The 55,948-nt window shown below is 52.7% G+C and carries 57 protein-coding genes; 32 read left to right on the top strand and 25 right to left on the bottom strand.

The window, feature by feature from the left end; genetic code table 11:
- Positions 1-74: 74 nt before the first annotated feature.
- Together rpsJ and tuf are read right to left on the bottom strand one after the other, a co-directional pair.
- Positions 75-383, bottom strand: a complete 309-nt coding sequence (rpsJ, locus tag H575_RS04185; RefSeq protein WP_042698389.1) for a 30S ribosomal protein S10 — start codon at positions 381-383, stop codon at positions 75-77.
- Between the two features lie 39 nt (positions 384-422).
- Positions 423-1,700: a translation elongation factor EF-1 subunit alpha gene (tuf, locus tag H575_RS04180; RefSeq protein WP_042698386.1), complete on the bottom strand. Its 1,278-nt coding sequence runs from the start codon at positions 1,698-1,700 to the stop codon at positions 423-425.
- A gap of 162 nt (positions 1,701-1,862) precedes the next feature.
- On the opposite strand from tuf, the gene H575_RS04175 reads away from it, so the two are divergent.
- Positions 1,863-2,171, top strand: coding sequence for a hypothetical protein (locus H575_RS04175; protein ID WP_042698383.1), 309 nt, complete (start codon positions 1,863-1,865; stop codon positions 2,169-2,171).
- Here H575_RS04175 and cobS read toward each other — a convergent pair.
- Positions 2,157-2,897, bottom strand: coding sequence for an adenosylcobinamide-GDP ribazoletransferase (gene cobS / locus H575_RS04170; RefSeq protein ID WP_042698380.1), 741 nt, complete (start codon positions 2,895-2,897; stop codon positions 2,157-2,159). The genes H575_RS04175 and cobS overlap by 15 nt on opposite strands.
- A 38-nt stretch (positions 2,898-2,935) precedes the next feature.
- On the opposite strand from cobS, the gene cobT reads away from it, so the two are divergent.
- Genes cobT through H575_RS04155 form a run of 3 tightly spaced genes read left to right on the top strand, consistent with a single transcriptional unit; the run spans position 2,936 to position 5,738 of the window.
- Positions 2,936-3,946 (top strand): nicotinate mononucleotide-dependent phosphoribosyltransferase CobT, encoded by a 1,011-nt coding sequence (gene cobT / locus H575_RS04165; RefSeq protein ID WP_042698377.1) that lies wholly within the window; start codon positions 2,936-2,938, stop codon positions 3,944-3,946.
- Entirely contained in the window at positions 3,946-4,464 is a 519-nt protein-coding gene (locus tag H575_RS04160; RefSeq protein WP_052319957.1) for a YkgJ family cysteine cluster protein, read from the top strand. The genes cobT and H575_RS04160 overlap by 1 nt, the downstream gene beginning before the upstream one ends.
- A gap of 2 nt (positions 4,465-4,466) precedes the next feature.
- Positions 4,467-5,738: a TraB/GumN family protein gene (locus tag H575_RS04155; RefSeq protein ID WP_042698374.1), complete on the top strand. Its 1,272-nt coding sequence runs from the start codon at positions 4,467-4,469 to the stop codon at positions 5,736-5,738.
- An 18-nt stretch (positions 5,739-5,756) separates the two neighbouring features.
- Here the strand turns inward: H575_RS04155 and H575_RS04150 are convergent, their stop codons facing one another.
- Positions 5,757-6,593, bottom strand: a complete 837-nt coding sequence (locus H575_RS04150; protein WP_042698371.1) for a class I SAM-dependent methyltransferase — start codon at positions 6,591-6,593, stop codon at positions 5,757-5,759.
- A gap of 82 nt (positions 6,594-6,675) precedes the next feature.
- Here H575_RS04150 and H575_RS04145 point away from each other — a divergent pair, with 82 nt between their 5' ends.
- From H575_RS04145 to H575_RS08920, 3 genes are all read left to right on the top strand, one after another.
- Positions 6,676-7,206, top strand: a complete 531-nt coding sequence (locus tag H575_RS04145) for a nitroreductase family protein (RefSeq protein WP_042698368.1) — start codon at positions 6,676-6,678, stop codon at positions 7,204-7,206.
- Between the two features lie 63 nt (positions 7,207-7,269).
- Positions 7,270-8,214, top strand: coding sequence for a metal-dependent hydrolase (locus tag H575_RS08925; RefSeq protein WP_052319956.1), 945 nt, complete (start codon positions 7,270-7,272; stop codon positions 8,212-8,214).
- An 87-nt stretch (positions 8,215-8,301) separates the two neighbouring features.
- Positions 8,302-9,753 carry a PP2C family protein-serine/threonine phosphatase gene (locus H575_RS08920; RefSeq protein WP_052319955.1) on the top strand — a complete coding sequence of 484 codons (1,452 nt, stop codon included), beginning with the start codon at positions 8,302-8,304 and terminating at the stop codon, positions 9,751-9,753.
- Between the two features lie 34 nt (positions 9,754-9,787).
- Here H575_RS08920 and H575_RS04130 read toward each other — a convergent pair whose 3' ends face one another.
- Together H575_RS04130 and H575_RS09125 are read right to left on the bottom strand one after the other, a co-directional pair.
- Positions 9,788-10,084, bottom strand: a complete 297-nt coding sequence (locus tag H575_RS04130; protein ID WP_042698366.1) for an STAS domain-containing protein — start codon at positions 10,082-10,084, stop codon at positions 9,788-9,790.
- A 27-nt stretch (positions 10,085-10,111) separates the two neighbouring features.
- Positions 10,112-12,487 carry an ATP-binding protein gene (locus H575_RS09125; RefSeq protein WP_081406655.1) on the bottom strand — a complete coding sequence of 792 codons (2,376 nt, stop codon included), beginning with the start codon at positions 12,485-12,487 and terminating at the stop codon, positions 10,112-10,114.
- A gap of 753 nt (positions 12,488-13,240) precedes the next feature.
- Between H575_RS09125 and H575_RS04120 the strand changes: the two genes are divergently transcribed.
- Positions 13,241-14,524, top strand: a complete 1,284-nt coding sequence (locus H575_RS04120; protein ID WP_042698364.1) for an orotidine 5'-phosphate decarboxylase / HUMPS family protein — start codon at positions 13,241-13,243, stop codon at positions 14,522-14,524.
- Entirely contained in the window at positions 14,521-15,312 is a 792-nt protein-coding gene (locus tag H575_RS04115) for a tetratricopeptide repeat protein (protein WP_042698361.1), read from the top strand. Before H575_RS04120 ends, H575_RS04115 begins: the two co-directional genes overlap by 4 nt.
- Positions 15,313-15,972: 660 nt before the next feature.
- Here the strand turns inward: H575_RS04115 and H575_RS04105 are convergent.
- The 5 genes from H575_RS04105 to H575_RS04085 all read right to left on the bottom strand — a co-directional run bounded on the left by H575_RS04105 (position 15,973) and on the right by H575_RS04085 (position 23,329).
- Positions 15,973-16,407 carry an ACT domain-containing protein gene (locus H575_RS04105; RefSeq protein WP_042698355.1) on the bottom strand — a complete coding sequence of 145 codons (435 nt, stop codon included), beginning with the start codon at positions 16,405-16,407 and terminating at the stop codon, positions 15,973-15,975.
- A complete protein-coding gene (locus H575_RS04100; RefSeq protein ID WP_042698352.1) occupies positions 16,408-17,709 on the bottom strand; it encodes a phenylacetate--CoA ligase family protein in 1,302 nt (433 codons plus the stop codon).
- A 2-nt stretch (positions 17,710-17,711) separates the two neighbouring features.
- Positions 17,712-18,998 carry a phenylacetate--CoA ligase family protein gene (locus tag H575_RS04095; protein ID WP_042698348.1) on the bottom strand — a complete coding sequence of 429 codons (1,287 nt, stop codon included), beginning with the start codon at positions 18,996-18,998 and terminating at the stop codon, positions 17,712-17,714.
- A 110-nt stretch (positions 18,999-19,108) separates the two neighbouring features.
- Positions 19,109-20,986, bottom strand: a complete 1,878-nt coding sequence (locus tag H575_RS04090) for a type II secretion system F family protein (protein ID WP_042698346.1) — start codon at positions 20,984-20,986, stop codon at positions 19,109-19,111.
- 3 nt (positions 20,987-20,989) lie between these two features.
- Positions 20,990-23,329 carry a type II/IV secretion system ATPase subunit gene (locus H575_RS04085; protein ID WP_052319954.1) on the bottom strand — a complete coding sequence of 780 codons (2,340 nt, stop codon included), beginning with the start codon at positions 23,327-23,329 and terminating at the stop codon, positions 20,990-20,992.
- Positions 23,330-23,481: 152 nt separating this feature from the next.
- On the opposite strand from H575_RS04085, the gene H575_RS04080 reads away from it, so the two are divergent.
- The 4 genes from H575_RS04080 (at position 23,482) to H575_RS04070 (ending at position 28,211) form a co-directional block, all read left to right on the top strand.
- Positions 23,482-24,726: a type IV pilin gene (locus H575_RS04080; protein ID WP_042698344.1), complete on the top strand. Its 1,245-nt coding sequence runs from the start codon at positions 23,482-23,484 to the stop codon at positions 24,724-24,726.
- A 294-nt stretch (positions 24,727-25,020) separates the two neighbouring features.
- On the top strand, positions 25,021-26,421 hold the full coding sequence (locus H575_RS04075; RefSeq protein ID WP_042698341.1) for an ATP-binding protein: 1,401 nt from the start codon (positions 25,021-25,023) through the stop codon (positions 26,419-26,421).
- A complete protein-coding gene (locus tag H575_RS09300; protein ID WP_155897848.1) occupies positions 26,418-26,585 on the top strand; it encodes a hypothetical protein in 168 nt (55 codons plus the stop codon). Before H575_RS04075 ends, H575_RS09300 begins: the two co-directional genes overlap by 4 nt.
- Positions 26,586-27,086: 501 nt before the next feature.
- A complete protein-coding gene (locus H575_RS04070; protein ID WP_042698338.1) occupies positions 27,087-28,211 on the top strand; it encodes a tetratricopeptide repeat protein in 1,125 nt (374 codons plus the stop codon).
- A gap of 9 nt (positions 28,212-28,220) precedes the next feature.
- Here the strand turns inward: H575_RS04070 and H575_RS04065 are convergent, their stop codons facing one another.
- The gene (locus H575_RS04065) at positions 28,221-29,399 is read right to left on the bottom strand and encodes a nucleotidyltransferase family protein (RefSeq protein WP_042698335.1); all 1,179 of its coding nucleotides are present in this window, start codon (positions 29,397-29,399) and stop codon (positions 28,221-28,223) included.
- Between the two features lie 116 nt (positions 29,400-29,515).
- Complete coding sequence (locus tag H575_RS04060) at positions 29,516-30,352, bottom strand: DUF63 family protein (protein WP_042698332.1); 837 nt, start codon at positions 30,350-30,352, stop codon at positions 29,516-29,518.
- Between the two features lie 14 nt (positions 30,353-30,366).
- Between H575_RS04060 and H575_RS04055 the strand changes: the two genes are divergently transcribed.
- Entirely contained in the window at positions 30,367-31,449 is a 1,083-nt protein-coding gene (locus tag H575_RS04055) for an NAD(P)-dependent glycerol-1-phosphate dehydrogenase (RefSeq protein ID WP_042698329.1), read from the top strand.
- Positions 31,450-31,452: 3 nt separating this feature from the next.
- On the top strand, positions 31,453-31,911 hold the full coding sequence (locus tag H575_RS04050) for a UPF0179 family protein (protein ID WP_042698326.1): 459 nt from the start codon (positions 31,453-31,455) through the stop codon (positions 31,909-31,911).
- Positions 31,912-31,924: 13 nt separating this feature from the next.
- On the opposite strand, the gene H575_RS04045 is transcribed toward H575_RS04050, so the two are convergent.
- Positions 31,925-32,764 (bottom strand): ADP-ribosylglycohydrolase family protein, encoded by an 840-nt coding sequence (locus tag H575_RS04045; protein WP_042698324.1) that lies wholly within the window; start codon positions 32,762-32,764, stop codon positions 31,925-31,927.
- 257 nt (positions 32,765-33,021) lie between these two features.
- Between H575_RS04045 and H575_RS04040 the strand changes: the two genes are divergently transcribed.
- The 10 genes from H575_RS04040 to H575_RS04000 are packed head-to-tail and all read left to right on the top strand — an operon-like array spanning position 33,022 to position 40,039.
- Positions 33,022-33,285 (top strand): UPF0058 family protein, encoded by a 264-nt coding sequence (locus tag H575_RS04040; protein ID WP_081406652.1) that lies wholly within the window; start codon positions 33,022-33,024, stop codon positions 33,283-33,285.
- Positions 33,286-33,296: 11 nt separating this feature from the next.
- The gene (locus tag H575_RS04035; RefSeq protein ID WP_042698318.1) at positions 33,297-34,859 is read left to right on the top strand and encodes a tRNA uridine(34) 5-carboxymethylaminomethyl modification radical SAM/GNAT enzyme Elp3; all 1,563 of its coding nucleotides are present in this window, start codon (positions 33,297-33,299) and stop codon (positions 34,857-34,859) included.
- Entirely contained in the window at positions 34,856-35,998 is a 1,143-nt protein-coding gene (locus H575_RS04030; protein ID WP_042698315.1) for a DNA primase small subunit domain-containing protein, read from the top strand. The genes H575_RS04035 and H575_RS04030 overlap by 4 nt, the downstream gene beginning before the upstream one ends.
- A complete protein-coding gene (locus H575_RS04025; protein WP_042698312.1) occupies positions 35,999-36,691 on the top strand; it encodes a hypothetical protein in 693 nt (230 codons plus the stop codon).
- 41 nt (positions 36,692-36,732) lie between these two features.
- Positions 36,733-37,011 (top strand): 50S ribosomal protein L44e, encoded by a 279-nt coding sequence (locus H575_RS04020; RefSeq protein WP_042698309.1) that lies wholly within the window; start codon positions 36,733-36,735, stop codon positions 37,009-37,011.
- A 5-nt stretch (positions 37,012-37,016) separates the two neighbouring features.
- Positions 37,017-37,205 carry a 30S ribosomal protein S27e gene (locus tag H575_RS04015; protein WP_042698306.1) on the top strand — a complete coding sequence of 63 codons (189 nt, stop codon included), beginning with the start codon at positions 37,017-37,019 and terminating at the stop codon, positions 37,203-37,205.
- A gap of 17 nt (positions 37,206-37,222) precedes the next feature.
- Positions 37,223-37,996, top strand: coding sequence for a translation initiation factor IF-2 subunit alpha (locus tag H575_RS04010; protein WP_042698303.1), 774 nt, complete (start codon positions 37,223-37,225; stop codon positions 37,994-37,996).
- 14 nt (positions 37,997-38,010) lie between these two features.
- Positions 38,011-38,172 carry an RNA-protein complex protein Nop10 gene (locus H575_RS09115; RefSeq protein ID WP_081406651.1) on the top strand — a complete coding sequence of 54 codons (162 nt, stop codon included), beginning with the start codon at positions 38,011-38,013 and terminating at the stop codon, positions 38,170-38,172.
- A complete protein-coding gene (locus H575_RS04005) occupies positions 38,160-38,918 on the top strand; it encodes a proteasome assembly chaperone family protein (RefSeq protein ID WP_042698300.1) in 759 nt (252 codons plus the stop codon). The genes H575_RS09115 and H575_RS04005 overlap by 13 nt, the downstream gene beginning before the upstream one ends.
- 5 nt (positions 38,919-38,923) lie before the next feature.
- Entirely contained in the window at positions 38,924-40,039 is a 1,116-nt protein-coding gene (locus H575_RS04000) for an endonuclease Q family protein (protein WP_042698297.1), read from the top strand.
- A gap of 20 nt (positions 40,040-40,059) precedes the next feature.
- On the opposite strand, the gene H575_RS09640 is transcribed toward H575_RS04000, so the two are convergent.
- Both H575_RS09640 and H575_RS03985 read right to left on the bottom strand, forming a co-directional pair.
- Positions 40,060-41,598, bottom strand: a complete 1,539-nt coding sequence (locus tag H575_RS09640) for a CBS domain-containing protein (RefSeq protein ID WP_318261585.1) — start codon at positions 41,596-41,598, stop codon at positions 40,060-40,062.
- A 91-nt stretch (positions 41,599-41,689) separates the two neighbouring features.
- Positions 41,690-42,169 (bottom strand): Hsp20/alpha crystallin family protein, encoded by a 480-nt coding sequence (locus H575_RS03985; RefSeq protein ID WP_052319953.1) that lies wholly within the window; start codon positions 42,167-42,169, stop codon positions 41,690-41,692.
- Positions 42,170-42,304: 135 nt separating this feature from the next.
- On the opposite strand from H575_RS03985, the gene H575_RS03980 reads away from it, so the two are divergent.
- Positions 42,305-42,955: a hypothetical protein gene (locus H575_RS03980; protein WP_042698294.1), complete on the top strand. Its 651-nt coding sequence runs from the start codon at positions 42,305-42,307 to the stop codon at positions 42,953-42,955.
- Between the two features lie 6 nt (positions 42,956-42,961).
- Here the strand turns inward: H575_RS03980 and aglJ are convergent, their stop codons facing one another.
- Genes aglJ through H575_RS03965 form a run of 3 tightly spaced genes read right to left on the bottom strand, consistent with a single transcriptional unit; the run spans position 42,962 to position 45,368 of the window.
- A complete protein-coding gene (aglJ, locus tag H575_RS03975) occupies positions 42,962-43,891 on the bottom strand; it encodes an S-layer glycoprotein N-glycosyltransferase AglJ (protein WP_342664207.1) in 930 nt (309 codons plus the stop codon).
- 3 nt (positions 43,892-43,894) lie between these two features.
- Entirely contained in the window at positions 43,895-45,103 is a 1,209-nt protein-coding gene (locus tag H575_RS03970) for an argininosuccinate synthase (protein ID WP_042698291.1), read from the bottom strand.
- Between the two features lie 46 nt (positions 45,104-45,149).
- Positions 45,150-45,368: a hypothetical protein gene (locus tag H575_RS03965; protein ID WP_042698288.1), complete on the bottom strand. Its 219-nt coding sequence runs from the start codon at positions 45,366-45,368 to the stop codon at positions 45,150-45,152.
- Positions 45,369-45,516: 148 nt separating this feature from the next.
- Here H575_RS03965 and H575_RS03960 point away from each other — a divergent pair, with 148 nt between their 5' ends.
- Genes H575_RS03960 through H575_RS03950 form a run of 3 tightly spaced genes read left to right on the top strand, consistent with a single transcriptional unit; the run spans position 45,517 to position 47,975 of the window.
- A complete protein-coding gene (locus H575_RS03960; protein ID WP_042698285.1) occupies positions 45,517-47,016 on the top strand; it encodes a DUF2193 domain-containing protein in 1,500 nt (499 codons plus the stop codon).
- Positions 47,017-47,229, top strand: coding sequence for a DUF2180 family protein (locus tag H575_RS03955; protein ID WP_042698283.1), 213 nt, complete (start codon positions 47,017-47,019; stop codon positions 47,227-47,229).
- Entirely contained in the window at positions 47,229-47,975 is a 747-nt protein-coding gene (locus tag H575_RS03950) for an MIP/aquaporin family protein (RefSeq protein WP_042698280.1), read from the top strand. Before H575_RS03955 ends, H575_RS03950 begins: the two co-directional genes overlap by 1 nt.
- Before the next feature lie 54 nt (positions 47,976-48,029).
- Here the strand turns inward: H575_RS03950 and H575_RS03945 are convergent, their stop codons facing one another.
- Complete coding sequence (locus tag H575_RS03945; RefSeq protein WP_052319952.1) at positions 48,030-48,611, bottom strand: HVO_0476 family zinc finger protein; 582 nt, start codon at positions 48,609-48,611, stop codon at positions 48,030-48,032.
- A 118-nt stretch (positions 48,612-48,729) separates the two neighbouring features.
- Between H575_RS03945 and H575_RS03940 the strand changes: the two genes are divergently transcribed.
- Positions 48,730-49,158 (top strand): DUF371 domain-containing protein, encoded by a 429-nt coding sequence (locus tag H575_RS03940; protein WP_042698277.1) that lies wholly within the window; start codon positions 48,730-48,732, stop codon positions 49,156-49,158.
- Here H575_RS03940 and xseB read toward each other — a convergent pair.
- Together xseB and xseA are read right to left on the bottom strand one after the other, a co-directional pair.
- Positions 49,124-49,333 (bottom strand): exodeoxyribonuclease VII small subunit, encoded by a 210-nt coding sequence (xseB, locus tag H575_RS03935; protein ID WP_042698274.1) that lies wholly within the window; start codon positions 49,331-49,333, stop codon positions 49,124-49,126. The two genes, H575_RS03940 and xseB, sit on opposite strands and share 35 nt — an antisense overlap.
- Positions 49,330-50,706 carry an exodeoxyribonuclease VII large subunit gene (gene xseA / locus H575_RS03930; protein WP_052319951.1) on the bottom strand — a complete coding sequence of 459 codons (1,377 nt, stop codon included), beginning with the start codon at positions 50,704-50,706 and terminating at the stop codon, positions 49,330-49,332. Before xseA ends, xseB begins: the two co-directional genes overlap by 4 nt.
- 42 nt (positions 50,707-50,748) lie before the next feature.
- Here xseA and H575_RS03925 point away from each other — a divergent pair, with 42 nt between their 5' ends.
- On the top strand, positions 50,749-51,591 hold the full coding sequence (locus tag H575_RS03925; protein ID WP_042698271.1) for a sugar phosphate isomerase/epimerase family protein: 843 nt from the start codon (positions 50,749-50,751) through the stop codon (positions 51,589-51,591).
- Between the two features lie 91 nt (positions 51,592-51,682).
- Entirely contained in the window at positions 51,683-52,945 is a 1,263-nt protein-coding gene (locus H575_RS03920) for a hemolysin family protein (protein ID WP_042698268.1), read from the top strand.
- A 12-nt stretch (positions 52,946-52,957) separates the two neighbouring features.
- Here the strand turns inward: H575_RS03920 and H575_RS08915 are convergent, their stop codons facing one another.
- From H575_RS08915 to H575_RS03905, 3 genes are read right to left on the bottom strand one after another with little or no spacing between them, the layout of a single operon-like run.
- Positions 52,958-53,779, bottom strand: a complete 822-nt coding sequence (locus tag H575_RS08915) for an FkbM family methyltransferase (protein WP_052319950.1) — start codon at positions 53,777-53,779, stop codon at positions 52,958-52,960.
- On the bottom strand, positions 53,772-54,815 hold the full coding sequence (locus H575_RS03910) for a lysylphosphatidylglycerol synthase transmembrane domain-containing protein (protein WP_042698621.1): 1,044 nt from the start codon (positions 54,813-54,815) through the stop codon (positions 53,772-53,774). The genes H575_RS08915 and H575_RS03910 overlap by 8 nt, the downstream gene beginning before the upstream one ends.
- A 36-nt stretch (positions 54,816-54,851) precedes the next feature.
- Positions 54,852-55,895, bottom strand: a complete 1,044-nt coding sequence (locus H575_RS03905) for a lysylphosphatidylglycerol synthase transmembrane domain-containing protein (protein ID WP_042698265.1) — start codon at positions 55,893-55,895, stop codon at positions 54,852-54,854.
- Positions 55,896-55,948: the final 53 nt, after the last annotated feature.

Raw genomic sequence — 55,948 nt, 5'->3', positions numbered from 1 at the left:
GACAAGAGTCCGAAGAAAAAAAATCTGCTGAAAAAACGCTTTAAAAAAATAGTAAAAAAACGGAGGGGGTCCGTTTAGTTCTCGAGAACGATCTCGATGCTGATATCTTTTGGAACCTGAATGCGCATCAGCTGTCTGAGTGCACGCTCATCGGCGTCAAGGTCGATGAGACGTTTGTGCACACGCATCTGCCAGCGATCCCAGGTTGCCGTTCCTTCTCCATCGGGGGATTTGCGGACCGGGACGATAAGTCTCTTGGTCGGCAGCGGGATAGGTCCAGCCATATTTACACCGGTACGTTCTGCAATCTCACGGATACGGGTACATACCGTCTCCACTTTCTCATAATCAGTCCCTGTCAGGCGTATTCTGGCTTTTTGCATTTTCTAAGTCACCACAAAAAATTCGAGTGAGAGATAAAATTATCTCATCTGCTTTGCTTTAATGCTCAGAACAAGACCGGCTGCAACGGTCATACCCATATCACGGACAGCGAATCTGCCGAGCTGCGGGAGTTCCTTTGCAGTCTCGATAACGAGCGGGCGGGTCGGAGTAATGGTGCAGATTGCTGCATCGCCGGCCTTAAGGAATGCCGGGTTCTCTTCCTTAACCTGTCCGGAACGGGGGTCCAGCTTCTTGTTAAGTTCAGTGAACATACATGCAGTCTGTGAGGTGTGGCAGTGGAACACCGGGGTGTATCCTACGGAAAGGACGGACGGGTGCTGAAGAACAACGACCTGTGCGGTGAATTCTTCTGCAACGGTCGGGGGGTTCTCGACCGGACCGCAGACATCGCCGCGGCGGACATCGTTCTTGGCGATACCGCGGACGTTGAAACCGACATTGTCTCCCGGCATTGCTTCGGCGAACTCTTCGTGGTGCATTTCAATGGATTTGACCTCACCATTTACGTTTGCCGGCATGAAGGAGATCTTCTGTCCTTTCTTGAGGATACCGGTCTCAACACGGCCTACTGGGACGGTTCCGACACCGGAGATGGTGTAGACGTCCTGGATCGGGAGTCTGAGCGGCTTGTCGGTCGGCATCTCGGGCATCGTGAACTGGTCAAGTGCTGCAAGAAGTGTCGGGCCCTTGTACCAGGGGGTGTTTGCTGATGATTCCTTAATGTTGTCACCGCAGAATGCGCTGATTGGGATGAACGGGGTGTTTGCCGGTTTGAATCCAACGGACATGATGAGTTTGGTCATCTTGTCTTTTGCTTCGTTGTACTTCTCTTCGGAGTATTTGACGGCATCCATCTTGTTGATGGCGACGATGATCTGGTTGATACCAAGAGTCTTGGAAAGGAAGACGTGCTCTTTGGTCTGTTCCATCGGACCTTCGGTTCCGGAAACGACAATGATTGCTGCATCGGCCTGGGATGCACCGGTGATCATGTTCTTAACGAAGTCACGGTGACCTGGACAGTCAACAACGGTAAAATTGTATTTCGGGGTTTCGAATTTCTTGTGAGCGATATCGATGGTAATACCACGTTCGCGTTCTTCCTTGAGGGAGTCCATTACCCAGGCGAACTCGAAAGTACCCTTTCCTTTGGATTCTGCTTCTTTCTTGTATCCATCAAGAACGTGCTGTGCTACAACGCCGGTCTCAAAGAGAATCCGGCCAACGGTTGTTGACTTACCGTGGTCGATGTGACCAATAACGGCAAGATTCATGTGGGGCTTTGCTGCTGCCATGATAATGTTTCTCCACTTTGACTCATTGATAGGGACACACAAAGGTGCGATCCAAATCAACACGAGTGTAAACAGATTGGTCGTACAACCATATAAAATAATTCCCTGCGTTAAAAATCTGAACCGACAGACTAATAGGAAAATAATTCAGTATTCTCTGTGATGAAATCATTACCTCTTGAGAGAAAACCGAGCGGTAAATCGACCGTGATGTGCGGAGACAAGGAAGTTTCCGTACACAGCACCTGTGTTTTCTGCGCAAACTGCGCAGGGATACGGGTGAACCGGAGAGTTACCCCCAATCCATACGCCCAGGCGATGCGCGGATCGAAGGGAGGTCTGTCCCTGGATGAACAGCTGATGGACGGTATGGTCCTTTTCAATACCGTGATCGAAGATAAAAACGCGACCGATATCGAGTGTTCGGATGATGCGGGCGCCGGCTATCAGCCGATCTCACGCAGACGTTAGTATTACCGCTGCGACCAGAAGAACGGCCATCCGGGTGAGTTCGTTGCCGGCTCCGGTGACATCGCCGTTCACCCCGCCGAAGAGTTTTCGCGCGAGGAGCAGAAGAACGGCAGCAGCCGCAAGAGCAGAGAGAAAGCCGGCACCCACGCATATTTTTCCCGGCAGCAGAAACAGCGGCAGGGTAAGCAGCGCGGCGTAGAGACAAAACCGCTTTTTTGAACGATCATAGATGAATTTCTGGATGCCGTCATGGAACGGTTTTCCAAGCGCCGACAAAAACGCCATGGCCAGTTTGCCGAAGATCTCGGCGATGAATACGGCAAAGGCGATCTGAAGGACGGTCATGGAGGAGAGGGCGGAGTAAGAGATCAAAACGACCATGATCCCAAGAGCCAGCGCTCCGGCTCCGGTCGTCCGGTCGGTCATGGCGCGGATCCGTTTTTCCCGGCTGCCGTGTGCCATGAGCCCGTCACCGAAGTCCAGAAGCCCGTCGAAGTGGTTGGCGCCGGAGATGAAAACCGCGAGGGCGAGGGAGATGGCGGCGATCACGGCAGAGTTTTCAAAACCGAGATACCAGGCGATGAGCCCGGGAAGTGCGGCGATCCCGCCGGTGACGTATCCGGCTGCAGGGTAGAGCCAGCTTCGCTTTGCAAAACATTCATAATCCGCCGGTTTTCCTAAAGGAAGGATCGTGGTGAACTGGAGAAGAGCGCGAAGTGACTGCATTTATATTATATCTTGTCAGTTCTAAATGATATAATATCATGTCATTTGTCTCAACGAGAGCGGATTTCTCTGCCGAGTCGCCGATGTTCGCCCTGATCCTGTCCAACTCCCTGATCTCCACGGTCCCCGGAGTATCCGGAGCAGGAGAAAGCCCGGAAAAAAGCCTGATGGTCCCGCCGCTGGATGCCGAACTTATCATTAACGGAAAGATCACCTCCGTTGACATGACACCAAATACGCCGACCGGCTGCCCGACGCCGGCGGTGATGACACGCGCCGTAATGGAACTGACCGGCATAAAACCCCTCATGATCGCCGCAGGTCTGGACCACGAGGTCACCGTCCCCCATATGCAGCTGGGAGAAAAAGCCGGAGGAGATCCCCGGGAAGGAAACGCCGTCCCGCATGCGAAGGGACTGTTTGAAAAAGGCCGATGGATCGGTGAGTATCTTTCCCGGAGTCATGATCTCCTCGTTCTCGGCGAGTGTCTTCCCGGCGGGACAACGACTGCGCTCTGTGTTCTTCGCGCTCTTGGCTATCAGGCAAAGGTCAGCAGCTGCCTGGTGGACAACCCGGTCTGCATCAAGGAAAAAATCGCGGAAACAGCCGTGGAAAAAGTACAGAAAGCAGGCTTGACCGATCCGCTCGACATTGTGTCCATGGTCGGCGACCCGATGATTCCGGTCGCCGCAGGCATCGCTGCAGGATTCCGCGGAAAACTGTTCCTTGCGGGAGGCACCCAGATGCTGGCGGCCGCTGCCGTGATCCGGGCGCTTGGAAACACGGTTCCCGACATCGTTACGACGATCTATGTCTACGAGGACAAGTCGGCCTCGTTCAAAGAAACGGCCGCCGCAGTCGGAACTGACGCCTATTACGTCGACCCTGAATTCGGATCGATCGGCCATGCAGGCCTTGCCCGGTATGCGGAGGGCGAGATCAAAGAAGGGTCCGGGATCGGCGGGGCGATGTTTCTTGCAAGCATCCTCGGGTATGCCCCCGAAGACATCCGGAACACGATCCGCGAACATGTAAGCAGATACGCATAATGGAACTGGAGGACCGGATCCGCAAAGCAGAGTTCATCTGCAGATGCTGCGGGGAGTGCTGCAGCGGAAAAGACAATGAAGTGATGGTCTCCCCCGACGAGATCGATCTGCTCTGTCAAGCGACCGGTCTTACCCTGGATCAGATCACCGAGCCGTATCCGGAATGGATCCGTGACGGGGGAGCGGTCTTCACCTTCGGCCGGGTTTTGCGGCGGGGAGAGGACGGGAACTGTATGTTTCTTGCAGAAAACAAATGCACCGTCTACGAACATCGTCCGCATATCTGCCGGACCTATCCCTTCATGCTCGACGGGGAGAATCTCCTCGTCTTTGAGTGCTCTGGATGTAAAAGCGGCGCGGAAACGCCGGATGCAGAACAGATGGCAAAAGACCTCCTCGCCCGCCGCGAAGCTGAGGACAAAGAGTTTCTTTTAACAAAAGAGCAGTACCAAAAGCATAGTATGGTTTTGGGATCAACAATCATCTTCGACAGCAGAGGAGCTCATCTGCACAAATAACAATGACCGAAATACACATCGTTGGAACCGCCCATGTTTCACAGAAAAGCATCGACGAAGTTCGTGAGAAAGTGGAAGCCGCAGATCCCGATGTGATCGCGATCGAACTGGATCCGGGACGTTTTGCCGCACTGAAACAGCAGATGAAGGAGGCACAGGATCAGGAATCAGGTGCCGCTCCAAGCGAAGAGGAGAAAACCCAAGCCCCGGAAGTGAAGAGCCTTTTAAAAGGAAACTTTACGCTGATGATCGTTCAGTGGATCCTTGCCTATGTTCAGCGAAAGATCGGGATGAACGTCGGGATCGAGCCGGGAGCCGAGATGAAAGAGGCGATAAAAATCGCCGAAGAGAAAAATATCAGGCTGCTTCTCATCGACCGGAACATCAATATCACCCTCGCCCGGTTTTGGGGGAACATGAAACTTCTCGAGAAGATCAAGCTTGTCTGGATTCTGATCCGCTCGATCACCGGAACCGATGAGGAGTCGGAAGGCATCGATGCGGAGATGGTCGATTCGCTGACGAATCCGGATATGATCGAGCTGGCTTTAGCGGAGTTCCAGAAGTTTTCCCCGACCGGAGCAAATGCCCTTATCACGGAGAGGGATGCCTATCTGGCGCACGGGATCATCGGTCTGGAGCACAGTTCCTTCGAGCGGGCGGTGGTCGTGGTGGGCGCGGGGCATCTGCCGGGGATCACGAAGTTCCGGGAGAATCCGGAGACCCTGCCTTCCATGAAGAGCCTGAATGAGATGCCGAAGAAGTATCCCTGGGGAAAGATCATCGGCAGTGTGTTCATCGCGATGTTTGCGGTGATCATTCTCGCGATCGCATTTTCCGGAGCGACGGATCTTCTTATCTGGGCGATCATTTACTGGGTGGTGTTGAACGGTCTGTTTGCCGGCGTGGCCACGCTGCTTGTGAGAGGGCACCCGCTTTCTGCGGCGACCGCTGCGGGACTTGCATGGATGACTTCGCTGAATCCGTTCCTTGCCTGCGGATGGTTTGCGGCGATCGTGGAGGCCAGGATGCGGCCGCCGGGACCCGGCGATTTCAAGGCGATCGCAAAAGCGGAAAGCATCAGTGAGATGTTTTCGGTCCCGCTGTTCAAGATCCTGCTCGTGGCGGCGGCGGCGAATATCGGTAGCACTATCGCGACATTTGCGTTCTTTATCTTCCTGACACCCCTCTTAGGGGTCGATCTTGAGATGATGACCGAGATCCTGACGACCGGATTTGCAAACCTCTGGGCATTTCTGACCGGCTGGATCTGAAATCCGATCTTTCTTTTTTTATTTTTCCCACCAGATATGGGCGGTTTTTGAAACGCCGGGAAGAGCAAAGCCTTTGTCTGTTTTGACTGCACGTTCTTCCAGATACCGGTCAATGATCCCTTTCTGTTCGTCGGTCTTTGCAAGAAGCCGGGTGTAATAGTCCTGCCGCATCTCCTGAACCGAAGCATACGCCTGTCCTGTATTCCTCGACTCGACCGTAAGGTTTGCATAGATGCCCATCTGGTACAGAACATTCCAGAGAACATCGGCTGTGGGTTCAAAGTTGTACGGTTCGCCGTGCAGAAGCGGCCAGAGCTCGCTGTTTCCGCGGGAAAGGGAAGGGGGGAGAAGGAACCAGAAGAGATGGACAGCAGAAACGGCGCAGTCATCCATTTTTTCGATACATGCACGGATGTTTCCCATCATTAATGAAAGTGAGGCGATCACCACGTCGTGGCGTCCGATCTCCCGGAGGGAAGCTTCCTCCCAGGTCTTTTGTATGATACGGACGGAAGGGGCGTTCGTGAGTGACCGGTATGCCTCCATCCCCCGGATCATCGGGCCCGACGGCTCCACGACGGTGACGGGGGAACCGGAGAGGGCAAGCGGCACCGAGAGCGTGCCGGGTCCGGCGCCGATGTCCAGGACCGACGACTCCGGCGGGATCTCCATCGAGGCAAGCTGTTTTTGGACCCTGCCCCGGTCATCATTCTGCAGTCTTCTGACATATCTGTCCACATTGACCGGATTATCCCAGAAACTTCCATTGTCCTCACCTGCCTTTCTCTTCTGTTCGAATGCACGGGCGATCTGTTCATCCCACATCCGGATATAGTCCGGCTTTCCAGCACACATATACAATAATGCCTGGTGAAAAGTAATAAACTGCGCGGGCTTGAGAGAAAGACTATTTTACCTTTCACACATAAGGTTAATTATGAATACGAGAAATCCGGGTATTGCAAACTTCGGTGTTACCATCATCCAGTCAAGACACAGTGTCAGAAAGTTTAAAGACGCGGAAATTCCGCCGGAGTTTATCAGAAAAGCCCTTGAATGCGCTTCAAAAGCTCCGACTGCACGCAATGTCCAGCCATGGATCTTTGTCGTCGTGAAAAACAAAGAGACACTCGCAAAGATCGCAGAGCTCGCCCCGAACGGCAAATTCATCGAAGGAGCCGCCGTCGGATTCCTGGTCTTTGGTAAATCCGACTGGCAGTATGTGATCGAAGACTGTTCGGCGGCAACCGAAAATCTTCTTCTCGCCCTCCATGCTTATGGATACGGCGGCTGCTGGATCGCCGGCGACAAAAAGGATTACGCAGAGGATGTGCGTAAACTGGTCAATGTTCCGGCCGAGTACAAACTCGTCTCGATCGTTGCGGCCGGCGTTCCGGATGTCGGCGGGATCACCCTTGCCGAGAAGATGCCGCTTGAACGTATCGTCTTTGACGAAAAATACCAGTGATCTGCGGGATCATCCGCACCCTTTTTTTGAGATGAAGAAAACGCCGGATCTTATGCAGAAGATATGCTGATCTTTCATCATCTTTTTCTCGGCCTGATCGTAGGGATCATGCTCGCAGTGATTCTTTCGAATAAATGGGCCGTTCTCTACGGAGGTATCGGAGCGATCCTTCCGGATCTTCTCGATAAACCGCTTGGACAGATCCTTCTTGCGGAGACCATGAACTGGGGAAGGATCTACGCCCACACGCTGATCATATCCGTGATTCTGATCATCATAGGACTTTTGATCTGGTACAAAAACCGGAAACGTATCCTGCTTCTCTGCATAGGGGCAGGCGTTCTCATCCATCAGCTCGGCGATGCCATGTGGACAGCACCCGTGAACTGGTTTTGGCCGTTTCTCGGACCTTTCCCGCCTTCATCAGAGGTATATCCCCCCATACCGGACGGATATCTGCCGTATCTGTATCTCGCATCATGGATACTGGCAGTGATCGCGGGAGCCGCGGTGATAACCGTTTTGCACCGTCATCTGGGTCATTATCTCGCCCGTGGGGCCGTGGGTAAACGGATTCTCACCGGAACGGGGATGGTTCTGACGGGAGCAGGAACAATACTGTTGATAAAATATCTCATATGGGATCTGTTTCTCACCGGACCCTGGGCAAATTATTTTGGAACGATGTATCTTCATGAACTGTTGTCGATATCCGAGTGGATATATGGCCTGACCTCCCTCATCCTGATACTCCTGCTTCTCGATTATCCGGTACGTTTTTCACAAACCACTAAAAAACGCATTATCAGGATATGCGGAGCAGGCGTTGTCGGCGTATCTCTTCTTCTCATGCTGTTTATCGGTCTTGGATTTCCGGCGGATGAGGTGTACGGTGAAACTATTTGGAGGATCCTGGCAGCCGCGGGATTATTTTGCGGAGGGATCGTTCTTCTTTTTCTTGGAGACAGGATATGGGCACTGCCGGATGACAGGGTCTCACCAAAATGATGAGATGTTTCCCGGGCATTAATTTTTTTGGAGACCTGAGGTAAACTCTTATGTGTTAACCATACCTATTGTATATTCTGATAGCGTATGAATGATTTTCTCCTGAACTGGGCAGGTTCCATGGGTATGATTTTCCTAATCTGGCTGTTTTGCGCAGCTATGGTTGATCTGACCATGACACGCCGATATTCCCGTCTGCGCACGGCGGCGCTCTGGGCTGGAGGATTTCTGATACTTGTTGTTCTCACCTCTTTGGTCGATATGATCTACGAGGCGTGTGTCTTTCTTATACCAAGCGGATATGATTTCATTTCTTTTATTGCCGACAGTCTGTTTGTGGCAGTAGTCGGTTTAGGGTTTATTTTTGTGTCATGGCGGATCTACCGCGGGACCACATCTTCCAAATTCTTCATAGCATCATTTATTCTTTTTATCGGCTTAAGCATCTGTGATCTTTCGTTTAGCATCATTCATATGATTTTCCCCTGGGATCTCTATCAGCTGAAATTTGCAACGTGCGTTCTGATTTTGATCATTCTGACTATCGGCCTGATCCTGACGAATCGTTTCCTGATCAAAACAATGCAGGAAACAAACAGAGACCTTCGGGGGGATTTTCGAAATGTCCTGTTCATCCCGCTCGCGGTCTATCTGATCTATGCAGTAATCAGCTCCCTGTGGAACAGTCAGGAAGGAGCCGTATTTTTCATTCCAGAGATCACAACCAGAATCATTTTCATCATTATGGTCATCCTGCTCTATATGCAGGTTTTTTACGGGATAACTAAGACCATCAAACATATCCATATCGATGAAGAGATGCTTCTGGCACATGATCTGCAGTCGAGTATTCTCCCGTCGCCCGGACGATTTGAGAACATGCCCGGAGTTGAGATATTCGCATCGATCTCAGAATCAGAACTTGTCGGCGGGGACTTCTACGATATTATCCGGATCGGAGACTATCATCTCGCCTTTGTCATTGCTGATGTATCGGGCAAAGGTATTTCTGCCGCACTCATGATGATGCGTGTCAAAACCATGATCAAGATGTCAGTACGGGCATTATTTACCCAGCCAGGCAGGATGCTTACCCTGGTAAACCGCGAAATAATGGAAAACAATGATACCTGCAGGTTCGTTACGGTCTTTCTCGGGCTGCTTAACCTCAAAACCGGCAGGTTCACCTACTCATGTGCCGGACACAATCCTCCGATACTCTGCACATGCGGAACCTGTGACCCGCTTGTCTGTGAAAAAGCACCTGGACTTGGAATCATGGACCACACATACATCGATCATCGAACAGTTCTGAAGAGAACTGATACGCTGTTTATGTACACCGACGGGGTAACGGATGCGCAGAACAAAAATGGCGAAATGTACGGGATGGGCCGGCTCCTTTCGATAGTCCAGAGATCAGACAGTCCTGAAACCATGATCAATTCGGTAACTGAAGATATGAACATCTTTACCGGGGCAAGCGGACAGGCGGACGATATGACGATGCTCGGAGTCAGATACACCGGAGAAGAATAAAAAAAGGAATTAAACCCAAAACACAGTTCTTTACTCACTCTTTTGCCAGAAGATCATCGAACCCCGAGATCTCAAAAACTTCGCGGACCAGACCGCGGGCATTGGTTATTTGTAATGTCCCGGCAGGCCCAAGCATCTTTTTCATAGTCAGGATGATCGAAAGACCGACACTTGACATGTAGGTAAGTTTTGCAAAATTAAGCGTAATGGATGAGATCCCGTCAAGGGACGACTCGGCACATCTCCGAAACTCAGGTGCGCTTTTGGTATCAAGTTTACCATCCAGCTCAAGGATAAGTTTGGATTCATTAACAGTTTTAGTAATTTTCATAGAATTTGTTCTCCCTTTTTTTAGACACTAGTTGTAGAGTTTTTTGTAAACGGTCAGGACGTTTGTTCCGTTCACACGCTCATATGTGATCCTGTCCGTCAGTTTTTTGGACAGGAATATACCCAAACCGCCGACGTTTCGATCATCGATCGGCAGCGTAACATCCGGCTCTGAAAACTCCAACGGGTTAAACGGCACCCCGGTATCGGAAATGATCAGTTTCAGACAGGGATCCAGATACATCGTAAAGTTCACCGAGCCGGGTTCATCCGGATAGGCATAGTTCACGATGTTGACAAACAGCTCTTCGATCACGAGCGTCATCTTGGAGATGAACGGCTCGGCGACCCCGTTTGGACGAAGTGCAGCATCCACCCACGAAACGATCTCATCAAGATGTTCGACCGCGGCCGGAATGATGAGCCTTGCAGCATGCTTTGGATACAGATGGACATACTTCTGATCTGTATATGGCCCCATTTCGGCGCTTACCCTGGATTTTCCACAAACGGTAATGGTATCTTTTTCACAGACGGATGCGGGATCTTCCAGACAGATGGCTGCTTTTTTGCCGTATGCGGTAAATGCCCCGCCCGTGAAGGAAAGACGTTTTACCGCAACCCCGCAGACACTCCCTTCAGCATCAAGATCCCCCTTCATCACCGAAACAGTACTTTGTTCGCCCCGAACCCCGTACACTCCTCCGGAAATATCCATACGGGTCCCGGAAACGATGAGATCGCCGCCTCCAAGAGAGATCCCGCAGGAGTTCTCATCGATGTCAGTTGTTCTGATCTGGAGGGAGCCACCCTTTGCATAGACCGAACCGGAAGTGATCAGAATGCCGTAGGTATCAGCAGAAATATCGTGCGTTCCGCTGTGGATCAGGACATCGCCGCCGCGGGAAAAAATGCCCGTATACTGCCCGGATATCTGGACCGCCCCGCCGGAAATGTTGACGGCATTCCCGACATACAATCCGATATCGCCGGCAATATCAACGACCGCATCGCCAAAGGTCGCGGTACTGCTGGAAAGATGCAGACCAAACTCATCACCGAACACGGTAAGATATCCGCCGAGATCTTCGAAGGATCCTGCCACCTTCAACCCGGTCTTTCCAGAAGCGGTTAGCAGACCAGATTTCATGGTGAGATCATCGAGAACATGAAGACCAGTCATATAACCGGCCGCATCGATCTTTCCTCCAAGGACAGTCATCAATTTTCCGACACGTATTCCATCGCCGGCCATTCCCGTCCCGCAGATCATCCCGGATCTCTGTGTAAAAGTTCCCTTTACATCTATCCCGGTACCTTCATTGATCGAGGTCAAATTTCCGTTCGTGACCTCAAGATCTCCGTTGACAACAAGGCCGCTTCGGCCACGGATCTCCAGACTCATGCCGGAAAAGAGCAGATCCGTTCCGATACGGACCCCGGCCTCTTTTCCGCTGATGACGGAAACACAGCTGTTTTCCAAAACACAGCTGCCGCCGGTCAGGATCCCGGTCTCTTCCGCTTCGATGGTGACATGCATCTGCGTGAAAACAGCATCTTTTGAAAAAGTCAGCGCCGCATTTCCCATAATCGCACAACTCCCGTCTGAGAGGCGGCAAAGATCCCCTTTGACGAGAAGACCCGTCTCTTCCCCATTGATGACGAGATGCAGATCTGTTCCAATCAGGGAGCCGCCGGCCGAAATTCCGGTTCCCGCACTGATCTCCGCGGTGGCTGAAGATATCTGCAGATCGCCTCTTTCAACGATGATCCCGGTTTTCCGGGAAGCTACCCTCAGAAAACAGTTTTTGAGGCTGCACGGACCCCCGCATACCTGGATCCCTATCCCGTCCGGGGTCTCGATCAGATGGGTCCCTCCGTCCAGCAGAAGATGCCCGGCACATTCTATGCCGACATTATCCGCACTAAGCTGAAGGGAGGAGGCTTCTATAGAAATGCCGGCACCTGATCCTGATGTTATACCGGTATCCTGAGATCGGATACTGACGGCCGAACCGGTGATCCGCAGTCCTTTGTGCGCACGGATACCGGCTGCCACGCCGGAGATGCCCACATGCACAGACGTTATGGATAATGTTCCCGCATCAACGCAGATGCCTGTTTCACTTTCGGCAAGGATTAGCGATCCTTCACCCGAAATACTCAGATCGCCGTTTCGCACACGTATCCCCGGGCGGTGTTTCCCAACTATGGTATTTTCTGCACCCGAGGCAATGATAGAGATATCCCCGAAACAGTCGATCCCAGTTCCGTGATATGAATAAAGTGAAAGAACACGAGACCCCGCCTCCCAGCTCCAGCCGTCTCCGTAACAATTCTCTTCGGAATTGTAGATTTTTCCGTTGATGACAAGTTGGGCGTCAGAATAGATTTGCGGTGTCATATCCTCAAGTACGTTTTATAGTATGTTTTTGGTATTCATAACTGTATGTCAGGGACCCTTTTGTGAGATGAGTATGAGTTATCAGGGGATTTTCGGAGATTATTCAGAAGAGAGAAGATGTGTGCAGGATGATCGAAACGCGCAGTACTGCCCGGGTATTCGATCAGAGATTCCAACCCCGGAGACCGGTTATTTTCTGAATAAATACCCAATAACACTAAAGTATAAATATAACTTACTTTTTCAAAAAAGAATAATTTAAATATAATGGCACATATATTACTTATTGTCTCTGAACTCAGGACTCAGGGGCTTAATGACACTGGGACGTAAGAAAAAATGACAACCGTAATCGCCGAATTAAAGCGGAGCAGTTTTACGAGGGATACCCATATCCCTTATCACTATCCGGAACGCCCGTCATATAATGCCGATATGGCGGAACTTTATGAAGAAATCTGTGAGAGACCTTTGGGATCATTACTTTCAAATCTGTTAACAGCACATGGATCATGTTCTCCCGAAACTGCCAATGCACGGTGTTTCCTTCTCGAAAAGAGGCACCATTAATAGAGAAAATCTTTAGTAATATTCTGTGATCCAATCACAAAACTCCCTTCTTTTTTCCAAACAGAGATAAAACAAGCCGGAGATCCGCAAAGAAATAACGATTCTGTGAACCTCAATGCAGACCTCAGCGTATCTTTTGCTCACCCGCCAGCCTTATCCCCTTCTCCTGCCAAACTATTCTCTATGCAAAGCCCTATCCTCCAGGTAGCTCTTGACGTAACCGAGCTTACCCGGGCACAAAAAATCGCAGAAGAGGCACTGGCAGGAGGTGCCGACTGGATAGAAATAGGCACCCCCCTGGTAAAAAGCGAAGGAATGCAGGCAGTTCGCGCACTTCGGGCGCAGTTTCCGACCACAACACTCGTCGCCGATCTGAAAACATCCGACACCGGCGGTCTGGAGGTCGAGATGGCGGCAAAAGCCGGAGCAAATATCGTCTGCGTTCTCGCAAATACCGATAACGCCGTGATAACGGACGCACTTCGCGGAGCCGCCCTGTACGGTGTTGAGGTCATGGCGGATATGATGAATGTCTCTGACGTGGTCACGCGTGCACGGGAACTTGCCGGTCTCGGCGTCCAGATCATCAATGCCCATGTGGGGATCGATCAGCAGATGGAAGGGAAGGACCCTCTGGATCTGCTGGATAAACTCGGCGATCTGCCGGTCAAAATAGCCGTTGCCGGCGGACTGAATGCAGAATCCGCATCCAAAGCCGCGGCACGCGGCGCCGACATCGTGATCGTCGGAGGCTCGATCATCAAAGCGGCCGACGTCACCAAAGCTGCCCGAAATGTGCGGGATGCGATCGACCGGCCGACGGAAGGGACCTCGGTAAAAATCAGTCTGGATGATATGATCCGCGAACTTCTCGAACAGGTCTCCGCCCCGAACGTGACGGACGCCCTCTACCGGAAAGGAGCGATGAGCGGCCTTTCGGTTCAGCATGTCCCGAAGAAGATGATCGGAAAAGCGGTCACCGTACAAACGTTCGGCGGCGACTGGTCAAAACCGGTACAGGCGATCGATGCCTGCCGGCCGGGGGACGTTCTCGTTATCAGCAATGATAAAAGAACCGACATAGCGCCGTGGGGCGAACTTGCCACGCGCTCGGCCGAGAACAAAGGGGTCGCAGGGATCATTATTGACGGGGCCGTACGTGACTGGGATGATATCATCACCCTTGATATACCGGTCTATGCGACGGCGATCCAGCCGAATGCAGGCGAACCGAAAGGATTCGGCGAGATCAACGCCGAGATCTCCTGCTGCGGCCAGACCGTGAGACCCGGAGACTGGCTGATCGGGGATCAGTCCGGGATCGTTGTTATTCCAAGGGAACGGGCATATGAGGTCGCACGGCGTTCCGTCGAGGTCCAGAAAACAGAAGTCAGGATCCGGGAAGAGATCAGACGAGGGGGAACGCTCGGCAGTCTCTCGCAGCTTCTCAGGTGGGAGAAAAAATGAGCAGAAAACCGCGAGTGGCAAACCCCTCGGACCCTGTTCTCTGGTGCAAGGAGGCGGCCGGGCTGATGGCACGCGGCGATGAGAAAGGCGCGATCTTCTGCTATCAGGAGTCGGTCAAACTTCGGCCGGGCATTCCCGATGTCTGGTACAATCTCGCCCTTCTCTTTGAAAAGACCGGCGAGCGAAAAGAAGCACTGGCAACGCACATCACGGCCGGAAAACTGTTTCCGGGGGATCACCGGTTTCCCGCAGAGCGTGCCAGGCTTCTTGCCGGATCCGGAAAATATTCCGAGGCCGTCGCCGCGGCATCGGATGCTCTGCTGATCTCGCCACACTCTCCAACTCTCCTTGCAAACAAAGCAGGCTATCTCATCTTTGCGGATGATCCCGGGGAAGCCTTACAGACAGCAGAACAGGCGCTCGCGATCGATCCGGGATGTTCGCTTGCAATTCTCCACAAAGCCCATGCACAGGCCGCGCTCGGCGATGCGGCAAAGGCAAAAGATACCCTTAGAGCCGGGCTCTCAGCCATGCCGGATGACTGCCGCCTGCAGAAACTGCTGGCAAATATCCTGATAAGAAATAAAGAATATGAAGAGGGTCTTGCATCAATAGAAAAAGTCCTTCTGCTCGACCCAAACGATGCCGAAATCTGGAGCCTGAAAGGCGCGGCCAGCGCGTATCTGAACCGGAAAGAGGCGGCGATCTCTGCATTCGAACAGGCAATGAAGCTTGATCCGAAAGAGAAATCCTACCGGCAAAACCGCGACGCAGTGCGGAAAGGATAGACCTCATCATTTTTTTCAGTAGTACTTACGCAGTGTGATCTCAACCGGAAAAAACAACTGAGGTCCTTTGAGATGTACTTCGATTTCGTTCACGGACTTAGTGTAGACACAAAATAATATTTAACCGCGAATCTCCGCGAATTAACGCGAATCGCATTTTCCTTACGTTCGGGTGCTCTGCTTCGGCTGATGCGTGCAAATCGAAGATTTGCGTGCCGCCTCAAATGGGCTTTGCCCATTTGGGCTTCGCCTACGCAGGAATCGCACCCTCTCTTGAAAAATGCTGACGGAAAAACCCGCGTGCGGGTTTTTCTGTTGTTTCATTATTTTTTCGATTACACAAAAAGAGAAGCTAACTGAGAGAAAAACCGGCACGCCGGTTTTTTCGCCAGCATTTTTCCAGACGGCGTGCGATTCCTGCGTAGGCGATCAGCCGGAGCAGAGCACGACGGCGCAAGAAAAATGCGATTCGCGTTAATTCGCGGAGGCGTGCAAGCCGAAGGCTTGCGTGCCGCCTCAAATGAGCAAAAGCTCATTTGGGCTTATTCGCGGTTTGTTTTTCTCATGTATCCACACTTGGTAACCCCCTCCCAAATTGGACCCATACCAACGCCGCGTAACTCCTATTTCAGGATAAAAAATAGGGATTAAGTATTCAGATCAGAAATTATAATCTTTCGCCGGAAGCAGTTCGATGCCGGCTTCCACGATCTTCAATGCCGCTTCCCGCGGATTTGTCACTTTCACGATCAACGCGCCGTACTCACCTGAACGGAACGCATACGCATACTCAATGTTGATATTAAGACCGCCCAGAAGATTTGCAACTTCATACAGACCGCCTGGAACATCCTTCATTTTGATCGCGAGAACATCCGTATACTGCAAAGCATAATTCTGCTTCGCAAACTCATTGAACGCGATCTCCGGTTTATCAACGATCGCCCGGACGACCCCGAAGTTATTTGCTTCGGCTATGTTGAATGCCTGGATGGATACGCCGGTGTCAAGAAAGATCTTCGCGATCGCGGCAAGCTTCCCGGCCTTATTCTCTGAAAATATCGACAGCTGTTTGATGATGTATTTTTCCGTCATTTAGATCACCCGATGATCGATTACACGTTTTGCTTTACCCTCAAAACGCGGGAGGGAGTTCGGCGGACAGAGCTCGATCTTGGCAGAGACATTCAGAGCATCCCGAAGAGCGCGCTCGGTACGCATCTGCATCTCCATGAGACCGTTAATACTATCTGTCATCGCATCAGGCTTTAATTCTACCTTTACAAGCATGTCGTCAAGAGGGCCTGTCCTGAACACTTCGATCATAAAGTGGCTCGTGAGATACGGATTTTTCAAGAGAGCATGCTCAATCGCCGACGGGAACACATTGATCCCGCGGATGATCAGCATATCATCGACCCTGCCCTGCAGACGGTCGATCCGCGGCGACGTTCTGCCGCATGCACAATCTCCTTCAAGGATCGACGTGATATCTCCGATCCGGTACCGGATCATCGGGATCGCCTCCTTTTTCAGGACCGTGATCGTCAGTTCTCCCTTCTCACCCGGAGGGAGCTGCTCGCCGGTCTTTGGATCGATGATCTCGGTGTAAGCGATATCTCCGCAGATATGCATACCGTTCAGCTCACTGCAGTCCGTAAACATCGGACCTGAGATCTCAGACGTCCCAAAAATGTTGTGCGCCGTAACTCCCGACTCGGCGTAGATATACCGGCGCATCGCATCCGTCCACGGCTCGGCGCCGAGAACGGCGGTCCGAAGAAGGGTATCCTTGCTGAAGTCCACGCCCATTTTTTTGGCGACATCGATCAGATGGATGAAATACGACGGAGTACAGGCTATCGCCGTCGTTTTCAGATCCTGGATTAACTCGATCTGCCGCTCGGAGTTTCCGGTCGATGCCGGAATCACCGTCGCGCCGACCTTCTCGCCGCCGTAATGCAGACCGAGACCGCCGGTAAAAAGACCGTATCCGTAGCAGACCTGCAAAACATCCTTTTTGCCGACCCCGCACGAAACAAGAGAGCGGGCGACGCACTCGCTCCAGAGATCGATATCGTTCTGCGTGTAGGCAACGACCGTCGGCTTGCCGGTCGTTCCTGATGAAACATGATATCTGACCAGGTCGTCATGCGGAACGCAGACGAGCCCGTCCGGATAATTATCACGAAGATCCGTCTTTTTCATGAACGGCAGCTTGGTGATATCTGTGATTGACGTGATGTCTGCGGGCTTCACGCCGGACTCTGCCATCTTTGTATGATAGAATACCGATGAATCATACAGACGCGTGACCAGTTTTTTCAGTTCCTGATACTGAAGCTTTGCAAGCTCATCTTTTGGCATCGTCTCGATCTTTTCGTTATAATACGGCATACTTAAATGACCCTCCGGTCAACGACTCTCTTTGCTTTTCCTTCAAAGCGGGGGAGAGAACCCGGCTCCACGAGATCGACCTTCGCACGCAGCGTAAGCGTCTCCTGCAAAGCCTTCATGATCTTTGTCTGCAGCTTCGAGAGATCCTGAAGTTCTCCCGAGAAGATATTCTTATTCATCTCCACCTCGATCATCATCTCATCAAGATGGTTCACCCGGTCGATGTAGACCATAAACTGGTCACCCACTTCCGGGATATTTTTCAGCACATGCTCGATCTGACTCGGGAACACGTTGATCCCCCGAACCGTCAGCATGTCGTCGCTTCTGCCGAGAAGTCTTGCGATCTTCTGACCGCGGCCGCACGGACACTCATCCTCCATGAGCATCGTGATATCGCCGGTCCGATACCGCAGGAGAGGCATGGCCTCCTTCATGATCGGCGTTACGACCATCTCTCCCTTCTCTTCGGGACCGAGCACCTCGCCGGTCTTCGGATCGATGATCTCGACGATATAACAGTCATGCCAGATATGGAGACCGTCCTGTTCTGGGCATTCAAAGGCAACACCCGGACCGAAAAGTTCGCTCATCCCGTAACTGTCATACGCCTTGATGCCGAGCCGGTTCTCCAGATCCCGGCGCATATTCTCCGACCAGGCTTCCGCTCCAAAGCAGCCGATCTCAAGCGACGCAAGATCCGCATGCATCTCCTCTGCCACCTCGGTCAGATGCATCGCATAACTCGGCGTGCAGTGAAGACCGCGTACCTTGAAGTCCTGGATCATCTCGATCTGCCGTTTGGTATTCCCGACGCCTGACGGAACGACGGCGCAGCCGATCTTCTCAGCACCCATATGGATCCCGAGGCCGCCGGTGAAAAGAGAGTAGTTCGACGCATTCTGGAAAATATCGCCGGCACGAAGCCCGACCATCGTCAGGTTCCGTGCGATAAGTTCCGACCACATATTGAGATCGTTTTTCGTATAGGCCACGACCGTCGGTTTCCCGGTCGTCCCTGACGTCGTATGGATCCGGTTGACCTGGTTCATCGGCACCGCCAAAAAGCCGAACGGATATCCGCCGCGAAGATCTGCTTTCTTCGTGAACGGGATCTTTGCCAGATCGTCAAGCGATCTGATATCAGACGGGGTAATTCCCGCTTCCCTGAACAGGGTATTGTAGAAACCGATATTCTGCGTCCGTGCAACCGTTTCCTTCAGACGCTTGAGCTGAAGCTCTTCAAGATCCGGGCCGGACAGGGTTTCCATCTTCTCATTCCAGAACATAACGTTAAGTCCTTTGCAGATGGGGGCATGACATGGTGTGTCATGCTACACTTTAGCACCCTATTACATTGTTTTATACGAACATAATGGTTATGACTCGGACTTTATCACTACATGACCATGCCGACGAACATAAACGCAAGTGAGCCGAGGGTAAGCATGACACACGAGTAAAGGACGCCGCCCTTGATCGAACCGGTGCCCATCATTCCGGCCACAAGTCCGGAGCAGAATCCGTGAATAAGGATCGAGTGGTAGATGATCATCTGATAGAGCTGGGCGGGGAAAGAGGAGCCCGAACTGGAACTTAAGTAGGAGAGGGACTCGGCATTCTCCGTCATGATGTTCAAAAACACCTCAGACATGATGATCTGCACGAATACGAATACGGCGAACGCCATGAAAACGATGACGATATACACACCCATATCGCTTTTTCGTTCCCGTTTCAGCGACTCCCTGTTCTTTGCCTCATGATACTGCAGATCGATCGTGAGCGAGAGATCGTTGGTGAAGTGTTCGGTCTGGGAGAGAAGAATGACCAGCCGGTCGACGGAGAGATTTTTCATCCGGTCGGCAAACCGTTTCAGGGCGGATGAGAGTCTCACCCCCCAGACAAGATCGCGGGAGAGCACACGGATGTCCTCCTGGATGTAGCTTTTTCCCTCCTGGGCGGTGAGTTCGATGGCATGGGTCAGCGTCATGTTGTATTTTACCAGAGAACTCAGCTGACGGCAGAAGTCGGGAAGGGCGCCTTCGACCTTGTCTATTCTGCGGTTATACGAACGATAGCTAAATGCATAGGGTATGAGGGCCACCAGAAGCATAACGATGATCACATCATCGACCGCCATACCCCATTCATAGATCATGTACGGATTGAAAAGGACATTGACGGTCGTGAGGTAGAGAACAACACCGACGAGCAAAGATACCGGGACGCTGAAGACGAACACCTTCGCCGGATCCTCGCGGATCGCAGCTCTGGGGTTTCGGAAAAACTCCAGAAACCTCAGCCGTTTGTCATACTTCTCCATCATCTCATAGAGGCGGGTCTCATCCTCCTTGGGCTTGGTGATCGTAAGATGAGGATAGAGAGGAGCGTTCGACATGGGCATCTGGATACGTTTGATGATGTAGGTCTGGCCGAGTGCATCCAGCAGAAGAAGAAACATCACGGTTCCTATCGGCAGCATAAGATATACTACGATAGCGAGGATCATGGGGTCCGATCCCGAGATAAGGCCGATGACCATGATGACGATCACGACAAAAAGGGGGCCTGCCACGAACATGGTGATATACATCTCGGCGATAGCGCCAAGCGAGGAGAGGTAGCTTCTCTGATCGATCTCTCCCTCTTTTTGCATCTCCCGAAGTTTGCCGTACAAAAATACCTCGGCGTTACCGATCGATCGGTAGGTTGCCGACAGTTCGGTCAGGAAGAACCGGAGTTTGTCGGAAGGCGTGGTCTCAGCGAGCCGCTGGATGGCGGTGAACTGATCGTAGCCGCAGAACTCCATATCCGAGACGACCTGACGGAACTCTTTTGCGGCATCTCCATAGTAATCGGCATATCTGGCGATCGAATGGAGCGAGGCGTAGAGCGTGGCGCCGCAGTGATGAAGGGCATACATGAAGGAGACCATTTCATACATGGATGCTTCGATGAACCGCTTCCGGCTGCGCATCTCAAGCTTGGGGTAGGAGATGATCGCGTAGTAGACGGAGACGTTGGCGAGAATGGCGATACCAACTGTCAGGGGGTAGGAGAAGAAGACATATTCAATATCGGCAAACAGGTTTGCAACCGGGAAGAAGAACAGGTCGATGAAAACGAAGGCAAAGATGATGAGAAGAGTTGCGATGAAGCCGAATACACGGGCATAACGGACGAGTCCCTTGACGTCGATATCGATGCGTGCGGAAAAGAGCTCCTTTTCCAGCTGACGGACGCGTTCAGGGGATGGCGTTAAGGGATTTCTCATGACCTACGGCTGCTTCTTTTCCGGAGGGGATCCGGAGGTCTGTTCATCTGCATACAGATCAAACGAGGTGAGCTCACGGTCCGCTTCCACTTCGAAGAGAGGGTCGGGTTCCGGTTCAGACGGGCCGAAGATCTCCTCTTCTGAATGGAGAGGGGCATGGATGTCAAAGAAATAATCCTCACTCGCAGCCTCCGGCTCTGACTCGTATAAAGAGGGTTCCTCCACGGGTTCGGGCTCAACTTCGTCCGGAGAGGGCTCCGCAGGGATCTCAGCCTCCGGTTCTTCTTCGTATGAATATGGCTCCGCAGGGATCTCAGCCTCCGGTTCTTCTTCGTATGAATATGGCTCCACAGGCATCTCAGCCTCCGGTTCTTCTTCGTATGAATATGGCTCCGCAGGGATCTCGGCCTCCGGTTCTTCTTCGTATGAATATGGCTCCGCAGGGATCTCAGCCGCCTGTTCGGCTTCTTCCGGAGAAAGGTCCGCAGGGGTCTCCAGAACCGGCGCGGAATCCGCTATCGAAGGCTGTTCGCCGGAAACTGCCAGCGGAGCGGCGGCAGACGAAGGAACTTCGAGATCCGAATCGTCCGCGTTAGCGGAGGGTTCAGGAATATAACAGACCCGACCCGACGCATCCCCGCGGTCAGAGACAGAGGATCCGCGCCCGTACGCAGCGTCCGACTCGGCGGGCCCGTCCACCATCTCCGGATACTCATCCCTGCTGACCGGCCGGTTGGCAAGCGTCTCATGCAGCTTGCATTTTCCGGGCAGGATCTGGGTGAGATCCGCAATATTTGCCATAACATACTTCGGTCTTGAGAGAAACAGCCAGACGATCCTGGCAAAATCCCGGTAATCCCTGATATCCTGATCAAGCATCGCCTGCAAAATCGCGGTCCTTCTGCGCAGATCCTCGCCCATCGTCGTCATATTCATACCGGTTTTCTCTGCGATAGAAGTATAGACCCGGGAAGAACCTGAGAAACTCGGGGCATCCTTCTCGTAATTATACTGATATACCGTATTGATCTCAAGCTCGCCTTTATCGGTCAGACCCACGATCTCGGTGATCTCCTTACATCTGCGGACCTGCTTTTTGTTGCGGAACATACTTGCCTGACAAAGAACGATATCCAGCGTCTCGATCGTTGCCTTCGGCACGTTGAGGGGCTCGTTTTCCAGACGATGGATTGCCATCGCCACGTCTCCGCCGTGCAGAGTGGAGTAGGTCGTGTGTCCCGAGTTCATCGCCTGGAAAAGTGTCTGCGCCTCGACACCTCTGACCTCACCAAGCAGGATGTACTCGGGTCTCTGCCGCATCGCCGCTTTCAGCAGATCGAACATGGTGATATCCCGCTGAGCAGTGGAAGCGCCGGATGTAAGCGGCACCAGACTCGCGATCCAGTTGTCATGATCCAGCATGATCTCGCGGGTATCCTCGATGGAAACCACCTTCGAAAGGGCAGGAATGAACTGGGAAATAGCGTTCAGGGTAGTGGTTTTTCCCGAAGCCGTCCCTCCGACGATCAGAATCGAGTAGTTATACTGGACCGCCATCCAGAGATAGACCATCTCCTGAATCGTAAATGTATTATTGACCAGCAGATCGATCGGGGAGAACGGATTTTTACGGAACTTGCGGATCGTAAACGAAGAACCGCGGGTCGAGACCACCGTACTGTAGGTCAGCTGGATACGCGACCCGTCGGACAAGGTCGCGTCCACGATCGGGTTGGAAAGCGAGATGTGTTTTCCTGCTTTCTGTGCGAACAGGACCACCAGACTGTCGAGTTCACGGGGATCAGTGAAGAAGATCGAGGTCTTGATGTCCCGGTATTTGCGGTGATACAGATAGACCGGCAGATCATACCCGGAACAGGAGATATCCTCGATGTCATGATCCCCGCGGAGGATATCGACCCTTCCCCAGCCGAAAAACGTGCGTTTCAGATAATATCTGAGTTTATAGACCGTGGCGTTGGTGATCGGCAGATCATAGGAGTCGAGCAGGTAGTCGATCGATTCATACAGGACATCCTTCATCTCGGTCATCTCGATATCCTTCAGGATCAGCAGGTCACGGACAGCCGGCTGAAGACGTTCGAGAAGGTCGGCTTCAAAAGGAGTCAGCCCGGGTTCGTGGGCGATGTAGACGTTTTCATACTCGGATGTCCGGATGATGGTGACCCGCGTGAGACCGGGTTCGATCCAGTAGGCTTCGAGAACTTCGTCAGTTTTTCGGAGTTTGGGAGAGACTAAAGACCCGTCCCGTTCGAAATCATACTCAGGGAGGGTCTCATATTCATCCTCTTTTGTCTCTTCCCTCTTTTTTTTGCCGAACATCTGTACTATTCCCGTGAAATTATTTTCAGCGCCTGACTGCACTATTATAGTATGAACAATAGATTTGCTTACTGCAGTAATATAATTTCCTTAGATGATGAATATATTCCTTCGCAAAGAAGTATATTTGCGGAGAGGAAACGCATAGTATCATGGCTGAAGACGGCAGAGGAGGGGAAAGCGGCGTGTCGCCGGTGATCGCCGCACTTTTGATCCTGGCGCTCACCGTTCTGCTGACCGGCGTTTTGGCGGTCGGGATCCTTTCGGTTGGGATGCAGGATCCGGCGCCGGCGGCAGGGATCATGATCTCGGAAAATACCGGGGTGATTACTCTCGCCCATTTTTCTGGAGCGACGCTTTCTGCGGGGGAGTATGCCGTTTTGGTGAACGGTATCGATCAGACCGCGCATTTTCAGGCGGATGAGCGGGATTTTGGCCCGGGAATGAGACTGACCTGGGAGTACGGAATGACAAAACCGCTTGGTTCGGTGTCTGTTGTGTATACGGGCGGGGGAAGGTCAGTGGTGATCGCTGAGAAACAGTTTTCCCGGGAGGGAAAAGGAGAGGTGAATGCGGCATTTACTGCCGTGATAATAGAAGGTAAAAATGCCACAAGCCAGGTGAAGACGGGCGTTTCAGGGACAAAACCTCTTCCGGGAGTGATCGCCGGTCAGGCTGATCTTTGGGTGGTTCCGGATCAAGGATCCGATCAGGTGACGATCGCGTTCACCGCTGATGAGGAGGGGTCTGATCTGACTTTTTCCTGGACGAGCGGGAACGGGCAGACTGCCTCCGGAAGGACGGCGGATTTTGTCTATGATTCTGCGGGTTCCTATACGGTTCGTCTGGATGTTTTGAATACGGCATCCGGCGAGTCGGGATCGGATTCGATGAAGATCTCTGTGCGGGATCCGGGACTTTCGGCGATGACGTGGGTGAAGAGGGATACACTCGTTACCGGCGGGTTTGCAGCGAGGACGACGACTGGCGGGATCGGACTGGACAGAAACTCAGGGGGGTGGGCATTTCAGTACAATGATCCCAGATTTTTTGGAGTAGAGTTTAAAGTAGTGCTTACCGATTCTGTAACTAAATCATTTAATCATGTACGATCAAGAGAGGAGATGGTTCCGGGAATCTGGTATCATGCAGCGGGAGTTGTCAGAGATTCCGGGACAACTGCGGCAGAGACGCTCAGAATTTATGTGAACGGCGTGTATCCGGCTTCTGCTGTGTATGATACAAATCCTGCCGGTCTGCGGTACCTGGATCCGTCAAGTTCCGCGGTCTATGTGAATCCCTCGTTCAACGTGTCATCATACTCTGAAGTGCCGTTTCCTCTGAGCGGTGCGGAGATCGCTGCGGTCTATGCTGCCGAGAGGGATGATCCGCGGTGATGAGGAGGGGATTTCCGGCCGAAATATCTGATCTCAGGGTAAGATGGAGAGAGTGTCTGCCGGTCTTTGCCCCTCTTCTTCTGCTCGGGCACTTTGCATTTTCCTCCACCTCTCGCAATTCCAAGATTTGCTCGCAAGTCTATCGACTTGCTCAGCTGAGGTCGTCCGCGTTTCGCGTCCAACCCGCAGTCGCAAGTTTTCGCTTCGCTCAGCCTTGCTTAGCTAAGACCGCCCCTCCGGGACGGTCCGCCTCCGCAAAAAATATATAATCATGATTATAATAATTACGATTATATGAATCAGCAGTTCCTTGGGAGAGAACAAGAACTTGCATGGCTGCAGGAACGCTACGACCGACCGAAAGGTCAGCTCCTCGTCCTCTACGGCAGACGCCGGATAGGCAAAACCGAAACCCTCCGGCAGTTTGCCAAAGACAAAGAACACCTCTTCTATGCCTGCACTGAATCGGCCGACCGCCAGCAGCTCGATGCATTCAGCCGACGGCTCCTTGCCAAAAATATCCCCGCATCACGCTATCTCACCGTCTTCCCCTCATGGCAGGAAGCGTTATCGGCCCTTCTCGAGCTTGATGCCAAAACCAAACGGCTCATCATCATCGACGAATTCCCCTACATGGTCAAAAGCAATCCTGAGATCCCCTCCATCCTGCAGGCCATCTGGGATGAAAAACTGCAGTATCAAGACATCATGCTCGTCTTGTCCGGAAGTTCCATGAGCTTCATCGAACATGAACTTCTTGCAGAAAAAAATCCGCTCTACGGCAGAGCGACCGGCATTCTCCAGATGAAAGAGATGGATTTCTCCGATGCGGTCAAGTTCTTCCCAACCTACTCCCCGGAAGATAAAACAGCAGCCTATGCGATTCTTGGAGGCATTCCCCACTATCTCAAACAGTTCGATCCCTCCCTTTCACTTGAAGAAAATATCGTCAAAAATATTCTGCAGAAAGGCTGCGTTCTTTACAGTGAAGTTGAGCTGTTGATGCACGAAGAACTCCGCGAAACTGCTGTTTACAACACCATCATCAGCGCCGTTGCTCTCGGCAATACAAAACTTTCCGATATCCACGCAAAAACACTTATCGAAAAATCAAAACTCAGCTCATATCTTCGTAATTTGATTGAGTTAGGCATCATAACCCGCGAATTTCCCGTTACCGGGAGTTTAAAAGAGTCGTCAAATATCCAGCGGGGGCTGTATAAGATCACGGATAACTATTTCCGGTTTTACTATGCGTTTGTCTATCCGCATACGTCGGAACTGGAGTACGGCGGTGCACAGGGAATCTATACCTACGCAGTAGCTCCATATCTCGACGAATACATATCCCGGGTGTTTGAGGATATCGCCGTCCAGTATCTGAGAAAACAGAACAACGCAGGAGCTCTGCCGTTTCATTTCACGAAAATCGGGAGATGGTGGAACAAGACGGATGAGATTGATATTATGGCGCTCGATGCAGAAGGATCCCAAATGCTCCTTGGCGAATGCAAATACAGGAACGCAAAGACGGATACCGATACTCTGTACCCCCTAATGCGCAAATATCCCCCCTCGCCCGATGTGAAGGCGTACTACTGTCTATTCTCGAAATCCGGCTTCACCAAACGATTACTGGATGAAGCCGGGGAAAAAGGCGTGCTGCTTTTCGCACTCAAAGAAATTGCCGGGTGAACGGATCCGATGAAATCGTCAGCATCCCGCTTGAACTGGAATCCGCAGGCACACAGAAACTGATCGCCCTCTACTTCCCTCTGAAGAAAGTCCTGGACTCCGCTTCGGGCTATCTCATACATCCGCACCCAGCCAACTCCATCCTAACCCTGATATTCCAGTGATCGAACGTGACCACGTGAGAATTCAGGCATCTCATCTCACAATACACGAAATCAAAGGACATGCCCATAAAAAAAAGATTCCCCCTTCCCCCCCAAACTTAGGGAAGGGGGGGCGGCAAGCTAAAACCAGAGAAAACGGTTTTTTACCTGCACCGCGAAGAAAATTTCACCTCAATCTGCTAGACAATTCGGGCAGGAGAGTCATCTTAGGCAGTACTCCTGTCCTCACTAACTAAATTCGATCTTAGAATATATATACCCCTGACCGCGCGGTGGCGGGTTGACGAACAAGCGAGGGTCGAAGACCCGAAGCGGAGAACAAACCGAATGTTTGTGAACAAGCGAGGGCTGTAAGCCCGAGTCGGAGAACAAACCAAAGGTTTGTGAACAAGTCGACGACCTCAGCCAAGCAAATCTCTGATTTGCGATGCGATAATGCCCCCGATTTTAGCGAAAACGATGTGGTCACTGAGTGAGGAGGGGGTTTTACGATGCAAAAAAATGAGATTTGCTCCGCTGAGCCACCCCCTTCATTTCCCCCTCCGGATCCCTATCACCTTCACCTTTGGATCTTCGCTGAAAAAGAACGGAATCGACATCTCCATCCTGCCATTCACAGTTGGCAATTCCCCCTCCTCTCCATCATTTTCCGAATCGTTCATCATCTTTCAACGCAAACTGGTTTATTACTCCATGGGATTGTTCGACACATTCAGAAAACAGGGCGGCGCTCCGTTAAAAAAAGCCGACTCCGCAATGTGGCTTGCCCAGGCCCAATCATACATCCGGCTCAAACGCTTCACCGACGCTCTTCACTGCCTTGACAAAGCGATCGCCTGCGATAAGGAAAACCCTCTCGCCTGGCATGAAAAAGGCCGCATCCTCGCTCTCGTAAACGAAGAAAAGGCCTCCATCTCCTGCTACGACCGGGCGATCGAACTCCGTCCCGGCTCGGCCGTCTACTATCACAACAAAGGAGACGCCCTCGCCTCCTTTGGCCGATATGCCGAAGCGGACGAATGCTTCAAAAAAGCCCTCTCCCTCTCACCCGATGACGTCGTCTTCCTCACCAGTCATGCACGCATGCTTTCCCAGGCAAAAAAATACCGGGAAGCCGACGAGATCATGGCACGCGTCTGCGACCTCGAACCGCGGGGTCCCGAACACTGGTTCAACCGCGCCACCATGCTGTACGACTGCGGCAAAATGGAAGACGCCGTCTCCTGCTACAAAGCCGCCTTCACCATCGCCCCGGGCCATGCGGTAAGCTACTTCAACTGCGGAAACGCCCTCTCCTCCCTCAATAAATATGAAGAAGCCGTCTTCTACTATGACAAAGCATTGAAATATGAACGGTCCATGACCGGAGCCATGAACAACAAAGGCATGGCGCTCAGCATCCTTGGAAAACATGACGAGGCATACGACTGTTTCCGGCGGGTCCTCATCGCCCAGCCGAACAACCCGGACGCCTGGTACAACAAAGGATACGAGCAGCTGCTTCTTGGAAAATATGCGGACGCCGCCGAGTCTTTAGACAAAGCTCTCTCCTTTGCCGACGCAAACGACCGCGAACTTATCAAAAAATGCCGGGAGGCCAAGGAACAGGCCGCCCGGTCAGCATAAAAAACTCTTTTACGAACCTTCAAAGCGTGAATCGAACTTCGGGTTCAGCAGATGGATCTTCACGACAGACCCCTCCTTCACGATCACTTCCGGCCACAGACGGGTGCCTGAATGGATGGTCACGTCATTTTGCAGGATCGAACGCGCCCCGATCACGGTATTGTGCTCCACGGAACATTCATCCCCGATATTTGTCCCGACATCCACGATGCTTCCCGAGATCGTGGTCCCGGACCCCACCACCACGCCGTTATAGATCGACGAGGAAAATATCTTCGCATTGGTCTTGATCACACAGTTGTCTCCGATGCTTGTGTACGGGCCGACGATAACATTATCCCCGATCATCACCCCGTTTCCGACAAGAACCGGGCCGACGATCCGCGAACCGGCCCCAAGCGTGATCCCGTCGCCGAAGGTAACGGGTCCGGTGATGTGGGCATCTTTGATATTCAGTGTTCCCGACACGCTCGTCACGGTCTTTTCCTGCAGGATCCACTTCTCGGCGGCACGCAGCATCGCCGGGTTGCCGACATCCGTCCAGTTCCCGCGGGCAAGCCAGCCGTTGAGCTGATACCCCTTCTCCATAAGCAGCGGGAAGAGATCTTTGGCGAAGTCGAACTTGGTGTTTTCCGGAATGAACCCGAAGATCTCCGGGTCGCAGACATAGATGCCGGTGCTCGCAAGGTTCGAGAAGATCTCTCCCGGCGCCGGTTTTTCCCTGAACCGCCGGATCCGAAGGGATGCGTCGATCTCGGCGATACCGAACTCGCGGGGATCCTCGATACTGATCAGACCGATCGAGGTGATCGCCGGAGAATTCATATGGTCCCGGTAGAACTCCAGAAGGTTGAGATCGGTCATATGGTCGCCGCCGACCACAAGGAACGGGGCGTCTTCCAGATACTTCTGGGCGTTTTTCACACTGCCGGCGGTCCCGAGTTTGATCTCTTCGGGAACATAGGTGATATTTGCCCCGTAGAGCGACCCGTCGCCGAGCGCTTTCTGGATGTCGTCGCCCATATACCCTATGGTCAAAACGATGTCAGTAAACCCGAGGTTGGCAAGATGCGTTACCAAATGCACGATAGAGGGTTTGTTGGCTATCGGGATGCAGGGTTTTGGACGCTCAAATGTTAACGGACGAAGACGGGTGCCCTCTCCGCCGCACATAATGCATGCTTTCATTCTGTCTATATTTGCTGTAGGGAGTTATGAGTATTGTGGGGTGAGGCGATCCGGAAAAACGGATCCGAGATCAGGAAATATGCAGAAAAAAAGTGAGAAGACTATATGCCGGGATCCTAGATCCCAAGGACCATCCGCAGCACGTCCCGAAGACCCGGGGCAAGACCCACAACGATCATTGCCAAAAGCACCAGATGCCAGATGCTCTCCATCCCCTCCTCTTTCCGGAATTTTTCCAGCACCCATATGGCCGGGATCAGTACAACGATCTTGAGAGCGAACATCACGTACGGCGTTCCCGTAAGCTCGATCAGCGTGCTTCCCAGAACATGCTGCTCGATGTATCCCTTGAATTCCAGAGCATAACTCGTCGCCGAAGCGTCCAGCATATGGCCGGCGATCAAAACCAGGTAGAGCGGTTCGTTGATATATTCAAAGCGGAACAGGTACCGGAGAACTGCCCAGAGAGCTATTGACGCCGCCGCCGCAATCAAAAAGACCCAGAGTCCGGCAAGGATATCCACCTCGGCCGCCCGTGCAAAACCGAACCAGATCAAAAATCCGGCAGTGATCAGCGATGAGATCACGCCGCCGAGCATAAACGGCGTCGTGTAGGAGACGACGATCTTGTTCTTCTGCAGCTGATACGAGATAACCAGCATTACAATGGCAAAGATCAGCGTCAGAATATACACCTGGGGAGTTACGAAAAGGATCCACCAGGGGCCGGGAACCATGCCCGTATCCTCGACGACACGAAGCAGACCGCCCAGGATTATGTAGGAAAGACCGGTAAGGATGAGCGGGGTGTCGATAGGAATATCGGCCTTTTTCAGACAGCGGTAAAGTATATACAGTCCTAAGAGCACTAATAGAGCATACAATATCGTCTGGAAGACCGTATATGTCGAGCCTTCCAGTTCGACTATCCATTTATATAATTCATTTAACATAGGGGACCACGATCATGAAAACTAAGAATAATAGGATACTCAAGGATAAAACCTTTGACAAATCCCGATGGATCCAGATGCCCAGGGATGTGATCGCCGGACATGATGCTCTGCTCCAGCTCCCGAACGTGATCACCGATCTCGGCATCACCGGTCCGCTTCTTCTTCTTTCAGGAAAAACGACCATGCAGACGACGGGTTCGGCGATCCTGCGTCTGCTGGAGGGCAGGCAGGTCGTCTCCGCCGTTGTCGGGGAGATCACCTATGAGGAGATCGCGAGGATCGAGGAACTGGCCCAGGCCGCCGGCATCGTTCTGATCATCGCGGCAGGCGGCGGCCGGGTCATCGACACGGCAAAGGTCGTCTCCTACAATCTCGACATCCAGTTCATCAGTGTCCCGACAGCCGCTTCTCACGACGGTATCGCCTCGTCCCGTGCCTCTGTCATGACGGAGGACGGAAGCGTGAGCGTGGCGGCTCACCCTCCCCTCGCGATCGTGGCCGATACCGGCATTCTTGCGGCCGCTCCCCGCCGGCTGATGGCCGCCGGATATGCCGATATGGTCGCCAACTATACCGCGGTCCTCGACTGGGATCTTTCGAAAGAAAAAACCGGGGAGCAGGTCAGCGAGTATGCGATGACGCTTTCGATGATCACGGCCGAACTGATGGTGGAGAATGCAGAGAACGTGAAAGCCTTCGATGAAAAAGCCGCATGGATCGTCATGAAGGCGCTGTTTGCATCCGGTGTCGCCATGAGTATTGCCGGAAGTTCCCGGCCGGCATCGGGCGGCGAACATAAGTTTGCCCACATGCTCGAACGGCTCGCTCCGGGAAAAGCCCTTCACGGGGAAGCCTGCGGGATAGGCACGATCATCAGCATGATCCTGCACAAAGGCGACTGGCAGAAGATCAGAAGATCGCTCAAAACGATCGGCGCTCCGGTAACGCCCAAAGAGCTGGATATCTCTGACGAGATCGTTATCGAAGCGATCCTTCGGGCAAAAGAGATCCGGCCGGAACGCTACACCATCTTTGATGAGGAGATCACCCGGGATCAGGCGGCCTCACTGGTTGCCCGGTTATATGAGGAGTAAGCTATGGACAAGGAAGAAACAATAATAACCATCGTCGGCTCGGTCTATGCCCAGGAGGGGGCCGAGTTCGTCTATGCAGGAAAAGCGCCAGAGTGTGAATCATGCAAGATCGTCAAGGTCTGTCACAACGCAAAACTCAGGGAAGGAAAACGGTACCGTGTCGTTTCGGTCCGAAAAACCAAACATGACTGCGCCGTTCACGAAGGCGGAGCAAAGGCCGTAGAAGTTGAAGAGACGATCATCACTGCCGTGATCCCGACGAGTCAGGCGACCCGCAGGACCCGGATCACGTATACGCCGGTCTGTGATGATGTATTCTGTAAAGGGTATGCGTTCTGTCACCCGGACGGGCTGACGGAGAAGGGCAGATATGTGGTCCTTGAGGTCCTGGGTCCCTACTCGGAGTGTCCGAAGGGTGTGAAGAATCTGAAACTCGTCGAGATGCGTTCCGTTCCGACCTGAAGGTTCAAACGAGTCAGCTTCTCTGACGTTCCCGGATTTTTCTGCAGAGGTTTTCCGCGGTCTGTGCTATCCTGTCCTTTGGCAGCAGCGAATCGATCCAGGTCTGCGGCACTCCCCAGAGAATGCCGGCCAGTCCTCCGGCGATGCATGCGATAGTGTCCGTGTCTCCGCCGAGGACGCATGCACGGCACACCACGTCCGCATACGCCGATCCGTCCCTGAAACAGATAAATGCGCATCTGGTCGTCTCGACCGGGTCAAGCGAAGGCACCAGTTCACCGGTGAGGTAGACCGCCGGCACCTCCGCCAGGACCTCGGCTTTTGATTTTCCCGCTGTCAGTCCTGCCGCGGCTTTTGCCAATGCTGCACAGCAGTCAGCGGCGTCTTTGTCATAATGCGTGAAGCCCGAAACGATGCGGGCGGTCTGCTCCGGATCTTCCTCCATAACGAGTCCGACGGGTATGGTCCGCATAACACTGCCGTTGGTTCTGCTTCCGCGGGCCGTGTGGACGGCGCAGACAGCCTTTTCAGGATCGCATCCCTGTTCCAGAAGCGAAGCCAGGGTCCGGGTCGTCTGCCCGAACGTCGACGCATCGTCCCGGAGCGTGAGGATGAGTTTTCGCAGAAATACCGACCGGTCGAACGCTCCCGTCTCGCAGTAGGTTTCCGCGAGAGCGAGCGTCATCAGCGTGTCGTCGGTGACCCCGCCTTTTTTCAGGCCGAACTGCCCTCCGCCCGCCATGCAGACCTCTCTGTTCTCATCCCGGCACGTTCCTTCATACGACGCTCCAAGAGCATCGCCCGCCGCACAGCCGAACAGTCCTCCGATGATCCTTGCCCTCAGCTCATTCATTCCTGTGATCAGCTGTACTGTTCTCACATATAAGGCTGTCTGATGATGTTCTTTGCAAAACACTCTCGCGCAAAAAATCCGGGAACATCTGCGGGGCATTTTTCAAATCTGCGTTCAATGAGGGATTTTATTCCGCCGCAACTCCCGAAAAAACCGTCGTGAAACGAACTCTGATATAAATATGACGAGTAACCTATATGTGCCGATATGATAGACAAGATTAAGGAAGATTTTTTTATAAGAGGTGTTAGAAAATAATGCAGAAAGAAGAGTTACTCCATTTACACATGCTGATGGTCCAGGTCAAGAAGTATTATGAATCAGTATCCGGAAACAATGTTCAGACCGCTGAATACGACGCACTGCAGATATCGCCGATTCACATTCATAAAAATAAGAATCTGCACCGCGTCGCTCTTCTCACTCTGGGAAATGAGATCGTTTCAGATATGAACGCAACTCAGGCCGCCCAGACTCCCTTTACTCAGGAACCAAGCCAGAGTATCGTAGCAGAACACTGATCTTATCACAGATGGACGAGCACGCCGTTTATCGTGAGATCATCTCACGCATTTTTTCCGATCCGGAGCCGGATATCCAGCATATCAAACTCTCGATCTGCCGCAGGTATGCTCTTGACGTGATGCCGAAGAACTCGGCGATCCTTGGAGCTGCCAAGCCTGAAGAGTATGAGGCTCTCCGCCGGGTTCTTATGGTAAAACCGACCCGGACCCTTTCCGGCGTCGCTCCGGTCGCGGTTATGACATCTCCCTGTGCATGCCCGCACGGGAAATGTCTGCCGTGCCCGGGCGGTCCGGATCATGTGTTTCAGTCTCCGCAGAGTTATACGGGAGAGGAGCCGGCGGCTCTGCGTGCACGCCAGAACGAGTATGATCCGTACCGGCAGGTGACCGCACGTCTGGGTCAGTTCAAACGTCTGGGTCATCATGTCGATAAAGCCGAGCTGATCGTCATGGGCGGGACGATGACCGCCCGCGATGATGCGTATCAGGTATGGTTCGTTTCGGAGTGCCTTCGGGCGATGAACGAGTTCTCCGGAAATAAGTCCGCTGCCGGATCGGTGGAGGAGCTGATGCTCGAGAATGAAAAAGCCGATGTCCGCTGTATTGCGACGACTTTTGAGACCCGGCCTGACTGGTGTCGAAAGGAGCATATCAATAAGATGCTCGATCTCGGGGTGACCAAGGTCGAGCTCGGGTTCCAGCACACCGAGGATGAACTTCTGCTGCAAAACAAACGCGGCCATACGGTCGGGGATAGTGTTCGTGCAAACACCCTCCTCCGGGATGCCGGCATCAAAGTGGGGTTCCATGTCATGCCGAATCTGTACGGAAGCACAATTCCGCGTGACCGCGAGATGTTCGACACGCTTTTTACCGACCCGCGGTTCTGCCCGGATTTCCTGAAGATCTATCCGACGCTGGTTACACCCGGCGCAGAGCTTGAAGAGCTCTGGAAGCGGGGCGAGTACGTCACGTATGATGAGGATGAACTTGTCGATCTGCTCGCCTATGCAAAAAGCCGGCTGCCCGAGTATGTCAGGCTCCAGCGTGTCCAGCGGGATATCCCGGCAAAACTCATCGTCTCCGGATCGATCCACGGACACATCCGTCAGATGGCGGCGGCCAGACTGAAAGAACAGGGGGGGAGCTGCCGGTGTATCCGGTGCCGCGAGATCGGCCGCCGGCCAAGCAGCGCGGTCGTGGAGGAGAAGAGCCAGGTCTATTCCTGCTGCGGCGGGACAGAGCATTTCCTGTCGACGGTCGCCGGCGAGTCGCTGATCGGATTTGTCCGTCTGCGGTTTCCGGGTACGGTGTTCAGGCCGGAACTCGAGGAAGCCGCTCTGGTGCGTGAGCTCCACGTCTATGGAGAAATCGTCCCGCTTGGCGAATCAGGCTCGGGAGACAAGCGCCAGCACCGGTCGTACGGCCAGCAGCTTTTGAAGCGTGCCGAAGAAACCGCGCGTGAAGCCGGGTATTCGAAGGTCGCCGTAATGAGCGGTGTCGGGGTCAGACCTTACTATCATAGACAGGGATATCAGCGTACAGGTCCATATATGATTAAGAATCTATGAAACCTGCCACGCTCGAATTTCTCAGGCAACGTTTTTCTGCCTACTACAACGGGGCCATTCCGGGAGCGGGGGCAGGGTATGTTCCCGAGTCCCTTACCGAACGTGAGTGGGGGTTTCTTTTCTTCACCGAAAATCCGCGGTCAGGCATGCGGCGGCACATCTCGTTCACGTCTCAGGAGGAGCTGAACGCGTATCTGAAGAACATGGTTCCGGCCCATGTGTATTACTCGACCGCATATTATACGCATCCGGGAGCCGCCCAGATGGCGGACAAAGAGTGGCTCGGGGCCGATGTGATCTTCGATTTAGATGCAGATCACATCGTCCGTGCGCCGTACGATGTCATGCTTGCCCGGGTAAAAGAGGAGCTTTTCAAACTGATCGATATGCTGACTGGCGAACTCGGGTTTGCAAAGCGTGATCTCCGCATCAACTTTTCCGGAGGACGCGGATATCATGTCCATCTCCCGCTTCTTTGCGTCCGCGGGTGGAGCACGGCGGAGCGCCGGGAACTGGTGAATTACGTCTCCGGAACCGGTCTTTCATTCGACAGCATGCTGGCCTCATCACAGAAGTCCGGCTGGCCGGTCAGGTATCACGACGCGCTGGCAGATGAACTTTCCCGGATCGCGGTTCTGCCTCCGGAGGATGCACTCGCATATCTTTCCGGACTTTCCGGGATCACGGAAAAGTTTGCCGCGGGTTTCTTGAAAAATATCGCGGCCGCCCAGACGCTTCTCGACAACGATCCAAAAAAGCTTCTTGAAAACAAGGTGGTGCGGGCAATCGCCAATGCAGAAAACGCCCCCTTCCAGGCAGGTGTCCTATCAAGGGCCGCGCAGGCAGACGAACCTGTCACGACGGACGTCAAACGCCTCATTCGTCATCCTGGCTCTCTTCACGGGGGCTCGGGTATGCGCGTGGTCCCGATCCCGGCCGATCAGCTGGATGGGTTCGATCCGTTGATCGACGCGATCGTTTTTGGGGAGCGCAGCGTCTCCGTTGACTGCGCGTTCAATATGTCCATGCCGATCCTTGGAAATACCTACGCGCTGACCACCGGCCGCAACACCGTTCCCGAGGCACTTGGAGTATTCCTCTGCTGCCGGGGCATCGCCGAGTATTCAGGGGGGCTGTAGATGGGAAGGATCACCACCTCCGATCTGCACGGGTATCTGATCGATGAACGAAATCTGGGTTCTCTTGCCGAGATCCCGGCTACCCTGTATGAAGAGGTCCATGCGGATATTCTTGCCCTGTATAAACAGGCCGCTTCGCACGACGACCCGTTCGGCGAAGGCGCGCAGAGTGTTTTGAAGGAGCGCGAAAGTCTGCGCGAATACATTCGCGATCTGTACGGGGTCCGGACCCGGAAAATCCTCGCTCTTGCCCTCGCTCGTGCAAACGGCGAAGAAATCAACCGGGAAGAGATCCGGATGATGGTCCCGGGCGAGCGTATGCTTTTCGATGTTGTGTATGAATCCGCCTCCTCCTGCAGAAAGACTCTTTTAGATGGGAAACCAACATTAGAGACCACTGCATACCATTTCGTTCCCGCAGAGGTTTCAGCCGAACAAGCTCCGGTCCCGCTGACGCCTGTGAACGAGAGCCCGGATAAGCAGTGCGCAGATGAAGTGAACGTAACGTCCGCCGATGCCCCTGCTCCCGAGTCATACCGCGTGATCGCGGTATATGAAAATCTTCCAGAATTTCAGGATTATAGCGGACGAATTTACGCTCTTTCGCCAGGAGATGTCGTATCGCTGCCACCCCAGATGGCAGATGTTCTGTGTAAAGACAACAAAGCCTTAAGTATCAGGCTTCGCAAATAAGTATGGTATTTGGTATTCCCGTTTCAAAGGGGTAAATATTCATGAAGAAACCAGTAAAATTTAACACCTACTGCCCATACTGCCGGAAACACACCGAGCACGAGGTTGAGAGGGTAAAGAAAGGCAAGACGACCGGTCTCCACTGGATTGACCGTCAGAAAGCACGCCGCAGCAAAGTTGGCAACCGTGGTAAATTCGGTAAAGTTCCGGGAGGAGACAAACCGACCAAGAAGATCAACATGCGCTACCGGTGCAAGATCTGCGGTAAAGCCCACTTAAGAGAAGGGTACCGTGCAGGTAAATTCGAACTTACGGAGTAAGTAATATGGTAAAAGCATCCCGAGAAACCCGGAGCAAGTTCCTGAAGGTAAAATGTCCGGACTGTGAAAACGAACAGCTCGTATTCGAGAAAGCAACCTCCGTTGTTGAATGTACCGTCTGCGGACGCGTCCTTGCAGAGCCGACCGGCGGCAAGGCTGTTATCAAAGCAGATGTCGTAGCAACATTTGAATAAATCTGGAAAATTATCTGATGAGTGAAAGAGATTGGCCAATAGATGGAGAACTTGTCGTCTGTAGTGTTACAGAGGTCAAGGACTTTGCGGCATTTGTAAACCTGGATGAATATGAAGGACGGCAGGGGCTGATCCCTATTGCAGAGATCGCCCGCGGCTGGATCAAACACATACGGGATTACATCCGTGAAGGACAGAAAGTTGTCTGTAAAGTTCTTCACGTGGATGAACGCCGCGGCCACATCGATCTTTCCCTCAAAGATGTCAACGAACACCAGCGCCGGGAAAAGATCCAGGACTGGAAGAATGAGCAGAAGGCACATAAGTGGATCCAGTTTGCTTCGACCGAGTCGAACGTCGAGATCAAGACGTTCGAAGAGGCGATGTATGCTGAGTTTGGTTCGCTTTATGCGGCGTTCGAGGCCATTGCTTTATACGGTGACGCTACTCTCGCTAAATTCTCCCTTCCCGCAGAGGGGGCCCTTGCTCTCGCAAAAGTCGCCGCGGAAAATGTGAAAGTTCCAAAAGTCACCGTGAGTGCGATCCTTGAGCTTACCTCCACCAAACCCGACGGTGTCAACATCATCCGCCGTGCACTCAGAAGCGCTGAACCGAAAGTGGACGGCGCCGAGATCGAACTTCTCTATCTCGGAGCCCCGCACTACCGGGTAAAAGTCGTCGCTCCTGACTACAAAACTGCAGAAAAAGCACTGGTCAAAGCATCCGAAGCAGCGATCGGTGTGATGGAACGCGCTGAAGGTTCCGGCAAACTCATCCGGAAACAGAAGTAATATCTGGTGTTTTTATGACGGGTCATATTCGTAGATGCCCTGAATGCAACACCTACACTCTTTTTACGATCTGCCAAAAATGCGGATCTTCTACGGTTTCTGCCCATCCGGCAAGATATTCACCTGAGGATCCCTATGGTAAATATCGAAGGATGGTTAAGGCATGGAACAGGTAAACGTCAGATGGTATGTTGAGGATGTGGCAGCGCATTCCGCTCCGGTAGTGATCGCAGGGCTGCCCGGTGTCGGACATGTCGGCAAACTTGTTGTCGACCATCTTGTTCACGTCCTTTCAGCGGTGAAGGTTGCCGAGATCACCTCCACCCTTTTTCCTCCGCAGATGTATCTCTCGGAAGACGCGGTCCTTCGGATGCCGAGAAACGAGGTGTTTTTTGCACCGGGGTCCGCGAGTTCTCCTGGGATCCTTCTCCTGGCAGGTGACTGTCAGAGCACGACGCCCGAGGGACATTACATTCTGGGAAATGCGTATATACGCGTCTTCGAACTGCTCGGCGTCAAACGGATATACACGCTCGGCGGCTACGGGGTCGGCAGAATGGTGGAGACCCCGCAGATTCTTGCGGCGCTTTCCTCTGCGTCGTTAAAGGACGAGGTCCTCTCAGCAGGAGCTGTTTTGAATAAAGAAGAGCCGGTCGGCGGGATCATCGGGGCCGCGGGTCTTCTGATCACCCTTGGCCGTCTTGCCGGCATGGAGGGAGTCGCTCTCCTCGGCGAGACGTCCGGGTATCTGGTGGATCCGGTCAGTTCGACTGCCGTTTTGGATGTGCTGGAAAAACTCACCGGCATCACGGCGGACCGGACCGAGCTTGCCGAGCTCGCATCCCAGATGATGACCGAGGTCTCGGCGCTTGCCTCCACTATCCAGAGAAACAATGCAGACGACCTGAGTTATATTGGATAATCGCTATGCAGTGCAACGCGGATCTCCACCTCCACTCCTGTTTTTCGATGGCGACCTCGCCTGAGATGCTTCCGGACAAGATCCTTGCCGGCTGCCGGACAAAGGGCATCCGGATCGTCGGGACCGGTGATGCTCTTCACCCGGTCTGGCGGGAGATGTGGGTGCCTTTTCTGGAGAACGATCATGGTATCACGGTCGTTCCCCAGACCGAAGTTGAAGACTCCTCCCGCGTCCATCACCTGATCCTGATGGAGACGTTCGATCAGTTTGCCGAACTTCAGCAGAGGTTCGCCCCCTCCTGCGGTCATCTGACGACGGCAGGCCGCCCTCATCTTCACCTGACGGGAGAAGAGATCGCCCGCGAGGTACATGATCTTGGCGGACTGATCGGTCCGGCCCATGCATTCACCCCGTGGACGTCTCTCTTTGCCGCTTTTGACCGGCCTTCCGACTGTTACGGCGAAGAGTCTATCGAGTTCTGCGAGCTGGGACTTTCAGCTGATTCTTCCTACGGTGCAGGCATCGAAGAGTTTGCAGGGGTTCCATTTTTATCGAACTCGGATGCCCACAGTGCGGCGCCGGAGAAACTCGGCCGCGAGTTCACGCGGATGGATCTGGCATCCCTTTCGGTGCGGGGGATCCTTGAAGCGGTGAAAAAAGGATCGGTCGTGCTGAACGCCGGATTTTTCCCCGAGGAGGGAAAATACAACAGGACGGCCTGCACGCGGTGTTATGCCCAGTTCTCCCTTGCCGAAGCGGAACATTTTCACTGGAAATGTCCGCATGACAAAGGCAGGATAAAACTCGGCGTGAAGGAACGTGCGGAACAACTTTCGTCGATACCGCCGACGGATCGTCCGCCTTATCTGAAGATGATCCCGCTTGGGGAGGTCATCGCCCGCGTACTGGGAGTCTCCTCGCCAAACACCAAAAAAGCGCGGGCACTGTATTCTGCGTTCATCGAGGCGTTCGATAACGAGATCAGCATTCTCCTTGAAATGCCGTATGCAGAGCTCGCGGAAGTTTCAGCTCCGGCCGCCCGTGCGGTCATCTCGATGCGGGAAGGCCGCCTCACCCTTATTCCGGGCGGCGGCGGAAAATACGGTTCGTTCACGCTCTGACGGGAAATGCATCCGGCAGGTTATGCGAGAAACGCGCATCTGGACTCGTCCATGATCTGGACATCGTCAAGTGACCACAGACGCATGTTCCGCGAGGTCTTTTCGATACCGAGTTCGGTATTCGAGTCGATCTCGATAAGATAGGCTTCCAGCTCCTGGACACGCATCCTGTTTGCCGCGACCGCCCGGTGATGTCCGTCGATCAGGATGTATTTGTCTCCTCTGTGCACGACGATAAGCGGCTCGGCAAGCCCTTTTTTGATCTCATACGCTCTCCCGTCCAGTTCATCCATATACACTTTGGACTGGGTGGGGATCAGATTTTTAACAGACACCATTCCGCGTGAGAGCAGCGGGTCCAGTCCGTAGAGGGTCTTGAGCGTGGTCATGTAATCGAACACTTTCTCGGGCGTCACCCGTTCGATCTGGGATCGGATCACATCTGCATTCGTAATGATACCGACAAACTTTCCTGCCGGATCAACCACCGGAAGTTTCTGGACGCAGAATCTGAACATTTTCCGTGCGACATCGGTCATTCCTTCATCCGGGTGGGTCTTCAGGATCACCGGCTGCATAAGGGGTGCGATACTGTCGGTCGCTTTTGCATCAATGATATCTCTTGCCGCGATCAGACCAACGACTTTTCCATTGGAAAGGACGGGAAACCCGTCGTGTGTCGTTGTCCGGATAAGTCCGATGACATCCTTCACGGTCTTTCCGGCGTCAAGACTGATCACATTGGTCGTCATGTACTCTTTTACGAGCTTCTTCTCGGTCGGGATAAGTTTCGGGTGTGTGGGGCGCACTACCGATCTTTCCGGATTATCATCGATTTTTATGTCGCTGATCCGGAATATTTTCATGGAGTGTGCGGTTTTTTCCAGGCCAAGTTCAATATCGGCATCCAGATAGACAACATATGCATCCAGTTCGGTTATGCCGAGCCGTTCTGCAGCAACTGCCCGGTGGTGGCCGTCCACCAGGATGGTCCTGGCTCCGGATTTCACCACGATCACCGGTTCGGCGAGATGTTTCCGGAGTTCATAGGTCCTTCCTTCAAGTTCATCCTGATGGACCGAACTCTGTGTCGGCTGAATAGCTTTGACCCGGACCGGTTCGCGTTTGAGGTGGGTCTCCACTCCGTATAATGAGTGAAGCGCCCGCATAAAATTGAATACCTTCTCGGGGGTCACCCGTTCGATCTGGGACCGGATCACGTCCATATTGGATATGATTCCCAGAAGCTCATTCTCGGGGCCGACAACGGGCAGTTTCTGGATCCCGGTCCGAAATATCCGCCGCGCAACCTCGGTTATCGTCACATCGGGCCGTGCGGTTATTGGGTGGCGAGTCATCCGCAGCTCGACTTTTGTTGAAGGGAGTTCGCCGATGATGTCCCGTGCGGAGATGTATCCGACCACTTTTCCAAGTCTGAGGACTGGAAAACCGTCATGCGTTGTTGTGTGGATCTGGCGGATCACATCACCTACCGTTCCGGATGCATCGATGCTTACAACATCATGCGTCATGTAGTCGCGGACCTGTTTTTTCTCCATCGCTTAAACCTAGTATTTGCGATTCAAGAACATCAATCTTGTTAAAAATAAGGATTTGCGGGGGATGATCCCGGGCCGGCGCCAGGCCGGTTCACTCGATATCGATCGGGACGCCGGTGTCCTGGGCAGTTTTTTGGAGAGTGATCTCCATGATGCCGTTTTTGAACGAGGCTTTTGCTCCTTCTGCACTGACCTCGGCGGGCAGACGGATGACCCTCTCGCCGGCGCCGGCTCTCCTCTCACGTAAATGATAGATGCCGGAAGCATCCGTTTGCGAGACTTCCCGGTCATACTTCGTTTTGATCAGCAGTGAGGATTCATTCAGAAGTTTTATCGAGACGTCCTCTTTTTCGATCCCCGGGAGATCACAGGTGATAATGATCTCGCCTGGTGTTTCGCAAAGATCCACATGGAAGTCGCCGGTGATCCGCGGTACGGCATTTTTTGCGATGGTCTTTAAGCTCTCGGAGCGCGATGCAAGATTTTCGGCACGTCCTTCCATTTCGGAAAAAAACGTGTCGAGTTCGGAACCGAGTGTTCCAAAGCTGAACGGGCAGAATCTGATTGGCATATTGTACCTCCTTTACAGCATCATCGAATGATGTTTACATTAAGTAAGTCATGATTGTATATATAGTTGACTGTAGGCAGAATACGCATCGGAAGAGAAGGTGTTTATGATATCACATCCCCATATTACTCACAAATGGCAGTACAGACGAAGTCCAAATCTGAGGAGAAAGGTCCGAAGAAGAATATAAACTGGACGCAGGTAGGCGTGATCGGCTTTTGTGTCCTGATAGTGATTATGTGCATCGTATCATTCAGCGGGTTGCCCAACGCTATTGGCAATCTCATCAATGGGAACGGTGCAGCAGGTACCGGCGCAGTAGTGTCCGGCAATCCCGTATATGTCAATTACACGATGAACATCGGCGGATCTGCCGTTTTCGAGAACGCAATGGGATTCTTTGCCGGTTCGGAGGTCAACCAGTCTCTGTACGTATCCGTTGACGGATATGAATATCCGTTTGTCGTATATCCAACAGAGTTCAACCAGATCTCATCCGGCGTTATCGGTCTTGTGCCGGGAGAAAGCAGGACCGTTGCCGGTTCCGGCTCTGATCTCGCTTACCAGATGACTAAGGAAGAAACCGAGACCGCCGGCCTGGTTTTCGCTGATACGAACGTTGATGACAGGGTATTCATTACCGTCGATTATCTCAATGAAAATGAGGAAGCCGCAAAAGCATACCGCATATGTGTTGTAACCGAGAAAACCGCGGACAATCTGACTCTGCAGTACGGCTCGGACACAATAGATATCAAAATGGTTGGTTATTTAACAACCAGCTAATATTTTTTACTTTTTTAAATCTTCCAGTTCGGCACGGATCTTTTCCAGCTCAAGGATCTGCTCTCTGTGGTAAGCGAGGATCATATCGCTGATGAGTCCGATCATAAACGTCAGAATGCCGGTCACGATCAGAAGCATCGTCAGGATCGTCAGCGGAAGATGTTCGATCCCCTTGAACCACTCAAAAAGAACATAGATGCCGGTGAAAAACCCGGCGAGACCGAGAATAACTCCAAGAACACTGAAATGGAACAGGGGGTTGTTCATTTTTCCGTAACGGTTGATCGCTCTGATGATCTTGTATCCGTCACGAAAGGGATTGAGTTTTGTGGGGGATCCGGGGCGTTTTTTGTAATATGTCGGGACGACTTCAAATCTGAGATTATGGTGAACGACTGCGGAGCTGATCTCCGTTTCGATCTCAAATCCGGTCTGGGAGAGATTCATTTTTTGAATCGAATCTCTGGTGAACCCACGGTATCCTGAGAGGATGTCTGTCATATAGACGCCGTGCGCCCATTTGAAATATTTATTCATTATTATATTACCCAGACGGTTCAAACGGGTGAGGGCTCCGTGATCAAAGCTCCCCAGCCGGTCGCCGATCACATGGTCTGCCCGCCCTGATACGAGCGGTTCGATCATCGAGTCGGCGAATTCAGGGGGGTTGGTCCCGTCCCCGTCCATCATCAGAATGTAGGGTTCGGTGATCTGCCTGAATGCTTCGATCATCGCAGCCCCTTTCCCTTTGCCGGTCTGGGTAAGGACTTTCGCTCCAATTTCTGCGGCGATCGCCGGCGTACCGTCCGTGGAATGTCCGTCGACCACCAGGATTTTGGTATAGCCGAGACTCTGCAGTTCACGGATGAGCGGTCCGATGGTCGTTTTCTCATTGAGTGTCGGGATCAACACGCAGACATCGTCTTTATTCATCATCGATCATTTATTTTTCAGCTGCCAGAGCATTCTTCCCTGTATGCCGAAGTATTTGGAGTAGCCTATCGCGTCACGCTGGTCGATGGTCGTCGAGTCGAAGGATACCATGTCCATAGAGTAGATGGCATTTGGCGATGATCTTCCCATAATGTGCATTCCTCCTTTGTACAGCTGGATGTCTACTGTTCCGGTGACGCGTTTCTGCGTTTCGTCGATGAATGCATTCAGGTCATGGTACAGGGGTTCGTGGATCAGTCCCATGTAGGCAAGTTCCGCCCACTGGTCATCGACGATGTGTTTGAACTTCAGTTCGGCTCTGGACAGGACCAGTTTTTCGAGATCTTTGTGGGCCGCGATAAGGACGGTGGCTGCCGGATGTTCGTAGTTTTCTCTGGCTTTCAGGCCAAGAACACGGTCCTCGACCATGTCGTTTCTTCCGACACTGTGATTTCCGGCAAGTTTGTTCAGCGCGACGATCAGTTCGACACCGCTCATCTTTTTGCCGTTCAGTGATACCGGTACACCGTTTTCAAATCCGACGGTGATGATCTCCGGCTCGTTTGGCGCATCCTTCAATGCTTTCGTCCAGTGGTAGATCTCCTCGGGCGGGTGGTAGTCGGGCTCTTCGAGGCGGCCGCCTTCGATGCTGCGGGACCAGATGTTTTCATCAACACTCCATGGGGTGGATTTTTTTACCGGGATGGGGATGTTGTGCTGCTCGGCATAATCGATCTCCCATTCACGGGTCATGTTGTGTTCACGCATCGGAGCGACGATGTCAAATCCGTGCATGCGGAAGATGTAGTCGAACCGAAGTTGGTCATTTCCTTTTCCCGTGCATCCGTGACCGATCGCGGCTGCATTTTCCTGTTTTGCGATCTTTACGATCTCTTCTGCGATGATCGGGCGGGCGAGGGACGTGCCCATCGGATAGCCTTCGTAGAGTGCGTTCGCCTTGATTGCCGGGAACACATGGTTTTTGACAAATGCGTCCTTCAGGTCAAGGGTGAAATGTTTGTCTGCGATGAGGTTTCCTTTGTCGGTCGCCATTTTTACTTCGCTTTCGGGCTGGCCGACATCTGCCGCGACCGTGATCACACGGTCGTATCCGTACATGTTCTTTAAAATCGGAACACAAATCGAGGTGTCAAGACCTCCGGAAAAGGCGAGGACAACAGTGCCTTTCCCTGTTTTCTCAGTTGTATCTGTCATGCGGATCTCCGATAAATACTGAATAGTATTTGTGTGCCGGAGATATTCAATACTGCTGATTCCAAAAGATATGCGGCCCAATCAAAACTGAAGCGTGCAGCGGGGGATACTTCAGGGCGCGGATGATACCGGGTCGGTGTGCCGAATCGGCGGCTTTCTGGATCGGGATCTTTTCTGCTGACGGGAGGTGAAAATACCCTGAGATCAGGGTGCGGATAATGTTTCGGGCTGACCTGATGAGGATGTCGAGGAGATGCCCTGCCACGGTTTATACACGTGACAAAGCCGATTCTCCCTCCTTTTTTTCTGAAAATACCTGCGGCATTCCGCTTTTTTTCGCAATAAATATCCTTTATGCATACCTTTATTGCCTCAGGGATAAATCAATAAATTAAACCTTTTGGAGAAAAAAAATGTCCGAACTCTACAAAAAAATGATCGATGAGGCAATGGCTGCACAGCATGCTGATGTCGAAGTCCTCAAAGCGAGACGTGGAAAGCATTTCACTCTCAAGGATGCCCGCCCGTACGTTGAAGCGGTGGAAAAGATGACCGTGGGTCCAAAACAGAGCGCCTCGGTCATCAATCTGCACAAAGATTCGGTAAAGACCCACTTCAATGTTCTCTCGGGTCTGACCAGACATGTAAAGCCTGAAGACGATCCCTTTGTCGAACATTATCAGACCCCTGTTATTTTAGAGATCCTCCGTGATCAGGATGCGAAGTTTGCAAAGAGTCTGGAGACCTTTGCCGACTCGATCAAAACCCATGAGGCGATCATCGGCAGAGAGGCAGCACGCTGTTATGCCGGTTTCTATGGGCCGACCTGTGTCGTTGACTTTGCTCTTATGCCGGGTTCAACGAGCAATGTCGTCAACCAGGTCCTGACAAAAACCGAGATCCCTGTTGCCCACAAGCAGGCGATCCTTGCCGCAAAATCCTGGGGTATGAACACCTCATACGGTATTGGCGATCTCTTTGCAAAACGCATCGAAGCCGGCGACACTCTTGCCGAAGCATCCAGAAAGGAGGTCCGTCAGCTTCAGGATCTTTACCGGAACCCGGTGGATGCCCAGGCCAAGCTCATGCAGAGAGCCGGCATGAAGTCCTTCTCCGCAAGGAGATATATGGAGAACTACCGCAAAGGCATGGAAAAAACCGTAAAAGCGGCGATTGATGACGGTGTTCATTACGGAAACATCGCTACGATCCCTGCCTACTGTGTTGGTGATGTCTCCCACCACATCTCCCAGTCCACCTACAACATGTGTAAGGATGATGTGGTGATGGCAACGATCGAGGCAGTAACGAATGTGATCGAAAAGACGCTTCTTGCCGCGATTCCGAGTTTCAAAACACCCTATCAGCTGCTGAATGTTGCAACCGGCGCTTCTGCCGCGGCAACTGAGTATCTTCTGGAGCTTGATGCATTCAATGCTCCGATGATCGTGGATCTTCTGACGAAGAGGTATCACAACCTTGTGATGATCAATCCGACAAGAGGGGCAGCCGCCGAACTGCATAACTGCGATTTCATGGATATGATTTACCGCGGCTGGAAGATCCTTGACAAAGCCGAGAGGATCAAGAACGGATCGGGCAAACCGCTCGTTCCAAAAGTCGACGGCATCCCGATCGATCTCTCCCCGATCCATGAGAATGAGGTTCTGATGAACCCTCAGCGCTATGCATATCCGGCATGCGCTATCACGGTTCGCGCTTCGGCTCTTATGCGCCTTGCCGACTATCCGTGTCTTCTGACAAGCGAACCGATCACGGCCACGATGATGACGAACATCATTGCACTTGACAAAAAGACGGCGGCAGCGCCGGTTCGTTCGTGCAAGAGCTGCGCGACCGCATGCCTGATCGGGTCCCGGCACCAGTACTGCCAGTACCGTGAGGCTGTGTAAATGAAATGTTACGTGTGTGAACAGCTGGGGATCGACCGGGAAGCGACCGGTGTATGTATCGTGTGCGGGATGGGTCTCTGCACTGAGCATATGGTTCGTTCCGATGTTGAGATATGGGAAGGGGGGTATCCCTTCCCCTCAAAGAAACTGAAGCATCCGATCCCCCGGATTCTCTGCCCCGAGTGCAGCAAGGCTTTTAAGGGTGACAAGTAATGGATCTCTTTAAACGCTCGCTTGCAGAACTCATCGGCACGATGATCCTTGTGTTCATCGGCTGCGGCTCGGTTGTGATGATGCTGATGCTTGCGGCAGGCACCACCCCTTCAAGCTCATTTAACATCGGTATCGGAGCGCTTGGCGGGATGGGAGACTGGTTTGGCATCAGTGCAGCCTTCGGTCTGGCCGTTACCGTCGTAATTTATGCCCTGGGAACCGTGTCCGGAGCCCACATAAATCCGGCAGTGAGCATAGCTCTCTGCGCGATCCGGAAGTTCCCGGTGAAAGATACGGTCGTGTATGTCATCGCTCAGTGTATCGGCGCATTTTTCGGCGCAGCTCTGCTGTTTCTGATCATTGGTCCGGACTCACTCAGCGTCGGCGGACTTGGCGCAACTGCTCCGTTTCCCGGGATCTCTCTCTGGCAGGCTCTCCTGGCAGAAATCGTCGGGACGTTTGTCCTGATGCTCGTGATCATGGGGGTCGCTGTTGATAAAAAAGCGCCCGCGGGATTCGCCGGTCTTGCGATCGGTGCGGCCGTGACCGCGGTCATCGTTGCAACCGGAAACATCTCCGGCGGCTCGATCAATCCTGCACGTACCTTTGGTCCTGACTTAATGGGACTGATCGTTTCGGGCTCAGACGCGCTCTGGACCACGTTCCCGATCTATATCGCAGGCCCGGTCATCGGCGCCGTGCTGGCTGCGTTTTTCTACATCTTTGTGGCGGGAAGACCCGAGTGATCACTGATCACCTCTTTTTTCCATTCACCCGCAAAGTATTCTGATAAAAAAAAGTTATGACCGTTCCCCGTAGATCCGTTTGATCTCGTGGGCCTCGGCGGTTTTGTCTTTTCTGGTGATAACGTTTCCTTTCCGGAGTTTGATCCTTGTTATGCGGAACTGTCTTCCGGCGACCGATGTTATGTGGTCGATGGTATAGACTTTGTTTCCGTCGACATTTTCATACAGGGGGATCGTCACGGCGCCTTTATTCAGCGATGCACGAATGATGACCTGGTCAACGAGCCTGGTCCAAAGTACATCGATTTTTTCCGCAGGCAGTTTTTGTCTGCGTGCATTGTTCTCTTCTATAGAGGTGACCTCGACGCTGAACGAATCCTCACCGACCTCGGCAACCAGATAATCGCCGACCGTGATCATGTCTCCTTCGACCAGATCGATCGAGCCCGTGTGGGAATCATTTCCGTAACTGACGACGGCCTTTACGGTCAGGACCCGCGGCTCTTTCAACGTGACCCGCATAACATGTCCGCAGACAGTACATTTCACCACTGCTTCGGGTGGATCTTTAAGAATCTCAAAGTCTGTCTCCTCGCCGCAGACAGGACAGTCGAGTAGTATCATATCATTATCCATACATCATATATTGCATTTTCAAGGAGATAAGCACACCCTCCGGACATGTGGTCCTGGCTTTGGATCCTCTCCTGCACACGTTATATCTGATATGACATACAACACGTACCTCAAGCGCATGTCAGTAACCGAAATCATCCATTGTCACGGGCATACAAATATACGCGGCCTGCACAAAACCACGTTTGAGATCACCAAAGAGACCGAACTCTCGCCAAAAGGCGACTGTATCATCGCTGTTGGAGCTGACAAAGGAGCTGCCGATCTGTCTCCCGCATTCCGTCAGGCAATTGCGGATGACTCGGCGGTTCTTCACACAACCCTTACATGCGGGGAGATTTCCGTTAAGATCCTGTCTCAGGGCGCGTCAGGCATAACGCTGACGCATCCTGCGGATCTCGTATGGAGGAGAAGCAGTTTTGTCTGTCCCAGGACGATTGCGGTGTACAGTGATCACACTGCGTCGCTTCTCCCGCGGGAACTGGTGGCTGCCTTGCAGCGCGGGGCAGACCTTACGGTAATTCTGGAGGTTGAGGGACCTCAGTGATCGTCAGTTCCGCTTTCTGTAAAAATGTCTCACATTTTTGAATGAGCAGCATGCCTCGCTGATGAAGTTTTACCGCATCTTCGATCGGGGTGTTCGGATCGTCCAGCTGTTTTGCGATTTCACGCAGTTCGGCGATCATCTCTTCGTAGGTTGGTTCGGGTTCTTTTGTGGTCATTTGATACTCTCCACGATCGAGGTAATCTCCCCGTCGGCAAGTTTCAGGTTGAGCCGGTCATCTTTGGCGATCTTTTTCACGGAGCGGACAACGGCCCCGTCTTTCCAGACAAGAGCGTAGCCGCGTTCAAGCGGTTTGTACGGATCGCGGCTGAGAATGATCTCTTTTTGCGCGAGAAACGCGAGGCGGGCCGTCGTGATCCGGTTTTTCACACCCTTTTGGATCATAGCCTCCCATGAACGGCATGCCTCGTGTTCAACCGCCACCCGGCGAACTGCGGCCCGCCTGATCCGCTCTTCCAGTTCGGCCGTCTGCAGATGCATCTGATCCAGTTTCCGGGTCAGACGGCTCGGATCCACTCTGATCTTCATCTCGGCGACCCGGTTCTTCTCATCCGAAAGAAGCCTGACCATTCTGTCATGGATGGATCTTCGATCCTTTTCAAGTTTTTCGAGCAGAACGGAACGGTCCGGAACGACGGTCTCGGCCGCCGCCGAAGGGGTCGGGACACGCCGGTCAGCGGCAAAATCCGAAAGAGTCGTGTCGGTTTCATGGCCGATCGCGCTGATGATAGGGACGGCCGAGTTCCGGATCGCTGTGACTACATCCGGGTGGTTGAAGATGAACAGATCCTCAAAACTTCCCCCTCCTCTTGCAATAATAATAACATCCGCTTTATCCTGCAGGGACAAAATCGCCGAGACGATGCCTTTTTCCGCTCCGTCACCCTGAACGGAAGTGCCTGCAAGCAGGATCGGGAGAGGATACCGCCGGCTGATCACATTTTTGATATCCTGCAGGACTGATCCTGTTTTTGAGGTGACGACCCCGATGTTTCGCGGAAAAAGCGGCGGGTCGCGTATCTCTGACTGCGGTCTTGGGATGATGCCTTTTGCCTCCAGCTCTTTTCGCCACTGTTCCTTCAAAAGATACAGACCCGCCTTTCCAAAAAGCGCAGGCTCCATCTTTTTGACGATGAACTGCAGGCGGCCTCCTGCCGGATAAAAATCAACAAGACCTGTTGCCTGAACGAGCAGTCCGTCTTTTACGGAGAACGGGAGGTTTTTCACCGAATACTTCCACATCACGCAGGAAATGGATGCCGGATCGTCCCCCTGCTCGGTCAAAGAGAAGTAGAGATGTCCGGACGCGTTGGGCCGATAGCCGGTGATCTCCCCTCTGACGACGATATCGGTTAAGAGCGGACAGTCAACAACTTCGCGTATCCGCTTTGCCAGTTCAGATACGCTGAGCGTGGTGTCTGAAGTTCCAAGCGTTGAGTTTTCCGTAATCGGAGTAAGAAACGCGGGCTCTGACTCTTCACTGTCAAATGTAAGGGTCTTTTGCTGAGCGGTCCGCTTCTTTCCTGCCATATAGCATACATTTAGTTGCTGACATGAGAAATATAACGGTTAATGATCCGACTTGCCGCGTCATCGATGTTCTTGCACGAATATGAACCTCAGGAGATTTTTGCCGCAGTAGATAACGCCGGAGCCGATACGATCGAGTTCTGGATGGAAACGCCGACCTTCTGGATGCGGGGAGCGCATGTTTCAGAACTTGCCGATCTCCTGACCCGCTACCCGCATTTTGGCAAGATCGCGATGCATGGTCCGGTTTTCGAACTGAACCCCTGCTCGTTCAATCCCAAAATCGCGGATCTCGCCGCAGAATACACACTGGCCTGCATGGATATTCTGGAGCAGCTCGGCGGCGGCGTTCTTACCATCCATCCCGGAAAAAGAACGGCAAAACGGCCTATAAGCCCGATCGACAAGGAACGGTTCGTTCGTTATATCGAACGGGTGGGAAATGCCGCCGTCGGGAGCTCGGTCACCGTCGCTCTCGAAAATATGCCGCCTGCGGTGAATGCCCATATGGTAAAGGCAGACGAACTTCGTTCTGTTCTTGATGAGTACGGCTGGCTTTCGCTGACCTGGGATTATGCGCATGCATGCCTGACGGGAGATCCGTTTTCCTTCCCCCGGGAATGCGGCGAGCGGATCGTCAACATCCATACAAGTAAAGGCGATCGTCACGCGATGCACTCGCCTCTTGCCGGAACACCCGAGGCGGATGAACTGAAATCCGTTCTTTCAGCTATGCGGTATCAGGGTCTGATGACCTTTGAACTGGAGGATCTGAGTTTTATGCCGCATTCAGGTTCGCTTTGTCCCCGTCCGTTATCTTATGAGGAAAAGATCGCGGTCCTGACGCGTGAAGTAGAGGAGTTTTCGGTTTGCCGATGTATTTAAGAAAAGGTACGTATAAATTAATATAGAGATTTTAACCAATGGCTGTTCCCAGACATAAAAATAGATCTGCCGCAGATGCGGCGTGGACGTTATGGTAGATTATACGAATATCATCATTTTTATTATACTGCTGATCTGTTCGGCATTTTTTTCGGCCTCTGAGGTTGCCCTTATCGGTATCAGCCGCGCGAAGGTGCGCGCTCTTTCCGACACCGGCAAACGGGGAAAGCGGCTGGAAAAATTAAAAAATAATCCGGATCATTTCCTGATCACGATCCTGATAGGAAACAATATCGCCAATGTCGGAGCTTCAGCTCTGGCGACGGCTATATCCCTGCAGATCTTCGGCAATGCCGGAGTCGCCGTGGCAACAGGAGTTGTAACGCTCCTGCTTTTGATCTTCGGCGAGATCGGCCCAAAGACCTATGCAAACCGTCATCTGGAGCGTGTCGCTTTGTTTGTAGCAACGCCCATCTCGTTTCTCACCGCCCTCCTATCGCCGTTCTTCTTTATCTATGACCGGTTCCGCAGGAAGGATACCTCCCCTTCGGTGACAGAAGAGGAGATCCGTGAATGGATCGATGTCGGTGAGATGGAAGGAGCGATAGAAGAGGAGGAGAAGGAGATGATCTACTCGGTCCTCCGGTTCAACGATACGACGGCAAAAGAGATCATGACGCCAAGACCCGATGTCGCGGTTATAGCGGACACGGCGACCCTTGAACAGGCGGTAGCGCATTTCAGGGAAACCGGATTCTCCCGTGTCCCGGTCTATCATGAAAATACCGACAACATCGTCGGTACCCTGAACTTCAAGGATCTCTTCAATGCCTACTCCACCGACAACCGCAAAGCATCGGTCAAAACCCTGATGCTGGATGTCTACTGCGTACCGGAGTCAAAGAAGATCGATGTTCTTCTTCGCGAACTTCAGGTACGGCGTGTCCATATGGCGATCGTCTTAGACGAGTTCGGCGGTTTTTCCGGCGTTGTAACGTTTGAGGATATTCTCGAAGAGCTCGTCGGCGACATCATGGACGAATCCGACGGTGACGAGGTCTCAGACATCATTCCTCTCGGCGACGGGATGTACCTGGTCGATGCGCAGGTCAGGGTCGCTTTGCTGAACGACCGGTTCGACATCTCCCTTCCTGAAGATCCGGGAAATTATGAGACCATCGGCGGTCTGGTCTTCTCCCAACTGGGTCATATCCCCCGTCTCGGCGAATCGATCCCGCTTTCCCATGAACATATCACGCTGGTCGTAACCAAGATGCGGGGCAGACAGATCCTGAAGATAAAAATGATCCTCCCGTCTGTGGATTACGATGATCAGGACATCAGCGGGGAATGACCCGCTCTCCTTTTATACTGCCGCATAGATCTTCTTCCACTTTTCCACGATCCGGTAACCCGGATTTGCCGTGAGAAGAAGATCCCGGATCACCTGCGGGTCGTCCCGCAGATGATACGTGCATACAGCGATTTTTGGTCCATGTTCTGCAAGGATCTCTTGTGCGCCGGCGAGCATTTTCCGTTCCGCCCCTTCGATATCCGCTTTGATGAAGTCCGCGGTTAGGGAATTTTCGGCACAGAATGCGTCGATGGTGGTGACAGGGACAATTTCCTTTCTGCCCTGCTGCTTCAGGATCATGGAGGAGCCGACAAGCGTGTCGGGCAGGACCGTAAATGCGGCGCTCCCTGTTGTGTCGCTGAGCCCGCAGGGGACGACCGTGACATTTTTTGTGAGATCGGGATTGAGGGAAAGTGTTTTCTGCAGGATCTTTCTTGCCTCCCCGATCGGTTCGAATGCGTAGACCTCAGCCCCTTTGGATGCGGCAAGAAGAGAAAACACGCCCAGATTTGCTCCGCAGTCAAACACGACATCGCCTTTTTCGATTCTGACATCCTGCCATTCATACGGTCCTTCATCGGCGTAATGATATCTGCCCAGCAGAGCCGGGTAGAGGATATCGCCGATCTCCATCGCATAATACGCTTCTTCACGGGTGGGACGCCTCTCGTGGGAGAGGACAGGGAGACGAAGTCCCCCGATCTCCAGACAGTCTTTTGACCCGACATAGAATTTTTCGAAGATCTTCTGATACTGCTGCCGGTAAAAGTCCTCAGACCGGATATTTTTCGTCAGCCGATACCGGATCCTGTCAAAAAAAGGAATGTTATCCATCTTCGCGCATCACTTTTTTATTTGCCGCTTCACGTTTGACGATCAGGAAACTGGCAATAAAGCCGATCAGAATATTTGAGTAATACAGGATCATTCGGAGAAGAACGACAAAAAGCCCCACGACCGAACTTGGAATGATCGTTGCATAAAATCCTGCATAGGCGAGCTCCGCGATCCCTGCAGCTCCAGGCGTCAACGGGACCATCATGATGACCGCGATGATCAGCTGAAACACTATTGAGAGAAGAACATTCGGGGGATACCCAAGTCCCATCAGAATGATCGAAGCGACCGAGTATTCGCAGGCCCACAGACAAAACGTCAGGATAAATCCGATAAACAATCCCCACTTCGCTTTCCCGGCAAAAAGCCGGAACGTGGTGTAGAACTCATCGACCCCGTCAAGGATCTGCCCGGTGATCTTTTCGACCGCGGCGGGATTCATTTTTTTCATGAACAGCCCGCCGACCTTTAGGGCGATTCTTTTGATGAGTGCGGGTTTTCGCATTATAATGACGAGAAGGAGCAAAAGTCCGGTAAAAAATGCGGTACCGCACCATGCGGCGATGATCAGTCCCTGCGGGATCACGCCGTCACTATATACAAAAGAAAAGATCGACATGGCGAATATCACGCCAAGAACCATAAGGACGGCTTCCATCAGCCGTTCGATCAGGACCACAGCCGTAGCGTCGGCCACCGGCATATCTGCCTTGTAGAGTTCATGGATCCTGACCGGTTCCCCGCCGACCTGTGAGGGAGTGATCGCTGCGATCAGCTGTCCGGCGCAGACCATATTGAGGGAGTGGCCAAACGGCACTTTGTATCCAAGGGACCGGCACATAACGACGATCCTCGCTGCCCAGAATCCCATCGCCAGCATATGCATCATGAATGCAAGAAGAAGATATGCAGGGTTCAACTGCTGAATGGCAGTGATGGTGTTTTCATCGAATGTCAGCAGTATGACTATCAGAAGAACGGCAAGTGAAAGTCCTATCGAGATCCAGAGGAATTTTTTCTGCTTTGCATCCATGCTGTTCATTAAACGTTGGTTGCTGAGAATTTATATTTACATGTTCACCGGGTCGTCTTTCTTGATTTTTGCCTCTCTGCGGACGATAATCATGCTTGCTGCAAATCCGATGACGAGGTTGAAGTAGTACATGATGAGCCGCCATAACAGGACAAACACCCCCAGAAGTGAGGTGGGTATGATGAGTGCAAAGAATCCTCCCATGGAGACTTCGGCGATCCCGACGCCGCCCGGTGTTAAGGGGATCATCATGATCACGGTGATGAGGATCATGAAGATGAAGGCGAGCAGGACGTTGGGCGGCAGACCGAGTCCGATCATGAGAACGGAGGCAATCACAAATTCGTTGATCCAGTACAGCGCGCTGAAGAGAAGGCCGTAGAACATGCCGGCTTTTGATTTTCCGGTGAAGTGCCGGAGCGTGGCATAGAATTTTTCCAGGTGGATGTCGATTTTTCTCTGGTATTCACGGATGATGTCGGGCGACTTTTTCCGGCCGAGGAGGTGAAGAAGTTTGTTTATGACTTTGTTTGACCATGCCTGGTTTTTTGCGACGATCAGGAACAGGAGGAGAAGAGCGGCGAAGACGAATGCCGCGATGTAGGCAATGATCATGTAGGCTTCGGGAAAGGCGAGGTCGGCAAAAAACATGCCGAGAAGAAACACGCTGATGACGGTTCCTGCCGCCAGAACGACGGCATCGAAGACGCGTTCCATAATGACGACGGCGGTGGCTTCTCCGCCGGGGACATCAGCTTTGGTGAGTTCATACACTCTGACAGGTTCGCCGCCGATCTGCGAGGGGGTCACCGAGGCGAGGAACATGTTGGAGCAGACGAGATTGAATGAGTGGAAGAACGGGACGCGGTATCCAAGTGATCTGCACATGAATTTGATCCGCAGTGCCCAAAATCCGAGGGAAAAGATGTGCATGACGAGGGCAAGGAGGATGATCCAGGGGTTGCATTTCCGGAGTTCGTCAAGCGTTGAGGTGTCGAAGGTGAGGATCAGCATCACAAAGAGAACGGCAAAGCTGATGCCCAGAGAAATGACCAGCCACCTTTTTTGTGATTTATCCATAGTTACCCCTGATGAATGACTACTCATTGGACCGAATCCGATATATGTTTTGT

The sequence above is a fragment of the Methanocorpusculum bavaricum DSM 4179 genome, from assembly GCF_000430905.1.
GTDB lineage: Archaea > Halobacteriota > Methanomicrobia > Methanomicrobiales > Methanocorpusculaceae > Methanocorpusculum > Methanocorpusculum parvum.
The sequence above is the reverse complement of the archived record's forward strand: the minus strand, read 5'-3'. Positions and strand labels throughout refer to the sequence as shown.

What these genes read in the sequence shown, in the direction of transcription:
- rpsJ (WP_042698389.1), bottom strand. Translation starts at nt 383, where the DNA reads ATGCAAAAAGCCAGAATACGCCTGACAGGGACTGATTATGAGAAAGTG.
- tuf (WP_042698386.1), bottom strand. Translation starts at nt 1,700, where the DNA reads ATGGCAGCAGCAAAGCCCCACATGAATCTTGCCGTTATTGGTCACATC.
- H575_RS04175 (WP_042698383.1), top strand. Translation starts at nt 1,863, where the DNA reads ATGAAATCATTACCTCTTGAGAGAAAACCGAGCGGTAAATCGACCGTG.
- cobS (WP_042698380.1), bottom strand. Translation starts at nt 2,897, where the DNA reads ATGCAGTCACTTCGCGCTCTTCTCCAGTTCACCACGATCCTTCCTTTA.
- cobT (WP_042698377.1), top strand. Translation starts at nt 2,936, where the DNA reads ATGTCATTTGTCTCAACGAGAGCGGATTTCTCTGCCGAGTCGCCGATG.
- H575_RS04160 (WP_052319957.1), top strand. Translation starts at nt 3,946, where the DNA reads ATGGAACTGGAGGACCGGATCCGCAAAGCAGAGTTCATCTGCAGATGC.
- H575_RS04155 (WP_042698374.1), top strand. Translation starts at nt 4,467, where the DNA reads ATGACCGAAATACACATCGTTGGAACCGCCCATGTTTCACAGAAAAGC.
- H575_RS04150 (WP_042698371.1), bottom strand. Translation starts at nt 6,593, where the DNA reads ATGTGTGCTGGAAAGCCGGACTATATCCGGATGTGGGATGAACAGATC.
- H575_RS04145 (WP_042698368.1), top strand. Translation starts at nt 6,676, where the DNA reads ATGAATACGAGAAATCCGGGTATTGCAAACTTCGGTGTTACCATCATC.
- H575_RS08925 (WP_052319956.1), top strand. Translation starts at nt 7,270, where the DNA reads ATGCTGATCTTTCATCATCTTTTTCTCGGCCTGATCGTAGGGATCATG.
- H575_RS08920 (WP_052319955.1), top strand. Translation starts at nt 8,302, where the DNA reads ATGAATGATTTTCTCCTGAACTGGGCAGGTTCCATGGGTATGATTTTC.
- H575_RS04130 (WP_042698366.1), bottom strand. Translation starts at nt 10,084, where the DNA reads ATGAAAATTACTAAAACTGTTAATGAATCCAAACTTATCCTTGAGCTG.
- H575_RS09125 (WP_081406655.1), bottom strand. Translation starts at nt 12,487, where the DNA reads ATGACACCGCAAATCTATTCTGACGCCCAACTTGTCATCAACGGAAAA.
- H575_RS04120 (WP_042698364.1), top strand. Translation starts at nt 13,241, where the DNA reads ATGCAAAGCCCTATCCTCCAGGTAGCTCTTGACGTAACCGAGCTTACC.
- H575_RS04115 (WP_042698361.1), top strand. Translation starts at nt 14,521, where the DNA reads ATGAGCAGAAAACCGCGAGTGGCAAACCCCTCGGACCCTGTTCTCTGG.
- H575_RS04105 (WP_042698355.1), bottom strand. Translation starts at nt 16,407, where the DNA reads ATGACGGAAAAATACATCATCAAACAGCTGTCGATATTTTCAGAGAAT.
- H575_RS04100 (WP_042698352.1), bottom strand. Translation starts at nt 17,709, where the DNA reads ATGCCGTATTATAACGAAAAGATCGAGACGATGCCAAAAGATGAGCTT.
- H575_RS04095 (WP_042698348.1), bottom strand. Translation starts at nt 18,998, where the DNA reads ATGTTCTGGAATGAGAAGATGGAAACCCTGTCCGGCCCGGATCTTGAA.
- H575_RS04090 (WP_042698346.1), bottom strand. Translation starts at nt 20,986, where the DNA reads ATGAGAAATCCCTTAACGCCATCCCCTGAACGCGTCCGTCAGCTGGAA.
- H575_RS04085 (WP_052319954.1), bottom strand. Translation starts at nt 23,329, where the DNA reads ATGTTCGGCAAAAAAAAGAGGGAAGAGACAAAAGAGGATGAATATGAG.
- H575_RS04080 (WP_042698344.1), top strand. Translation starts at nt 23,482, where the DNA reads ATGGCTGAAGACGGCAGAGGAGGGGAAAGCGGCGTGTCGCCGGTGATC.
- H575_RS04075 (WP_042698341.1), top strand. Translation starts at nt 25,021, where the DNA reads ATGAATCAGCAGTTCCTTGGGAGAGAACAAGAACTTGCATGGCTGCAG.
- H575_RS04070 (WP_042698338.1), top strand. Translation starts at nt 27,087, where the DNA reads ATGAGATTTGCTCCGCTGAGCCACCCCCTTCATTTCCCCCTCCGGATC.
- H575_RS04065 (WP_042698335.1), bottom strand. Translation starts at nt 29,399, where the DNA reads ATGAAAGCATGCATTATGTGCGGCGGAGAGGGCACCCGTCTTCGTCCG.
- H575_RS04060 (WP_042698332.1), bottom strand. Translation starts at nt 30,352, where the DNA reads ATGTTAAATGAATTATATAAATGGATAGTCGAACTGGAAGGCTCGACA.
- H575_RS04055 (WP_042698329.1), top strand. Translation starts at nt 30,367, where the DNA reads ATGAAAACTAAGAATAATAGGATACTCAAGGATAAAACCTTTGACAAA.
- H575_RS04050 (WP_042698326.1), top strand. Translation starts at nt 31,453, where the DNA reads ATGGACAAGGAAGAAACAATAATAACCATCGTCGGCTCGGTCTATGCC.
- H575_RS04045 (WP_042698324.1), bottom strand. Translation starts at nt 32,764, where the DNA reads ATGAATGAGCTGAGGGCAAGGATCATCGGAGGACTGTTCGGCTGTGCG.
- H575_RS04040 (WP_081406652.1), top strand. Translation starts at nt 33,022, where the DNA reads ATGCAGAAAGAAGAGTTACTCCATTTACACATGCTGATGGTCCAGGTC.
- H575_RS04035 (WP_042698318.1), top strand. Translation starts at nt 33,297, where the DNA reads ATGGACGAGCACGCCGTTTATCGTGAGATCATCTCACGCATTTTTTCC.
- H575_RS04030 (WP_042698315.1), top strand. Translation starts at nt 34,856, where the DNA reads ATGAAACCTGCCACGCTCGAATTTCTCAGGCAACGTTTTTCTGCCTAC.
- H575_RS04025 (WP_042698312.1), top strand. Translation starts at nt 35,999, where the DNA reads ATGGGAAGGATCACCACCTCCGATCTGCACGGGTATCTGATCGATGAA.
- H575_RS04020 (WP_042698309.1), top strand. Translation starts at nt 36,733, where the DNA reads ATGAAGAAACCAGTAAAATTTAACACCTACTGCCCATACTGCCGGAAA.
- H575_RS04015 (WP_042698306.1), top strand. Translation starts at nt 37,017, where the DNA reads ATGGTAAAAGCATCCCGAGAAACCCGGAGCAAGTTCCTGAAGGTAAAA.
- H575_RS04010 (WP_042698303.1), top strand. Translation starts at nt 37,223, where the DNA reads ATGAGTGAAAGAGATTGGCCAATAGATGGAGAACTTGTCGTCTGTAGT.
- H575_RS09115 (WP_081406651.1), top strand. Translation starts at nt 38,011, where the DNA reads ATGACGGGTCATATTCGTAGATGCCCTGAATGCAACACCTACACTCTT.
- H575_RS04005 (WP_042698300.1), top strand. Translation starts at nt 38,160, where the DNA reads ATGGAACAGGTAAACGTCAGATGGTATGTTGAGGATGTGGCAGCGCAT.
- H575_RS04000 (WP_042698297.1), top strand. Translation starts at nt 38,924, where the DNA reads ATGCAGTGCAACGCGGATCTCCACCTCCACTCCTGTTTTTCGATGGCG.
- H575_RS09640 (WP_318261585.1), bottom strand. Translation starts at nt 41,598, where the DNA reads ATGGAGAAAAAACAGGTCCGCGACTACATGACGCATGATGTTGTAAGC.
- H575_RS03985 (WP_052319953.1), bottom strand. Translation starts at nt 42,169, where the DNA reads ATGCCAATCAGATTCTGCCCGTTCAGCTTTGGAACACTCGGTTCCGAA.
- H575_RS03980 (WP_042698294.1), top strand. Translation starts at nt 42,305, where the DNA reads ATGGCAGTACAGACGAAGTCCAAATCTGAGGAGAAAGGTCCGAAGAAG.
- aglJ (WP_342664207.1), bottom strand. Translation starts at nt 43,891, where the DNA reads ATGATGAATAAAGACGATGTCTGCGTGTTGATCCCGACACTCAATGAG.
- H575_RS03970 (WP_042698291.1), bottom strand. Translation starts at nt 45,103, where the DNA reads ATGACAGATACAACTGAGAAAACAGGGAAAGGCACTGTTGTCCTCGCC.
- H575_RS03960 (WP_042698285.1), top strand. Translation starts at nt 45,517, where the DNA reads ATGTCCGAACTCTACAAAAAAATGATCGATGAGGCAATGGCTGCACAG.
- H575_RS03955 (WP_042698283.1), top strand. Translation starts at nt 47,017, where the DNA reads ATGAAATGTTACGTGTGTGAACAGCTGGGGATCGACCGGGAAGCGACC.
- H575_RS03950 (WP_042698280.1), top strand. Translation starts at nt 47,229, where the DNA reads ATGGATCTCTTTAAACGCTCGCTTGCAGAACTCATCGGCACGATGATC.
- H575_RS03945 (WP_052319952.1), bottom strand. Translation starts at nt 48,611, where the DNA reads ATGGATAATGATATGATACTACTCGACTGTCCTGTCTGCGGCGAGGAG.
- H575_RS03940 (WP_042698277.1), top strand. Translation starts at nt 48,730, where the DNA reads ATGTCAGTAACCGAAATCATCCATTGTCACGGGCATACAAATATACGC.
- xseB (WP_042698274.1), bottom strand. Translation starts at nt 49,333, where the DNA reads ATGACCACAAAAGAACCCGAACCAACCTACGAAGAGATGATCGCCGAA.
- xseA (WP_052319951.1), bottom strand. Translation starts at nt 50,706, where the DNA reads ATGGCAGGAAAGAAGCGGACCGCTCAGCAAAAGACCCTTACATTTGAC.
- H575_RS03925 (WP_042698271.1), top strand. Translation starts at nt 50,749, where the DNA reads ATGATCCGACTTGCCGCGTCATCGATGTTCTTGCACGAATATGAACCT.
- H575_RS03920 (WP_042698268.1), top strand. Translation starts at nt 51,683, where the DNA reads ATGGTAGATTATACGAATATCATCATTTTTATTATACTGCTGATCTGT.
- H575_RS08915 (WP_052319950.1), bottom strand. Translation starts at nt 53,779, where the DNA reads ATGGATAACATTCCTTTTTTTGACAGGATCCGGTATCGGCTGACGAAA.
- H575_RS03910 (WP_042698621.1), bottom strand. Translation starts at nt 54,815, where the DNA reads ATGGATGCAAAGCAGAAAAAATTCCTCTGGATCTCGATAGGACTTTCA.
- H575_RS03905 (WP_042698265.1), bottom strand. Translation starts at nt 55,895, where the DNA reads ATGGATAAATCACAAAAAAGGTGGCTGGTCATTTCTCTGGGCATCAGC.